55 protein-coding genes (1 of these 55 cut by a window edge) are annotated in these 56,623 nt (G+C 60.7%); 19 read left to right on the top strand and 36 right to left on the bottom strand.

Going from position 1 to position 56,623, the window contains the following annotated elements; all coding sequences use genetic code 11:
• The 3 genes in view from der to ACN0SD_RS03385 are tightly spaced (at most 60 nt apart) and all read right to left on the bottom strand, a layout consistent with a single transcriptional unit that may run on beyond the window.
• Positions 1-82, bottom strand: the beginning of a protein-coding gene (gene der, locus ACN0SD_RS03395; protein ID WP_417806816.1) for a ribosome biogenesis GTPase Der. The gene continues 1,433 nt to the left of window position 1, outside the view; the window shows 82 of its 1,515 coding nt (coding positions 1-82); it begins with the start codon at positions 80-82; its stop codon lies off the left edge, out of view.
• A gap of 49 nt (positions 83-131) precedes the next feature.
• Positions 132-1,454 carry a PQQ-binding-like beta-propeller repeat protein gene (locus ACN0SD_RS03390; RefSeq protein ID WP_417806815.1) on the bottom strand — a complete coding sequence of 441 codons (1,323 nt, stop codon included), beginning with the start codon at positions 1,452-1,454 and terminating at the stop codon, positions 132-134.
• A 60-nt stretch (positions 1,455-1,514) separates the two neighbouring features.
• Positions 1,515-2,192 (bottom strand): hypothetical protein, encoded by a 678-nt coding sequence (locus tag ACN0SD_RS03385; protein ID WP_417806814.1) that lies wholly within the window; start codon positions 2,190-2,192, stop codon positions 1,515-1,517.
• 180 nt (positions 2,193-2,372) lie between these two features.
• On the opposite strand from ACN0SD_RS03385, the gene ACN0SD_RS03380 reads away from it, so the two are divergent.
• Together ACN0SD_RS03380 and ACN0SD_RS03375 are read left to right on the top strand one after the other, a co-directional pair.
• On the top strand, positions 2,373-3,539 hold the full coding sequence (locus ACN0SD_RS03380) for an efflux RND transporter periplasmic adaptor subunit (protein WP_417806813.1): 1,167 nt from the start codon (positions 2,373-2,375) through the stop codon (positions 3,537-3,539).
• On the top strand, positions 3,536-7,093 hold the full coding sequence (locus tag ACN0SD_RS03375) for an efflux RND transporter permease subunit (RefSeq protein ID WP_417806812.1): 3,558 nt from the start codon (positions 3,536-3,538) through the stop codon (positions 7,091-7,093). The genes ACN0SD_RS03380 and ACN0SD_RS03375 overlap by 4 nt, the downstream gene beginning before the upstream one ends.
• A gap of 6 nt (positions 7,094-7,099) precedes the next feature.
• Here the strand turns inward: ACN0SD_RS03375 and ACN0SD_RS03370 are convergent, their stop codons facing one another.
• The gene (locus tag ACN0SD_RS03370; protein WP_417806811.1) at positions 7,100-8,944 is read right to left on the bottom strand and encodes an ABCB family ABC transporter ATP-binding protein/permease; all 1,845 of its coding nucleotides are present in this window, start codon (positions 8,942-8,944) and stop codon (positions 7,100-7,102) included.
• Between the two features lie 132 nt (positions 8,945-9,076).
• Positions 9,077-10,303: a LysM peptidoglycan-binding domain-containing protein gene (locus ACN0SD_RS03365; RefSeq protein ID WP_417806810.1), complete on the bottom strand. Its 1,227-nt coding sequence runs from the start codon at positions 10,301-10,303 to the stop codon at positions 9,077-9,079.
• 112 nt (positions 10,304-10,415) lie between these two features.
• Between ACN0SD_RS03365 and ACN0SD_RS03360 the strand changes: the two genes are divergently transcribed.
• On the top strand, positions 10,416-10,970 hold the full coding sequence (locus ACN0SD_RS03360) for a TIGR00730 family Rossman fold protein (RefSeq protein ID WP_417806809.1): 555 nt from the start codon (positions 10,416-10,418) through the stop codon (positions 10,968-10,970).
• Here the strand turns inward: ACN0SD_RS03360 and rarD are convergent.
• The 16 genes from rarD to ACN0SD_RS03280 all read right to left on the bottom strand — a co-directional run bounded on the left by rarD (position 10,967) and on the right by ACN0SD_RS03280 (position 23,734).
• Positions 10,967-11,887, bottom strand: a complete 921-nt coding sequence (rarD, locus tag ACN0SD_RS03355) for an EamA family transporter RarD (protein WP_417806807.1) — start codon at positions 11,885-11,887, stop codon at positions 10,967-10,969. The genes ACN0SD_RS03360 and rarD overlap by 4 nt on opposite strands.
• 110 nt (positions 11,888-11,997) lie before the next feature.
• Positions 11,998-12,453, bottom strand: coding sequence for a host attachment family protein (locus tag ACN0SD_RS03350; RefSeq protein WP_417806806.1), 456 nt, complete (start codon positions 12,451-12,453; stop codon positions 11,998-12,000).
• A complete protein-coding gene (locus tag ACN0SD_RS03345) occupies positions 12,453-12,680 on the bottom strand; it encodes a hypothetical protein (protein ID WP_417806805.1) in 228 nt (75 codons plus the stop codon). Before ACN0SD_RS03345 ends, ACN0SD_RS03350 begins: the two co-directional genes overlap by 1 nt.
• Positions 12,681-12,828: 148 nt before the next feature.
• Positions 12,829-13,428, bottom strand: a complete 600-nt coding sequence (locus ACN0SD_RS03340) for a superoxide dismutase (protein WP_417806804.1) — start codon at positions 13,426-13,428, stop codon at positions 12,829-12,831.
• Positions 13,429-13,522: 94 nt separating this feature from the next.
• Positions 13,523-14,755 (bottom strand): tryptophan synthase subunit beta, encoded by a 1,233-nt coding sequence (trpB, locus tag ACN0SD_RS03335; protein WP_417806803.1) that lies wholly within the window; start codon positions 14,753-14,755, stop codon positions 13,523-13,525.
• Between the two features lie 231 nt (positions 14,756-14,986).
• Positions 14,987-15,628: a phosphoribosylanthranilate isomerase gene (locus ACN0SD_RS03330; RefSeq protein ID WP_417807184.1), complete on the bottom strand. Its 642-nt coding sequence runs from the start codon at positions 15,626-15,628 to the stop codon at positions 14,987-14,989.
• A gap of 33 nt (positions 15,629-15,661) precedes the next feature.
• Complete coding sequence (locus tag ACN0SD_RS03325; protein WP_417806802.1) at positions 15,662-16,018, bottom strand: lipopolysaccharide assembly protein LapA domain-containing protein; 357 nt, start codon at positions 16,016-16,018, stop codon at positions 15,662-15,664.
• Between the two features lie 6 nt (positions 16,019-16,024).
• A complete protein-coding gene (gene ihfB, locus ACN0SD_RS03320; protein ID WP_276202205.1) occupies positions 16,025-16,327 on the bottom strand; it encodes an integration host factor subunit beta in 303 nt (100 codons plus the stop codon).
• A gap of 277 nt (positions 16,328-16,604) precedes the next feature.
• Positions 16,605-18,284 carry a 30S ribosomal protein S1 gene (gene rpsA / locus ACN0SD_RS03315; protein ID WP_417806801.1) on the bottom strand — a complete coding sequence of 560 codons (1,680 nt, stop codon included), beginning with the start codon at positions 18,282-18,284 and terminating at the stop codon, positions 16,605-16,607.
• Positions 18,285-18,489: 205 nt separating this feature from the next.
• Positions 18,490-18,981, bottom strand: coding sequence for a BLUF domain-containing protein (locus ACN0SD_RS03310; protein WP_417806800.1), 492 nt, complete (start codon positions 18,979-18,981; stop codon positions 18,490-18,492).
• Positions 18,982-19,099: 118 nt separating this feature from the next.
• Entirely contained in the window at positions 19,100-19,651 is a 552-nt protein-coding gene (locus ACN0SD_RS03305) for a glutathione peroxidase (RefSeq protein WP_417806799.1), read from the bottom strand.
• A 97-nt stretch (positions 19,652-19,748) separates the two neighbouring features.
• Positions 19,749-20,333 (bottom strand): hypothetical protein, encoded by a 585-nt coding sequence (locus ACN0SD_RS03300; protein ID WP_417806798.1) that lies wholly within the window; start codon positions 20,331-20,333, stop codon positions 19,749-19,751.
• Between the two features lie 35 nt (positions 20,334-20,368).
• Entirely contained in the window at positions 20,369-20,953 is a 585-nt protein-coding gene (locus tag ACN0SD_RS03295) for a (d)CMP kinase (protein WP_417806797.1), read from the bottom strand.
• A gap of 117 nt (positions 20,954-21,070) precedes the next feature.
• Entirely contained in the window at positions 21,071-22,420 is a 1,350-nt protein-coding gene (gene aroA, locus ACN0SD_RS03290; protein WP_417806796.1) for a 3-phosphoshikimate 1-carboxyvinyltransferase, read from the bottom strand.
• A 58-nt stretch (positions 22,421-22,478) separates the two neighbouring features.
• Positions 22,479-23,255: a tRNA (guanine(46)-N(7))-methyltransferase TrmB gene (trmB, locus tag ACN0SD_RS03285; protein ID WP_417806795.1), complete on the bottom strand. Its 777-nt coding sequence runs from the start codon at positions 23,253-23,255 to the stop codon at positions 22,479-22,481.
• A gap of 32 nt (positions 23,256-23,287) precedes the next feature.
• On the bottom strand, positions 23,288-23,734 hold the full coding sequence (locus ACN0SD_RS03280) for a DMT family transporter (RefSeq protein WP_417806794.1): 447 nt from the start codon (positions 23,732-23,734) through the stop codon (positions 23,288-23,290).
• 389 nt (positions 23,735-24,123) lie between these two features.
• Between ACN0SD_RS03280 and ACN0SD_RS03275 the strand changes: the two genes are divergently transcribed.
• Entirely contained in the window at positions 24,124-24,423 is a 300-nt protein-coding gene (locus tag ACN0SD_RS03275; protein ID WP_417806793.1) for a hypothetical protein, read from the top strand.
• A 58-nt stretch (positions 24,424-24,481) separates the two neighbouring features.
• Here ACN0SD_RS03275 and ACN0SD_RS03270 read toward each other — a convergent pair whose 3' ends face one another.
• Together ACN0SD_RS03270 and ACN0SD_RS03265 are read right to left on the bottom strand one after the other, a co-directional pair.
• Positions 24,482-25,162 (bottom strand): response regulator, encoded by a 681-nt coding sequence (locus ACN0SD_RS03270; protein ID WP_417806792.1) that lies wholly within the window; start codon positions 25,160-25,162, stop codon positions 24,482-24,484.
• A complete protein-coding gene (locus ACN0SD_RS03265) occupies positions 25,159-26,592 on the bottom strand; it encodes an ATP-binding protein (RefSeq protein ID WP_417806791.1) in 1,434 nt (477 codons plus the stop codon). Before ACN0SD_RS03265 ends, ACN0SD_RS03270 begins: the two co-directional genes overlap by 4 nt.
• Before the next feature lie 312 nt (positions 26,593-26,904).
• Here ACN0SD_RS03265 and ACN0SD_RS03260 point away from each other — a divergent pair, with 312 nt between their 5' ends.
• The 5 genes from ACN0SD_RS03260 (at position 26,905) to ACN0SD_RS03240 (ending at position 34,687) form a co-directional block, all read left to right on the top strand.
• Positions 26,905-27,114: a 4Fe-4S dicluster domain-containing protein gene (locus tag ACN0SD_RS03260; RefSeq protein WP_417806790.1), complete on the top strand. Its 210-nt coding sequence runs from the start codon at positions 26,905-26,907 to the stop codon at positions 27,112-27,114.
• A gap of 4 nt (positions 27,115-27,118) precedes the next feature.
• A complete protein-coding gene (locus ACN0SD_RS03255) occupies positions 27,119-27,796 on the top strand; it encodes a ferric reductase-like transmembrane domain-containing protein (RefSeq protein ID WP_417806789.1) in 678 nt (225 codons plus the stop codon).
• Positions 27,793-29,538, top strand: coding sequence for an FAD-binding protein (locus ACN0SD_RS03250; RefSeq protein WP_417806788.1), 1,746 nt, complete (start codon positions 27,793-27,795; stop codon positions 29,536-29,538). The genes ACN0SD_RS03255 and ACN0SD_RS03250 overlap by 4 nt, the downstream gene beginning before the upstream one ends.
• A 16-nt stretch (positions 29,539-29,554) precedes the next feature.
• Complete coding sequence (locus ACN0SD_RS03245) at positions 29,555-30,673, top strand: patatin-like phospholipase family protein (protein ID WP_417806787.1); 1,119 nt, start codon at positions 29,555-29,557, stop codon at positions 30,671-30,673.
• Positions 30,674-31,960: 1,287 nt separating this feature from the next.
• Complete coding sequence (locus ACN0SD_RS03240; RefSeq protein ID WP_417806786.1) at positions 31,961-34,687, top strand: trypsin-like peptidase domain-containing protein; 2,727 nt, start codon at positions 31,961-31,963, stop codon at positions 34,685-34,687.
• 205 nt (positions 34,688-34,892) lie between these two features.
• Here the strand turns inward: ACN0SD_RS03240 and ACN0SD_RS03235 are convergent, their stop codons facing one another.
• Both ACN0SD_RS03235 and ACN0SD_RS03230 read right to left on the bottom strand, forming a co-directional pair.
• Complete coding sequence (locus ACN0SD_RS03235) at positions 34,893-35,378, bottom strand: hypothetical protein (RefSeq protein WP_417806785.1); 486 nt, start codon at positions 35,376-35,378, stop codon at positions 34,893-34,895.
• Between the two features lie 178 nt (positions 35,379-35,556).
• Positions 35,557-36,192, bottom strand: a complete 636-nt coding sequence (locus ACN0SD_RS03230) for a TetR/AcrR family transcriptional regulator (protein ID WP_417806784.1) — start codon at positions 36,190-36,192, stop codon at positions 35,557-35,559.
• Between the two features lie 122 nt (positions 36,193-36,314).
• Between ACN0SD_RS03230 and ACN0SD_RS03225 the strand changes: the two genes are divergently transcribed.
• The 7 genes from ACN0SD_RS03225 to speB are packed head-to-tail and all read left to right on the top strand — an operon-like array spanning position 36,315 to position 42,235.
• A complete protein-coding gene (locus ACN0SD_RS03225; protein ID WP_417806783.1) occupies positions 36,315-37,376 on the top strand; it encodes an ABC transporter substrate-binding protein in 1,062 nt (353 codons plus the stop codon).
• 56 nt (positions 37,377-37,432) lie between these two features.
• Positions 37,433-38,248 carry an ABC transporter permease gene (locus ACN0SD_RS03220; RefSeq protein WP_417806782.1) on the top strand — a complete coding sequence of 272 codons (816 nt, stop codon included), beginning with the start codon at positions 37,433-37,435 and terminating at the stop codon, positions 38,246-38,248.
• A complete protein-coding gene (locus ACN0SD_RS03215) occupies positions 38,248-39,033 on the top strand; it encodes an ABC transporter ATP-binding protein (protein WP_417806781.1) in 786 nt (261 codons plus the stop codon). Before ACN0SD_RS03220 ends, ACN0SD_RS03215 begins: the two co-directional genes overlap by 1 nt.
• Entirely contained in the window at positions 39,033-39,788 is a 756-nt protein-coding gene (locus tag ACN0SD_RS03210; protein WP_417806780.1) for an SDR family NAD(P)-dependent oxidoreductase, read from the top strand. The genes ACN0SD_RS03215 and ACN0SD_RS03210 overlap by 1 nt, the downstream gene beginning before the upstream one ends.
• Positions 39,782-40,489: an SDR family NAD(P)-dependent oxidoreductase gene (locus ACN0SD_RS03205; RefSeq protein WP_417806779.1), complete on the top strand. Its 708-nt coding sequence runs from the start codon at positions 39,782-39,784 to the stop codon at positions 40,487-40,489. The genes ACN0SD_RS03210 and ACN0SD_RS03205 overlap by 7 nt, the downstream gene beginning before the upstream one ends.
• A gap of 11 nt (positions 40,490-40,500) precedes the next feature.
• Positions 40,501-41,271 carry a creatininase gene (locus ACN0SD_RS03200; RefSeq protein WP_417806778.1) on the top strand — a complete coding sequence of 257 codons (771 nt, stop codon included), beginning with the start codon at positions 40,501-40,503 and terminating at the stop codon, positions 41,269-41,271.
• Positions 41,272-41,275: 4 nt separating this feature from the next.
• Positions 41,276-42,235, top strand: a complete 960-nt coding sequence (speB, locus tag ACN0SD_RS03195; RefSeq protein WP_417806777.1) for an agmatinase — start codon at positions 41,276-41,278, stop codon at positions 42,233-42,235.
• Positions 42,236-42,385: 150 nt separating this feature from the next.
• On the opposite strand, the gene ACN0SD_RS03190 is transcribed toward speB, so the two are convergent.
• The 6 genes from ACN0SD_RS03190 to ACN0SD_RS03165 all read right to left on the bottom strand — a co-directional run bounded on the left by ACN0SD_RS03190 (position 42,386) and on the right by ACN0SD_RS03165 (position 48,855).
• Entirely contained in the window at positions 42,386-44,275 is a 1,890-nt protein-coding gene (locus ACN0SD_RS03190; RefSeq protein WP_417806776.1) for a heavy metal translocating P-type ATPase, read from the bottom strand.
• Positions 44,276-44,283: 8 nt separating this feature from the next.
• Complete coding sequence (locus ACN0SD_RS03185) at positions 44,284-45,267, bottom strand: FAD:protein FMN transferase (RefSeq protein WP_417806775.1); 984 nt, start codon at positions 45,265-45,267, stop codon at positions 44,284-44,286.
• Positions 45,248-47,455 (bottom strand): PepSY domain-containing protein, encoded by a 2,208-nt coding sequence (locus ACN0SD_RS03180; protein WP_417806774.1) that lies wholly within the window; start codon positions 47,453-47,455, stop codon positions 45,248-45,250. The genes ACN0SD_RS03185 and ACN0SD_RS03180 overlap by 20 nt, the downstream gene beginning before the upstream one ends.
• Before the next feature lie 15 nt (positions 47,456-47,470).
• Complete coding sequence (locus ACN0SD_RS03175; RefSeq protein WP_417806773.1) at positions 47,471-47,941, bottom strand: DUF2271 domain-containing protein; 471 nt, start codon at positions 47,939-47,941, stop codon at positions 47,471-47,473.
• A gap of 68 nt (positions 47,942-48,009) precedes the next feature.
• On the bottom strand, positions 48,010-48,378 hold the full coding sequence (locus tag ACN0SD_RS03170; protein ID WP_417806772.1) for a hypothetical protein: 369 nt from the start codon (positions 48,376-48,378) through the stop codon (positions 48,010-48,012).
• Between the two features lie 153 nt (positions 48,379-48,531).
• Positions 48,532-48,855 carry a PepSY domain-containing protein gene (locus tag ACN0SD_RS03165; RefSeq protein ID WP_417806771.1) on the bottom strand — a complete coding sequence of 108 codons (324 nt, stop codon included), beginning with the start codon at positions 48,853-48,855 and terminating at the stop codon, positions 48,532-48,534.
• 144 nt (positions 48,856-48,999) lie between these two features.
• Between ACN0SD_RS03165 and ACN0SD_RS03160 the strand changes: the two genes are divergently transcribed.
• The 3 genes from ACN0SD_RS03160 to ACN0SD_RS03150 are packed head-to-tail and all read left to right on the top strand — an operon-like array spanning position 49,000 to position 51,238.
• A complete protein-coding gene (locus ACN0SD_RS03160) occupies positions 49,000-49,659 on the top strand; it encodes a response regulator transcription factor (RefSeq protein ID WP_417806770.1) in 660 nt (219 codons plus the stop codon).
• Entirely contained in the window at positions 49,656-50,996 is a 1,341-nt protein-coding gene (locus tag ACN0SD_RS03155; protein ID WP_417806769.1) for an ATP-binding protein, read from the top strand. Before ACN0SD_RS03160 ends, ACN0SD_RS03155 begins: the two co-directional genes overlap by 4 nt.
• A 44-nt stretch (positions 50,997-51,040) precedes the next feature.
• Complete coding sequence (locus ACN0SD_RS03150; RefSeq protein WP_417806768.1) at positions 51,041-51,238, top strand: hypothetical protein; 198 nt, start codon at positions 51,041-51,043, stop codon at positions 51,236-51,238.
• Between the two features lie 87 nt (positions 51,239-51,325).
• Here ACN0SD_RS03150 and ACN0SD_RS03145 read toward each other — a convergent pair whose 3' ends face one another.
• The 5 genes from ACN0SD_RS03145 to ACN0SD_RS03125 all read right to left on the bottom strand — a co-directional run.
• On the bottom strand, positions 51,326-54,469 hold the full coding sequence (locus tag ACN0SD_RS03145; RefSeq protein ID WP_417806767.1) for an efflux RND transporter permease subunit: 3,144 nt from the start codon (positions 54,467-54,469) through the stop codon (positions 51,326-51,328).
• Positions 54,466-55,824 carry an efflux RND transporter periplasmic adaptor subunit gene (locus tag ACN0SD_RS03140; protein ID WP_417806766.1) on the bottom strand — a complete coding sequence of 453 codons (1,359 nt, stop codon included), beginning with the start codon at positions 55,822-55,824 and terminating at the stop codon, positions 54,466-54,468. The genes ACN0SD_RS03145 and ACN0SD_RS03140 overlap by 4 nt, the downstream gene beginning before the upstream one ends.
• A gap of 46 nt (positions 55,825-55,870) precedes the next feature.
• Positions 55,871-56,005, bottom strand: a complete 135-nt coding sequence (locus ACN0SD_RS03135; protein ID WP_417806765.1) for a hypothetical protein — start codon at positions 56,003-56,005, stop codon at positions 55,871-55,873.
• Between the two features lie 94 nt (positions 56,006-56,099).
• The gene (locus tag ACN0SD_RS03130) at positions 56,100-56,423 is read right to left on the bottom strand and encodes a hypothetical protein (protein WP_417807196.1); all 324 of its coding nucleotides are present in this window, start codon (positions 56,421-56,423) and stop codon (positions 56,100-56,102) included.
• A gap of 100 nt (positions 56,424-56,523) precedes the next feature.
• The coding region (locus tag ACN0SD_RS03125; protein WP_417807183.1) for an IS3 family transposase at positions 56,524-56,623 on the bottom strand (100 nt) is incomplete at its 5' end.

Below are 56,623 nucleotides of genomic sequence, written 5' to 3'. Positions count from 1 at the left end.
CCAAACGCTTGCCCACCAGACGGTTGAACAGGGTCGATTTGCCGACATTCGGGCGGCCGACGATGGCCAGGGTAAAGCTCATGTTGCCCTCCTTGGGCGGATACGAGCGGCCCCCTTACACCCGAATGGCGTCACTTGAAAGCGTGCAGTTTCCCGTCACCGCCCACAACATACAGGGTGCGCCCCGCTACAACCGGGTCAGAGGCCGCGCCACCGGGGATATTTGCCTGACCGATAAGGGTGCCATTGACCGGGCTGAACACCCGCAAGATGCCGTCAGACGAGGCGACGAACAGCTTGCCCCCCGCTAGGACCGGGCCATAGTTGGCGGTGATCGTGCGCTGTTTCTTAGGCTTATCCTTGACGTAATAGGGCAGATCGCGCGCCCAGATCTGCGCGCCCGTCGCCGCATCAAGGCGTACGATCTGACCCGCATCCGAGGTCAGGAAGATCGAACCACCCGCCACTTGCACCGGCGAGTTCGCGCCTTCGGTTGCCGTCCAAAGACGCGCACCCGAATTCACATCAAACGCCGCCAGTTTGCCCGTCGAAGCCCCCGCATAAACGGTATCGCCTACGATAACCGGATCGCCCGTGAGATCCACGATTGAGGCATAAGCCACACCGGGACGCGCGCCCGGCACTTTGGATTGCCACAGCTGCATCCCGCTTTGACGCAACACGCCCGACATAAAGCCCGACGGGAAGGGGAACACGACCATACGACCGTTGACCGCAGGCGAGGACACGCCCGTCATGCCGGAATCCGACGGCGCGCCGGGCACTTGCCAAAGCACTTTGCCATCGCTCGCGCGGATCGCCCAAGCCGAGCTGTCACGCGCCACAACGTAGACCGTGCCGCCCTCGACCGTGGGGGCCCCGCCGATACCGGCATCGAAATACTGGCGCCATTTGATTGCACCGCTGGCGGCGTCAATCGCAACCAGTTCCGAGAAATCGGAGGTGACGTAAACCGTGCCCTTGTCATAGGCCACGCCGCCGCCCGAGGCATCGCCCTCGTGATCGCCGGGCGGTGTAATGTCAGTCTGCCAAACACGCGCGCCGTTGAGCGCGGTTGCACTGACACGGGCTTGGCTATCAAGCGTATAGACACGTCCCCCGCCGACAATCGGATCAGCGGTGATGCGGTAGCGTTTGGCATTGCCTGCCCCGATATCGGCCGACCAGATCGGGGTGGTGCCAGCCCCTATGGCGGCGTTGAACAGCGCATGAGTAGGCGCGCCACCGCGTTGCGGCCATTCGCTATTGGAAACCTGCGCGGGCAACCTGATTGGCTGGGCCTGATCTTGCGGGGTCGGCAAAGGCGGCAACCCCTCGTCGGCGCGCAACGCGTCGCGGGGCGACAGGCGTTCGCCTTGCAAGATGACCTCTTTGGTACAGCCCGCCAATGTCGCGGCCATCCCCAGCACGAAGATAGTCTTGCTCAGATTCACGCCCGTTCCCCCTGCCTTGTATCAGCTCGCTTTTGCAGCAAACCCGTTTTGATCGTCACGTTACTCTTGCGGAGCCGCCTGAGCCGCCCCCGGCACGGGCGGCACTTCGCCACCCAACGCCACAATCAACTCTGTCGCGCGTTGTTGCAAGCCCGGTGTCAGCCCGGCGTCCTCAAGGATTTGTTTGGCCAAGGCGATGGCCCCGTCCTTGTCACCGCTTGCCAGCTTGACCGCAGCCTGTTGTTCAATCGCCAATAGACGATAAGGCGCGCCCGGCGTCGCCAGAAACGCCAGCGTAGCATCACGTTTGGCGGGGTCCATATCCGGCCCCGCCACGATCACCGACTTAAGTTGCGCCAATTGCGTGATCGACACCGGCAAGCCCGGCTCGGCAGCGGCGGCGTCATAGAACGCCAGCGCCTCTTTGGTTTTGCCCGCGCTTACGGCCTGATCGCCTTGCAAAATCTTGAGAACAGCCGCGCGCCCCGCACCGTCTGGGGCAATTGCTGCCAGCGCCGGATCGGTATCCTGACCATTCATCGCCGCCATCACCTGATCGCCAAAACCGCGCGCCTTGGCGTTGGCTTGCTCTTTTTGATAGGCGTTCCACGCGGTGCCGCCCACGATGGCCAAAATAATCAGGCCACCGATCCAACCCCATTTGCGAAATGCCGCAAAAAGTTTGTCTTGGCGGACCGCATCGGTCACTTCGTCGATAAAACTGTCGGTCTCGCTCACGCGTGCCTCTTTTCGCTAGTCTTCCGGCCCCTCTTACACGGCTGCACAAAGCCTGCCAAGGCCCGCTGAGTTCTGCCAGCCAAGGCCTTGAGATCACGCAAACCTCACCTTAAGTTGAACGATACGGTTGACCCTACCCTATCCGCCCAATTCCATACCGCCCGCGTCAGGAGCCATTTCATGCGCCCGATCCCGATCATCAACGCGGTCCTCGTGCTGGGTGTGCTGTATTTACTGGTGTTTGAGCGCGATCGCCTGATGGGCTTTGCGGGCAAATCGGGTTCGCAGCCCACGGCAGAAATTGTCGCGCAAGCCGAGACTCCCGAGGGTGCGGTGCCGGTGCAGGCCGTGGCCTCAAGCGCGCGTGCGCTGGATCAGGGCGTGTTGACGCGAGGTCAGACCGAGGCGGCGCGCCGGGTTGAATTGCGCGCTGAGACCTCGGCACGCGTGATTTCCGAGCCGCTGGCCAAGGGTCACGCCGTCGCGCAGGGCGATGTGCTCTGCGCGCTTGATCCCGGCACCCGCCCCGCCGCGCTGGCCGAGGCGCAGGCCCGGCTGATCGAGGCGCGGCTCAATGCCACAGCTGCACAGAAATTGCAGGCGGGGGGATATCGCTCTGACACGTCAGCGGCCTCAGCGCAATCCGCACTTCAGGCCGCAACCGCAGGCGTCGAGGCGGCGCAAACCGAGTTAACACGCCTTAAAATCATCGCTCCTTTCGCCGGTATTCTTGAGGGCGAAACCGCTGAGCTTGGATCATTTCTCGCCTCGGGTGGGCTGTGTGCAACGGTGATCGCGCTCAACCCGATCAAACTGGTCGGATATGTGCCAGAAACCGAAATCGACCGGGTGAAAATGGGCGCGCAGGTCGGCGGGCGCCTGGCCACGGGGCGCGAGATTTTGGGCCGCGTCACCTATGTCGCGCAAAGCGCCGATCCGACAACGCGCACCTTCACCGTGGAGGCCGAGGTCGCCAATCCCGACGCCACGATCCGCGAGGGCCAGACTGTGGAAATGATCATCGCCGCTGATGGCACCAAGGCGCATTTCCTGCCCGCCTCGGCGATGACGCTTAATGATGACGGGCAATTGGGCGTGCGGATTGCACGCGACGGCGTGGCCCATTTCGCCCCCGTCACCTTCCTGCGCGACACCGCCGACGGTGTCTGGCTGGCAGGCCTGCCCGAGCGAGTCGAAGTGATCGTCGTAGGTCAGGATTACGTCACCGAGGGTTCGCCCGTCATCGTCACGCTGGTCGATCACGCCCCCGGCGATGTGGCGCGCGATACTCCGCGTCCCGGCACGCCCGAACCCAATGCCGCCTCCACCCCGGCCCCCGCACAATGACTGGCATCGTCGATTGGGCCGCCGCCCGCGCGCGCATGGTGATTGCCTTCGTGGTGATCTCGATCGTTGCGGGGCTTGCGGCCTATCTCAGCCTGCCCAAAGAGGGCGAGCCTGACATCGAAATTCCGATGCTGTTTGTGTCGGTCCCCTTCCCCGGCATTTCGGCGGCTGATTCTGAAAAGCTGCTGGTCAAGCCGATGGAGACCGAACTGGCGGGGCTCGACGGGCTCGACAAGCTGACCGGCATTGCGCAGGAAAACTATGCCGGCGTGATGATGGAGTTCGATTTCGGCTGGGACAAGACCAAGATTATCGCCGATGTGCGCGACGCGATGAACACCGCCGAGGGGAAATTCCCCGATGGCTATGAGAAATACTCGATCAACGAGATCAATTTCTCAGAGTTTCCGGTCGTCGTCGTCACACTGTCGGGCAATGCGCCCGAACGCACGCTGCAACGCCTTGCGCGCGATCTGCAAGACGAGGTCGAGGGGCTGGAACCCGTCCTTGAGGCACAGATCGCGGGCAATCGCGACGAGATGCTTGAGGTGGTGATCGACCCGCTGCGGCTGGAGTCCTACAACGTCACCGCGCCTGAATTGATCGCCACCGTTCAATCCAACAACCAGTTGATCGCAGCGGGCGTGGTGGAAACCGAGGGTGGCGCGTTTTCCATCAAGATCCCCGCCACGTTCGAGACCGCGCAAGACGTATATAACCTGCCCGTCAAGAAGAATGGCGAGCGCATGGTGACGCTGGGCGATCTGGCCGATATTCGCCTGACATTCGAGGACCGCACCGGCACCGCGCGCTTTAACGGCCAGCCCACGGTCGCGCTGCAAGTGGTCAAGCGCAAGGGCTACAACATCATCGACACGGTCGATCTGGTGCGCAAAACGGTGGCGGATGCGCAGGCGCGCTGGCCCGAACCGCTGCAACGCGCGGTCGATGTGGGGGTATCCCTCGATCAGTCGAAAACCGTGGGCGCGATGGTCAGCCAGCTTGAGGGGTCAGTTCTGACGGCGATTGCGCTGGTGATGATCGTGGTGCTGGCGACGCTTGGCACGCGCTCGGCGCTGCTGGTGGGCTTTGCGATTCCGACCTCGTTCTTGCTGACCTTCCTGCTGCTCGGCGCGATGGGCGTGCCAATTTCCAATATCGTGATGTTTGGGCTGATTCTGGCGGTGGGGATGCTGGTCGATGGCGCGATCGTCATCGTGGAATATGCCGACAAACGCATTACTGAAGGCTCGGGGCCGATGGCCGCCTATACCGAGGCCGCCAAGCGCATGTTCTGGCCCGTGGTCAGTTCCACCGCCACCACGCTTTGCGCGTTTTTGCCGATGCTGTTCTGGCCCGGCGTGCCCGGTGAATTCATGGGCATGCTGCCGATCACGATCATCTTTGTGCTCTCGGCCTCGCTGGTGGTGGCGCTGGTCTATCTGCCGGTGATGGGGGGCGTCGCGGGGCGTCTGTCGCGCCGCCTTGAGATGGGCGCGGGCGTGATCAATCACTGGCCCTACCCGCTGCGCCTCGCGCTGGCGGTGGTCTCGGTCGCGCTGGTTTTCCTTGGCGCGATGCTGACGTTGAACCCCGATTACCTGTCGGGCGGGCATACGCCCTCGGGGCAATTCGCCGCCTCGCTGCCCGGTGCGGTGCTGTTCGTGCTCGCCGCGATGGCGGCCTCGATCACGCTGACCGCGGCTAAGCCTGTGCGCAAACGCCGCCCCGTTGAGGCTGGCTATCGTCGCCGCCCCTTTGGCCATGTCACCGCCTTTATCGCGGGCAATCCGATCATGCCACTGGTCAGCGTGGCCCTGATCGTGGGCGCGGTGATCTTTACCTTTGGCTATTTCGGCAAGCACAATAACGGCACGCAATTCTTTACCGATTCCGAGGTCGAGCAGGCGATCATCTATGTGCGCGCACGCGGCAACCAGTCGCTCTCGGAAAAGGACGCCCTACTGCGCGAAGCCGAATCCCGCGTGATCGGCACGCCGGGCGTGGGGGCCGTGTTCTCCTTCGCGGGTGTGGGCGGCTTGAACCAGAACACCGGCGGCGCCAGTGCCCCACGCGACACGATCGGGCAGATTCAGGTTGAAATGACCCCGTGGGAGACGCGCAAATCCGACGCCGATCTGAGGGGCGATGTGGTGATGGAAGGGATCATGGCCAAAATCGCCACGATCCCCGGCATCAAGGCCGACTATCTGGCGCAAGATCGCGGGCCAAGCTCGGGCAAGCCGATCCAGTTGCGCCTCAAAGGCGATGATTTCGCAACGCTCGGTCAGGCGGTCGATGCTGTCGAGGCGCATATGGCGCAAATGAAAGGCGTTACCGCCATTGAAGACACCCGCCCCCTGCCCGGAATCGACTGGGAAATCGACGTCGATGTGACCCGCGCGGGCCGTTTCGGGGCCGATGTGGCCACAGTGGGCGGCATGGTGCAACTTGTGACACGCGGCATCCTGCTTGATACGATGCGGGTGCCAAGTTCTGATGAAGAAATCGAGATCCGCGCCCGCCTGCCCGAACAGGACCGCGTGTTGTCAACGCTCGATACGCTCAAGCTGCGCACCTCCGAGGGGCTGGTGCCGCTGGCCAATTTCATCACCCGCACGCCGGTGCCCAAACTCGGCCAGATCGACCGGATCGACCAGACGCGATACTATGACATCAAGGCCGATGTGGCGACCGGGCTGACGAATGACGCAGGCGCTCCGATCACGGGAAACGAGCGCATTGCCGCCCTTGAGGATTGGCTAAGCACGAAGGCCGAGCTGCCCTATGGCGTCAGCTACGAATGGTCGGGCGACATGGTGGAACAGGCCGAAAGCCAGGCCTTTTTGATGCAGGCCTTCGCGGGCGCGCTGGCGCTGATGTTCGTGATCCTGCTGGCGCAATTCAACAGTTTTTACAACGCGGTACTGGTGCTTCTTGCAGTGATCCTGTCCACCGCCGGGGTGCTGATCGGGATGCTGGTGATGGGCCAGCAATTCTCGATCATCATGACCGGCGTAGGGATCGTGGCGCTGGCGGGAATTGTGGTGAATAACAACATCATCCTGATCGACACCTATCAGGAATTCTCGCGCTACATGCCCCAGATAGAGGCGATCATCCGCACTGCCGAGGCCCGCTTGCGCCCCGTCCTACTAACCACGATCACCACGATGGCCGGGCTTGCTCCGATGATGTTCGGACTCTCGCTCGACTTCTTCAATGGCGGCTATTCGATCAACAGCCCCACAGCGATGTGGTGGAAACAGCTTGCCACGGCGGTGGTCTTCGGGCTGGGCACGGCGACGGTGCTGACGCTGGTGCTGACGCCAGCACTGCTGTCGATCCGGGTCTGGATCAACGCGGGCGCCTATCGCGGAACGCGCGCGCTTTCGGCCTTGATGCAAGGCATCGACAGCCGCGCCGCACGTGATTTGGCGCTAGAGCGCGCGATGCGCAAGATGCGTGGACGCGAGCTAATCTGGGACGACGCCCTGCCCCATGAGGGCGGCGCGAAACCCCATCTCCTGCAAGGTCGCGACGCAGCGGAATAAGGCAGGTTACGCCGCCCCTTCCTGCGCCTCTTCTTCCTCGGCCGATTGGCGCGCCCACATCGCCGCATAACGCCCGTGGCGCGCCAGTAGGTCCTCGTGATGTCCGCGCTCGACGATCTCGCCTTTCTCCAGCACCACGATCTCGTCACTATCGGCAATCGTGGACAGCCGGTGCGCGATGGTGATCACCGTCCGCCCCTGCCCCATCGCCTTGAGACTGTCCTGAATGTCGCGCTCGGTCTGGGTATCCAGCGCCGAGGTCGCCTCGTCCAGCAACAGGATCGGCGGATTCTTCAGGATCGTGCGCGCGATGCCCACGCGCTGCTTTTCGCCCCCCGACAGCTTGAGCCCGCGCTCGCCCACCGAGGTGTCATAGCCATCGGGCAGGTCGATGATGAAATCGTGGATCTTGGCGGCTTTCGCAGCGGCGACAATCTCGTCTTGGCTGGCATTGGCGCGCCCATAAGCGATGTTGTAGCGGATCGAGTCGTTAAATAGCACGGTATCTTGGGGCACCACGCCAATCGCATCGTGCAAACTGTCTTGAGTCACATCGCGCAAGTCTTGCCCATCAATTTTGATCGCCCCGCCGGTGACATCATAAAACCGAAACAACAGCCGTCCGATGGTCGATTTTCCAGATCCAGACGGCCCAACCAGCGCCACGGTTTTCCCCGCAGGCACGCTTAGCGAAATCCCCTTCAGGATCGGGCGTGTGGGATCATAGTGGAACTCTACATTCTCCAGCGTAACTGCACCGCCCTGCACATTCAGAACATTCGCGCCCGGTTTATCTTGAATTTCCGAGGGCTGATGTAACAAATCAAACATTTCGCCCATATCGACCAAAGCCTGCCGGATCTCTCGGTAAACCGTGCCCAGAAACCCAAGGGGCATGGTGATCTGGATCATATAGGCCTGCACCATGACAAAATCACCGACCGTCAACGTGCCCGCTTGCACCTCCATCGCGGCCATCACCATCACCGTCACTAGCCCAATTGTGATGATCAGCGATTGCCCAGCATTCAGCGTCGCCAGCGACTGGCCAGTCTTAACCGCCATCTGCTCATAGCCACGCATCGACTCGTCATAGCGCTCGGCCTCGCGGGCTTCGGCCCCGAAATACTTCACCGTCTCAAAGTTCAGCAGACTGTCGATGGCTTTCTGATTGGCATCCGTGTCGGCCTTGTTCATCGCGCGCCGGATCGCAACGCGCCATTCGGTCACTTTGAAGGTAAATTTGACATAGGCGGCCACCGTGAGAACCACGACCGCCGCATAGCGCCAGTCAAACACCACCGCGAAGATGATCGTGACCATCGTGAGTTCCAAGATCAACGGCCCGACCGAAAACAGCATGAAGCGCAAAAGGAACTCGACGCCCTTCACCCCGCGCTCAATTACACGGCTTAAGCCACCGGTCTTGCGGGTGATATGATAGCGCATCGACAGACGGTGAATATGGGTGAATGTCTGCAAGGCCAGATGGCGCAACGCCCGCTGCGCCACACGCACGAAAATCGCATCGCGCAGTTCGCCGAATGCCACGGTCATCAGGCGCGCCACACCGTAAGCCACGGTGATCCCCACCGCGCCCACGCCCAGCGCCCAAGCGGGGCTAACCCCCTCGCCAGACAGCATATTCACCGCCGCGCGATAGATGAAAGGCGTAAAGACCGAGATAAACTTGGCGGCAACGAGCGCCAGCATCGCCAGCACCACCCGACGCTTCACCCAAGGGGCCTCATGCGCCCACAAAAACGGCAACACAGCGCGGATCGTGCGCCAGCCGCGCGACCGTTCGTCGCGCGACATTTTCCCGGTTGTGGTGATCTGAGACGGAGGCATCGCATGCCCTTTCTTTCATCTGGCCGTAAATACTCCGGGGGTCCGGGGGCTGGCCCCCGGCACCGCTCGGCAGGCGCGCACGCTAACGCTGCGCGCCCCGAGGTTCCAGCCCCGATTGTGTCGCAGCCGCCGCTATTGCTGTGACGGAATGGTAAAAACCTGGCCGGGATAAATCAGGTCGGGATTGCGGATCTGATCGCGATTGGCGTCGAACACCCGCACATATAAAACGCCATCGCCATACACCTCGCGCGCAATCGCCCAAAGCGTATTGCCTTGCACGATCTGCACCACGTTGACTGCGTTACCCTCGCCTCTCGCAGCGTCCACCGCATCCGATGTGGCCTGTGAGGATGCGCCCGCAGTGGCCACAACGATCTGGTCGGGCTGCTCAAACGCGGTCTCGGCGCGTGCAATCACCTTTCCCGCAGCACCCGTCGCGTCGATGCGCAGCTTATGCGCACCTGCGCTTAACCCCGGCAAATCCAGCGACCAGCGCCCGTCGCGCCCAGCCTGCGTTTGCGCCACCAATTCGCCGTCGAGATACGCGCCCAGTTTGGTGCCCTCAGGCGCGCCGCGCCCCTCGGCACTCGCGCTGAGCCCCTGCCCGAACGCGACTGTGTCGATCACCAACGTGTCGCTGGCGGGCGCCAAAAGCCGTGCGCCCGTAGCATCGGTCACAATCGGCGCGGGGGTCGCTTGCGCCATTTCGTCAGCCGCTGGCGTCGCACTTGGGTCTGCGCCCTCTTGTGCCGTGGCGATTTCGGTTTGCGCGGGGCGCAACACAAGGCTTTCCGCACTGTCACGCGCCACGCCATCCGCGCTGGTCACACGCAGCGACAGCGCGCGCGCACTCGCACTTGCGGGCAAATCAAACAACGAGGCAAAATTGCCCGCACCATCGGCTGTCTCGCGTGCAACCGTCTGGCCGTCCACCAGAATTTCAACCTTTGCGTCTGGCTCGACGCGGCCTGCCAGTGTAACCGAGCCATCGGGTGCCGCACGCAGCGCATCAAACTGCACGGTTGCGGTCTGGGCGTTTGATGGTGGAGAGGCTGGAGATGACCCCGACGTCTCCGTCTTTGCCAAAGCGGCGGGCGCAGTCTCTGGCGTTCCGGATGCCCCCGCGTCAGGCACGTCAATGCGCGCCATGGCTCCATCTGCGGCCTTAGCTGGGGTCGCCTTCTGCGTCGTCGGCGCAGTGCTATCGCCATCCGCCTCGGGCGCATTATCCGGCCCCAAGACCGCCCAGCCAATCAGCGCCGCCACGACCAGCGCCAAAGCCGCGCCACCGCCCAGTAGCGCACCCGACCGCCCTGCTGCTTTTGCCTTATCGCCTTGCGCGTCACGCTGTGCCATCAAAGTCCCTTTCGCCTCGCGCAGACCTTCTTGCGAGGCCACACCTTGAGTGACCTTAACAACCTCGCTATCAAACCTGCAAGAACAGCCTTTTCAGCACCGGAGCCGCGCCATGAGCATTTCCAGATCTATTTGTGTTTATTGTGGCTCGCGTCCGGGCGTGCGACCAACCTATACCGAGAGCGCGCGCGCCACGGGCGCGATGCTTGCCGCGCGCGGTTGGCAACTGGTTTATGGCGCCGGCGATGTCGGGCTAATGGGCGAGGTTGCGCGCACCGCGCAATCCGCGGGCGGGCGCACATTCGGGGTGATCCCCGAGCACCTGTTCCCGCACGAGGTCGGCAAGCGTGACCTCTCGACCTTCGTGGTCACTGAAACGATGCATGAACGCAAGAAGGTGATGTTCATGAATGCCGATGCGGTTGTGGTTCTGCCCGGCGGCGCGGGCAGTCTGGACGAGCTGTTCGAGGTGCTCACATGGCGCCAGATCGGGCTGCATGAAAAGCCGATTTTCGTGCTCAATATCGAGGGCTACTGGACACCGCTTTTGAACATGATCGCGCATATCATCACTGAGGGCTTTGCCGACGCCTCGCTGCGCGACCTGATCGTGGCGGTGGACAGCGTGGCCGAGCTGGAAACCGCGTTGATCGCGGCCCTCGCCTAGACGGCCTCGGGCGGGGCAGCGGTGACACGACGCGGGCGCAGGCTGGCCGTGGAATACAGCGCCAGCGCGCACCAGATCAGCCCCAGCGCAATTGCGTGCCAAATCGTGACCCGCTCGCCAAAGGCCAGCGTCGCCACACCAAATTGTAGCGTCGGGTTCAGATATTGCACCAGCCCCACGGTCGCCAGCCGCACCCGCTGCGCGGCGTAGGCAAACAGTAACAGCGGCACACCCGTCAGCGGGCCGGAAAACGCCAGCAGCGCAGAGGTTTGCCAGTCTTTGCCAAAAGCACCGGCACCCGGCGCGCTACCCCACCAGCCAAAATAATAGCCAGCCAGCACCGCCAGCGCGATGGGCGACAGCAACAACACCTCGGCGCAAACCGATACCATTGGACCGGCCTTGAGCCCCTTTTTGATCAGCCCGTAAGTGCCGAAAGTGAAGGCGAGGATGAGCGATATCCAAGGCGCAATGCCCAGCCCCAGCGTCAACACCGCCACCGCCGTTCCCGCCAACGCCACCGCCGCCCATTGCAAGCTGCCAAGGCTCTCGCGGTAAACGATCAGCCCCAGCACAACGGCGACCAGCGGGAAGATGTAGTAGCCCAAGCTCGCCTGCACCGCATGACCCGTCTGCACCGACCAGATGAACGTGAACCAATTGGCCGAAATCATGATTGCCGCCAGCGCCACCATCGCAGCGCTGCGCCCCTGACGCGCACGCAAGACCCGCACGACCTCAGATAACCGCCCGCGAAACCCTAGGATCAGCGCGAAAAAGATCAGCGACCAAAGCGTGCGATGGGCGAGCACCTCAATCGGAGGCACCCCATCAAGCATCTTGTAATATAGCCCCGACAACCCCCAGACGATGCAAACTGTCACCATCGCCCAAAACCCTTTGACAGCCTCGCTCATCATGCGTCCCTCGCGTTTGCGCGCAAGCTGACGGATCGCGGCGGGAAAGAAAAGGGGGGCCAAGGGAAAGGGGCCGGGGCGATAGATACGACCGCCCCGACCAGCGCGCCTCAGGCGTCGCTCAACTCATCCATCACGATCTTTTCAATCTCGTCGATGGGGTGATTGGTCAGCGTCTTGTCGATCTCACCTACCAGCACCGCCTCAACCTCTTTGTGCAGACTTTGGCGGATCTCGCCGAGGATGCGCGGCGCGGCGACGATTACCAGCCGCTTGATGCGCCCCTGATGCACCATCTTGAACAGCGTGTCGGCCAGATCATCGGCGAACCGCATTTTGGCGAGATGATGCCAGTCCGTCTCATCCAGCGCAGAGCGCTGCCCCGGCCCGCTATCGGCCATCCGCCCCGGCTTGTCTGTGCCCTGTTCGCTATCGGGCGGATTGTCTTGTTCGTCGATCCGACGCACCACCAAGTTGGGGTCCTGCGCATCCATCATGTTTTCCAGAAACAGCGCCTTCTCGCCATCCGCGATCACCACCCAGGTTTTTTTGGTCAGTTTGATCATCACATCTTCTCCTTGCTACTGCTGTCGCGGTGATCGCCCCCCAAGGGGCGCGTCTTGCCCGCCGAAGTCTCATCCAGCTTCTTCTTCTCGTCGCGCGTGCCGATCTTGTGTTGCAGATTGCCCCCGGCGCTGCCCTGCCCTGCGGGTGTGTCGATATCCGCCGGGCGCAGGCACAGTATCTCTTCGGTCTCCCGCTGGATATCTTTGGAGCCTGTGCGCTGTGCCATCTCTTCCTCCGGTCTTTTGTGAGTGTCTGGGAAAGAAACACCCGGCAAGGCGGGCTGGTTCCTGCGAAGTCTACTGCGCAAGCAATGAGCAGGCAAAGAAAAAGGGCGCCCCAGCAGGGACGCCCTTGGAAACGAACTGGCTGCGCAATCAGAGACGCGAGGCCACGTTTTCCCAGTTCACCAGCTTGTCGAGGAAGTTCGACAAGTACGCCGGGCGTTTGTTGCGGAAGTCGATGTAGTAGGAGTGCTCCCACACATCGCAGCCCAGCAGCGCGGTCTGACCAAAGCACAGCGGGTTTACGCCGTTCTCGGTTTTGGTGACCTTAAGCCCGCCATCGGCCTCTTTCACCAGCCAAGCCCAGCCCGAGCCGAACTGACCTGCACCGGCGGCTGCAAATGCCTCTTTGAATTTGTCGACCGAGCCGAACGTGTCGACCAGTGCTTTTTCCAGCTCGCCCGGCATCTTGTCGCCGCCCGGCCCCATCATCTCCCAAAACTGGGTGTGGTTCCAATGCTGCGAGGCGTTGTTGAAGATGCCATTTTGCGCAACGGCACCGGCCTGATAGGTGCCCTTGACGACCTCTTCCACAGACTTGCCTTCCCATTCGGTGCCGGCAACGGCCTTGTTGCCGTTATCGACATAGGCCTTGTGGTGCAGATCGTGGTGATATTCGAGCGTCTCTTTCGACATGCCAAGCCCCGCCAGCGCGTCATGGGCATAGGGAAGATCGGGAAGTTCAAAAGCCATTTTATCCTCACTCGGTTCGAAGGTTCGTGGGTTCAACTCTAAAGAAGCGCTCATAGGTCCAAGGTCAAGGCCGATATCGCGGATTACGGGGCGCTTAAACGTCCATGTCAAAGCCCAGATGCTTGGCGACAGCGAAAATATCCTTGTCGCCGCGCCCGCACATATTCATCACGATGATATGCTCGGCAGGCAGTTTCGGAGCAATTTTCATCACATGGGCAAGCGCGTGACTCGGCTCAAGGGCGGGGATGATCCCCTCAAGACGACACGAGAACTGGAATGCCTCCAGCGCCTCTTTGTCAGTGATGTTGACATATTGCGCGCGGCCCGTGTCATGCAACCAAGCGTGTTCCGGCCCGATGCCGGGGTAATCCAGCCCCGCCGAGATAGAATGACCCTCAAGGATCTGGCCATCCGCATCTTGCAGCAGATAGGTGCGATTGCCATGCAGCACGCCGGGGCGTCCGCCGGTAAGGCTGGCGCAATGCTCCATCTTCTCATCCACGCCGTGACCCCCGGCCTCGACGCCGATGATATTAACCGACGGGTCATCAAGGAACGGGTGAAACAGCCCCATCGCATTCGAGCCCCCGCCGATCGCCGCAATCAGCGTATCAGGCAGACGGCCCTCGCCCTCTTGCTCTTCAAGCTGCCAGCGCACTTCCTTGCCGATGATCGACTGGAAATCACGCACCATCGCGGGATAGGGATGCGGACCTGCAACGGTGCCGATGCAGTAAAACGTGTCGCGCACATTGGTCACCCAATCGCGCAACGCATCGTTCATCGCGTCTTTCAGCGTGCCACGGCCCGATTTGACCGGCACCACCTCGGCGCCCAGCAGACGCATGCGGAACACGTTGGGGGCCTGACGCTCGACATCGGTTGCGCCCATATAGACCACGCATTTCAAACCGAATTTCGCGCAAACCGTCGCGGTGGCAACGCCATGCTGGCCCGCGCCAGTCTCAGCGATAATCCGGGTTTTTCCCATGCGGCGCGCCAACAGGATCTGGCCCAACACGTTGTTGATCTTATGCGCGCCGGTATGGTTCAGCTCGTCGCGTTTAAGATAAATCTTGGCGCCGCCCAGTTCCTCGGTCAGACGGGGCGCGAAATACAGCGGGCTGGGGCGACCCACATAATGCTTCCACAGATCGTCCATCTCGGCCCAGAAAGACGCATCGGTCTTAGCATGCTCATACTGCGCCTCAAGCGAGAGGATCAGCGGCATCAAGGTCTCAGACACAAAGCGCCCGCCGAAAATGCCAAAGCGCCCGTTATCGTCAGGCACATTCATGAAAGAGTTGATCAGATCGTCGGCCATGGCTTACCTCGCGCGATTGTCTTGTCTGGGATGTAGCGACAAAGCGCGTCAAGATAAAGCGCCCGGCGCGGCAATTCTGACGTCATAGCCCAAGATCTTAGCGGGCGAGGGGCGCTGCCCCCTCTGGCTGCGCCATTCACCCCCGGGATATTTTGATCAAGAGGAAGCACGCTGATCTTCCTCTTGATGCAAATATCCTCGGGGGTCTGGGGGCAGACAGCCCCCAGCGCCTCAAACGCGCGCAGCGTTCAGAAAGGCGCGGATCAGGTCCGCATCCTTGACCCCCGGCGCGCTTTCAACGCCCGAGGATACATCAACCTGACGCGCGCCTGTCAGACGGATCGCCTCAGCTACATTCTCAGGCGTCAACCCTCCGGCCAGCATCCACGGCTTGGTCCATTGGCGATCCGCGATCAGGCGCCAGTCAAACGCCAAGCCATTGCCACCGGGCAGCGCCGCCCCTTTCGGGGCTTTGGCATCGAGCAAAATCTGATCGGCCACGGCCTCATAACCGGCAATCTTGGGCAGATCGCCTGCCTCGGCCACGCCGACAGCTTTCATCACCGGCAAGCCATACCGCGCACGGATTTCAGCGACGCGCGCCGGGCTTTCGCTGCCATGAAGTTGCAACATATCAAGGGGCACGGCGGCGCAGATCGCGTCCAACTCGGCGTCTGTGGCGTTGACCACAAGGGCGACCTTGGCCACGCCGGGGGCGACCTCAATCGCCAAGTCGCGCGCTTGTTGGATGTCGAGATGGCGCGGCGATTTCGGGAAAAACACAAAGCCCAGATAGCGCGCGCCAGCCGCTACGGCCGCGCTGACATCCACTGCCGTGCGCAAACCGCAGATTTTCACGCGCACCGCGCCGATGGCGCCGCGATCAATGGCAACTGTGGTCATGGCTTAGCGTGCAGGCGTTTCGAGCAGCGCCAGAACGTCGTCTTTGGGGCCGTCCTTTTCGTGGCGCAGCGATTTGACTTCGGCCTCAAGCTTGTTGGCCTTGCGCGTGGCGCGACTGGCGGTGCGGCGCAGGCGCGCCTCACGGATCCACTCCCAGACGAAACCGATGAGCAGACCCAAAATCACCCCCGCGAAAATCACGAGGAACTGCGGCAGTTGCACGCTCCAACTATAGCCAAGGAATGACCCCGCTTCAGCGGGCAGCATCCGCAAGGTGACAATGTCACGATTGGCGAGCGCCAGAGCGATCAAGACAATGGCCAAAAGGCCCAGAAACAGCAGCCGAAGCGCACGCATCATCGTGAATTAGTCCTCTTGTCCGTTCAACCGGTCGCGCAGCAGCTTGCCGGTCTTAAAGAAGGGAACGTGTTTCTCGTCCACCTCGACCGCCTCGCCGGTACGCGGGTTGCGCCCGACGCGGGCGTCGCGCTGTTTGACCGAGAACGCGCCAAAGCCGCGCAACTCGACCCGATCACCAGCCGCCAGCGCCTCGGTGATCTCGTCGAAAATCGTATTCACGATCTTCTCGACATCCCGCTGGAAGAGATGCGGGTTATCCTCAGAAATCTTCGCGATCAACTCAGATCGGATCATCGTCATTCCCCCCACGGGTTGCGCCGGGTTAACCCCCCGGATCGTCAAAGCTATTTGGATCACTATAGGATCAAAGTGAAGCGCGCGGAACACCAAAGGCTTGAGATTTCGGTGCGTTTAATGGCTGTTACGCGCCTCAGAAGCGGATTTTCGCTTTTGCAAATGCAGAAAACACCGCCTCGGTCGCGACAAATCACGCACGCAGAACGCGAATTCCGAATCGCTTGGAACGCAAAAGGCCCCGCCAAACCGGCGGGGCCAATACGTGACAGGACGGACCTGTCAGATCGTTTTACTGGTCGCCTTTCAGAGCGGCGCCGAGGATATCGCCCAGCGATGCACCCGAGTCCGACGAGCCGTATTGTTCCACGGCGTCTTTCTCTTCTGCGATCTCGCGCGCTTTGATCGACACGCCCAGCTTGCGGGTTTTGGAATCCACAGCCGTGACGCGCACGTCGACCTTGTCGCCCACGCCGAAACGCTCGGGGCGCTGATCGGCACGGTCACGGGCCAGATCGGAGCGGCGGATAAACGACTTCATGCCGTTATACTCCACTTCGATCCCGCCATCTTCGATCGCGGTGACCGCAACGGTGATGATCGTGCCACGCTTAACGCCGTCAACGGCATCAGAGAACGTGTCGGCATCCAAGGCTTTGACCGAGAGCGAAATACGCTCTTTGTCGGTGTCCACTTCGGTGACAGCAGCCTTGACCATGTCGCCTTTGCGATAGGACTGGATTGCCTCTTCGCCGCGCTGATCCCAGCTGAGGTCGGACAGGTGAACCATACCGTCGATGTCGTTGTCGAGGCCAACGAACAGACCGAATTCGGTGATGTTCTTGACTTCGCCTTCGATGACGGTGCCGACCGGGTGGGTTTCGGCAAAGACTTCCCACGGGTTGCGCATGGTCTGCTTGAGACCAAGGCTGACGCGGCGCTTGGCGGTGTCGATTTCCAGCACCATGACCTCAACCTCTTGCGAGGTCGAAACGATCTTGCCGGGATGGACGTTTTTCTTCGTCCACGACATTTCCGAAACGTGTACCAGACCTTCGACGCCCGGTTCCAGCTCAACAAATGCACCGTAATCGGTGATGTTGGTCACGCGGCCGGTGTGCACCGACTCAAGCGGGAACTTGGACTCAACAGCATCCCACGGATCGGACTGGAGCTGTTTCATGCCCAGGCTGATACGATGGGTTTCTTTGTTGATCTTGACGACCTGAACCTTGACGGTTTCGCCGATCGCAAGGATCTCGGAGGGGTGGTTCACACGGCGCCAAGCCATGTCGGTGACGTGCAGCAAGCCGTCCACACCGCCGAGATCGACGAATGCGCCGTATTCGGTGATGTTCTTGACGACGCCTTCGACTTCCTGACCCTCGGTGAGGTTCGCGATGACCTCGGCGCGCTGTTCGGCGCGGCTTTCTTCAAGGATAGCACGGCGCGACACAACGATGTTGCCACGGCGACGGTCCATTTTCAGGATTTGGAAGGGCTGCTTGAGACCCATCAGCGGGCCTGCATCGCGCACGGGGCGCACATCGACTTGCGAGCCAGGCAGGAACGCAACAGCGCCGCCCAGATCGACGGTGAAGCCGCCTTTGACGCGACCAAAGATAGCGCCCTCGACGCGGTCTTCTTTCGCATAGGCTTCTTCAAGACGATCCCAAGCTTCTTCGCGGCGAGCTTTCTCGCGCGAAATAACAGCCTCGCCACGCACGTTTTCAACGCGGTCAAGGAACACCTCGACTTCGTCGCCAACTTCGATTTTGGGCGCTTCGCCGGGATCGGCGAATTCTTTGAGGTCAACGCGGCCTTCCATTTTGTAGCCGACGTCGATGATGGCTTGACCGGCCTCGATGGCGATCACTTTGCCTTTGACGACCGATCCCTCTTGGGGGGTGTCGATCTCGAGGCTCTCGTTCAAGAGGGCTTCGAATTCTTCCATGGTTGCTTTAGCGCACATGCGGTTCTAGTTTCCTTTTCATAGTCGGTTTTACAGGCCATGCGGTTGGCTCCGCCGGTCTTTCATTGAATATGCCGATCGGGGCCATGGCGATGCCAGACCCTTTCAGACCGCGCCGATATAGGTGGGATTCGCCCCTACGGCAAGCATTCTTTGGCGCGTGCGGCCCCGAAACACACGGCACACGCGCCACGAAGCCGCGTGATTACGCGTCCGATATCCGTTCAAGATAGGCCCGTTCGCTTTCTTGCGGGGCGCGCGCTATCGGCTGGATAGAGCCAAATCGCATCGCTGACTCTGCCGCGCGCACCAAAGCATCCCAAACCTTAACCGCGCGTTCCGGGGACAGTGCAGGGCGCGAGCCGTCAAGCTCGGGCATCAGATCCAGCTCGGTATCGATGAAATGATCGTAGCCCATTGACCAGTTCTTAAACGGCGAGGTGGCCGGTGCGAACGCCCTCAGCAACAACTCTACGTCCTGATGACGCGGGTCTATAATCAGCTTTTGATAAAGCGCGTCCACTTCGGCCATCGGACCATGCAGAGCCTGAAAAAACTGATCCCCCGTGCGCCACAGATAGCCAGTGATCCCTCGCGCGGCATTATTGACCACAGCCGTTTTCAGGATCTCGCGGTCGCTGTCATCGAAATCCGCGAAAGTCGGGATAGAACGGTACAGAAGATAAATGTATTCCATAACAGTGGTCTCACAAACGCATAACTTAGGGTAGCATTACATAGGCAACGCGGCGGTGCTACAATTTAAAACATGGGCGCGCCAGGTATTTTGGGCCGCTTTGCATGGTAGCAAACGCTCACATATTTCGCGACAGGGAGGCCTCGATCAGGTCAATCATTTTGCCCGATAATGGCGCGTCCGCTGCGCGAAAGGTGTCGATCACCTCGCCATCGCGCCCTAAAAGCACCTTGTTAAAATTCCATGTCGGCTCAAATCCTCGCTCGGCGCGCAACCACGCATAAAACGGATGCGCCTGCGCGCCTTTGACCTTAGTGATCTGCGCCATCGGCAGCTCGGCCCCAAATGTCATTGCGCAGTATTTCTTGGCCTCTTCGCCCGTCGCGAGTTCCTGCTTGAAATCGTTGGAGGGCACGGTCAGCACAACCAGCCCCTTGTCGCCATATTGATCGGCCAAAGTCTGCAATTCGGTGAACTGCCCGGCAAAGCCGCATTTCGAGGCGGTATTGACCACCAACACCACCTTGCCTTTGTAATCGGCGAGCTTCATCTGCCCGCCCTCGACCAGATCAAACTGCACATTGGGCGGCATCGCGGGGCTGGCAATGGCAAGACCCAGTGTCAGTGACAGAGAAAAGGCCGTAAGGGCGACGGCGAGACGGGCAGTCATCGGTAAAATACCCTTGCAAAAACAGACGCCGTGAGAACGCGCGCATACGCAATTTGGTTCACTGTTTTGTGAGAATATATCCAAAATACGCCGTTTGCTAATCACAAATACGGCTGACTTCGCGGTAACGGGGCACCGGGAGATCTGGAATTTCCATAGGATCGCGCGGGCTTACACCCGGCATCGGCGCATCAGGTGTCACGCTAACGCTTTCGGGATCAAGCAGAAGGCGCTGGCAAATTCCGAGACTTGTTTGCGCAATCGCGCCCAGATTGCGCAAATCAACCAGATGCCCGCCCTTGCGCGCGTAACCGGTGACGCCAAAATCTAGCGGCGGCTCAAGTGCGAAACGCTGCGTCTGCGCCCCGAACAGCCCCCCGCGCCCCTGCCAATCCGCCTCCTGTCCGCTTGCGATCTGCAACTCAAAGCGACCCGGTGGCACCAGCAGGCGAAAGAAAGCCCCACCCTGCGCATAGGCTCCGATCACATCGCGCCCGGTCGCCACATCACGCAACACAAGATAATAATCGCGCCCCTCTGCGGTCTTCACCTGCAAAGGGAGCGTGCGCGGCAGCGCTGTGTCAGACCACAGCAAGCCCTGCGGACGCGCCAAACCCTCCGCACGGGCCTGCGCCAAGGCGGGCCCGGCAAGCAACAGGCAAAGACAAATTAAACGTATCATATCCCTGATATGGGCATGCAATTCGCAAATGCCAATCAGCCTAGGCGCGCTTCAATCAAATCACAGGCGGCCGCTACCGCTGCCTCAACACTCATATCCGTGGTATCCAGCACCAGCGCATCATCAGCCGGGCGTAGCGGCGCATCGGCGCGCCCCATGTCGCGCGCATCGCGCTCGCGCACGTCGGCCAGCACCTCGCGCTCATCGCCGCCCAGTTCCTGCCAACGTCGATGCGCGCGCACCTCAGGGCTAGCGGTTACGAACAGCTTCACCTCGGCATCCGGGCAGATCACGGTGCCAATATCGCGCCCGTCCAGCACTGCCCCGCCCTCGCGGCGGGCAAACTCGCGCTGGAACTGCACCAAAGCCGCGCGCACCTCCGGGATCGCTGCCACCTTTGAGGCCGCCTGCCCCGCCGCCCCCGTGCGCAGATCATCGCGCGCCAGATCCGCCGGGCAAAGCGCGCGCGCCGCTTCCACCGGATCGCCGCCCTTCACCCCGACTGCTCGATACAGCGCGCCCGTATCCAAATGGGCAAAGCCGAACCGCGCGGCCACGGCGCGGCTGATCGTGCCTTTACCAGCCGCCGCAGGCCCATCAATGGCAACGGTAAAACGCATGATCGAACCTTTCTTATCTGTGCATCTGTGGGAGCCTCCGGCGGGAGTATTTTTAGCTAGATGAAAGCAGATTCCCTTTTCATCTAGCCCTAAATACTCCCCGCGGAGCGTCCTGTCCTAATGATTGTCGCGCGTGATGCTTGCCCCGAGACGCGCCATCAGTTCTTCGAAAATCGGGAAAGAGGTGGCGATGGGGGTACCGTCATCCACCGAGACAGGCTTTTGCGCCGCCATCCCCAGCACGAGGAAACTCATGGCGATGCGGTGATCGAGATGGCTGGCGCAAGTCGCCCCGCCCGGCACGCCGCCCGCTCCTAAGCCGTGCACGATTAGCGTGTCCTCATCTTCATCGATGCGCACTCCGCATGCCTCAAGCCCGCGCGCCATCGCGTCGATCCGGTCGCTCTCCTTGACGCGCAGCTCATGCACGCCGGGCATCCGCGTGACGCCCGTGGCGCAGGCCGCGACAACCGAGAGCACGGGATATTCGTCGATCTGGGCGCTGGCGCGTGCGGCGGGCACGTCGATGCCGTGCAGCTCGCTATAGCGCACGCGCAGATCGGCCACCGGCTCGCCGCCCTCTTCGCGCGGATTGAGGAATTCGATATCCGCGCCCATCTCTTTAAGTGTGATGAACAGCCCGTTGCGCGTTGGGTTCTGGCTGACACCGGGCACCAAGATATCCGAGCCCGGCACTATCAACGCCGCGCAAACCGGAAACGCCGCCGAGGACGGGTCGCGCGGCACGGCGACCTCTTGGGCCACCAGTTCGGGCTGGCCTTGCAGGGTGATCATATGGCCTTCGTCGGTCTGTTCAACCGTAACGTCAGCGCCAAAGCCGCGCAGCATGCGTTCGGTGTGATCGCGCGTCGGGATTTTCTCGATCACGACCGTCTGGCCCGGCGCGTTCAGCCCCGCCAGCAGCACCGCCGATTTCACCTGCGCCGAGGCCATCGGCGGCGTGTAGCGCACCGGCACCGGATCGCGCGCGCCCACAACCGTCATCGGCAAGCGCCCGCCCTCACGGCCATAAGACTGCGCGCCAAACAGTGCGATCGGGTCGGTGATGCGCCCCATCGGACGTTTGCGCAGGCTGGCATCGCCCGTAAACGTCGCGGTGATGGGTGAAGTTGCCATGCAGCCCATGATCAGGCGCACGCCGGTGCCGGAATTGCCGCAATCAATCACCTGCTCGGGCTCGGCAAAACCACCTACGCCCACGCCATGCACCGACCATGCACCGGGGCCATGCTGCGTCACCTCAGCCCCGAAGGACTTCATCGCGCGGGCAGTATCAAGAACATCCTCGCCCTCAAGCAGACCTGTGATCTTGGTTTCGCCCACGCTGAGCGCGCCGAAAATCAGCGCGCGGTGGCTAATCGATTTGTCGCCCGGCACCTGCGCTGTGCCATGCAAGGGCGCGGATTTGTGCGCGGTCATCTTGATCGGATCGCCGTGGCCGGACATCGCTTTCTCCCACAATATGCGCATCTTGTTAGCGCGAAGGCGCGCCGCTCGAAAGCCCTCAAACCCGCCGGTAAGTCAGGTAATGCGGCTTGCGCCCTTCGCGCAGGGCTTTTTGTTCATAGCGCGTCGAGAGCCAGTCACCCCAAGGCACGTCCCAGTCGCCCGAAACGGGTTGGGGATCGTCGTGATCAAACGCGGCAGGCACAGAAAATTGCGGCTCAAATCCGGCTTGCGGGATTTCCGCAATCGCCTGACGGACATAGTCGGGAATATCCGTGGCCACGCGGAACTCGGCGCCGGGCTTGAGCGCGCGATACAGTGGTTCAAGATGCTCCTGCGTCACAAAGCGACGGCGGTGATGTTTCGATTTCGGCCAAGGGTCGGGATAAAGCAGAAACGCCTTGTCGATACTGCCTTCGGGCAGCACATCCATCAGATCGCGCGCATCGCCGGGATGCACCGCGATATTGGAAATCTTGGCGCGGCGCAGCTTGCCCAGCAGCATCGCGACGCCATTAATGAACGGCTCGCAGCCGATGATTTCAACGCCTGGATAGGTCTGCGCCATATGCGCGATATGCTCGCCCCCGCCAAAGCCGACCTCTAGCCAGACCGGCTTGCCGTAAAACCGCGCGACCATATCGAGTGGTTTGCGATCTGGGTTTTCCGCCCAGCCCACCGCGCCGGGGGTCAGAGCGGCCAGATCCTCGCGCAGATAGTCTTTTTGCGCCTTGTTCAGCGTCTTGCCATTGCGGCGACCATAAAAGTTGCGCCACGGGGCCGCGTTGGGATCAAGGTGAGCGCTATCGCCAGAGGTGTCATCATGCTGTGTCATGGCCGCGCCTCTAGCGGGAGGGGGCGCAAAACTCAAGCCTTCTGAATCAGCCAAAGCCCGAAACACATCGCGCCAATCCCCATGCCGCGCGTCAATGTGAACGGGCGCACCAGCGCGCCAAACAGCCCGAACTGGTCGATCAGCGCCGCTGAGATCATCTGCCCGAGCAGCACGAAAAACACCGCATTTCCCACGCCAAAGTGTGGCGCGATAAAGGTGATCGAAAGCACATAAAACGCCACCAACAGCCCGGCGAGAAACAGATACCACGGCTGGCTTGACAGGCGCGCGATCGGGGATGGTCCCGTTGTGATTAGCATGACCGTAACCGCCCCGCCAAGTGCGACGCAAAACAGCACCACCGCCGCCACCGCCGGAGAGCCGATACGCGCGCCAAGTTGGGCGTTCAGCGCCGCGAGAACTGGAATACCGACCCCGGCAGTCAGCATGATGCTTGCATAGCGTAGATAATCGGGCATGGGGGCTTTCCAGACAGGGTTTCGCCGCCAACTTGGCGCGGGGCGCGCAATTGGGCAAGGACTTTGGTGTTGCGGGATTGTCTTGCGCATAATGGCGCGGCGCGCGGCCGACAAACAGCACCTGCGCAAACGTCGTTTCAATACTGTGGAAAGAGCGCCTCTCTGACGTGATCGCGCGGATTGGGAACGCGATATCTTATATCTTTGCGGCAATCATGGCCTGACGGGGCACAATCGTGGAGGAATTATGGTGATATTGATGAAGCGCGCTATAAGAAATTTCATAATATCAATCTATTGCGACCTATTTTTCTAACTTCCCACGCTCCATTCCATTTGCGCAATTTCACCGAATGCTGACGTCAACCAAAGGAAAATTGGAGACTCACATGATACTCGTACCATCGAAACTGGCTTCTGGGGCGCGCGTTTTGCTGTTGCGGTCGGGCATAGGCATCGGCCTTGCAGCGGCGGCGACCTCGCTGGTTCTGGCGCAGGATGCACCGCCCAAGGGCGGGCGCGGCGGCCCGCCGAAAGAGGCGTTTATGGCCTGCGAAAACCTGGCTGCAAAGGCGTCCTGCGACATCGCCACGCCTGAGGGCAAGGCGATCAAAGGGATCTGTATGGCAACGCCGGACAAAAAGCTGGCTTGCATGCCCAAGGACGCACCGCCCCCACCGAAGAACTGAGATTTGAGCAACTGAGTTTGCCCGGCCCGCCAGTCCCGCAAGGCTGGTGGGCCAAATTTTACGCCCCGTATGCGTAGCCGACGCCATAGACCGAGCGGATCAGTTCGGCCCCCGGCTCAAGCGCTTTCACCTTCACCCGGATATTTTTGATATGGCTGTCGATGGTGCGATCAAAGACATCGGCATCGTCGGGAAAGGCCATCTCCAGAAGCTGCGCACGCGAGAACACCCGCCCAGGACGTTTGTGCAACGTGTGCAGGATCTGAAACTCGCGTTTCGTCAGATCGAGCGGTTTGCCCGATAGAGTTGCGCGCCAGCTTTCGGGATCCATCACAAGGCCGTCTTCGGGCCAATCCGAGTCTGGCGCAGGCGCGGCGCGGCGCAAGATCGCCTTGATCCGGGCCACCAACTCGCGCGGGCTGAACGGCTTGCAGAGATAGTCGTCCGCGCCAAGTTCCAGCCCGAGAAGACGGTCGATTTCCTCGACCCGCGCGGTCTCCATGATGATCGGCACATCGCTTTTGGCACGCAGCTCGCGGCAAATCGTCAGGCCGTCTTTGCCCGGCAGCATGATGTCGAGCACCACAAGATCGGGCTGCGCCGACAGCACGCGTTCTACCGCATGGGTGCCATCCCACAAGATATCGACCGCCATGCCCGCCTGCGCCAGATAATCGCGCAGCACCTCGGCCAGATCGGGTTCGTCCTCGATGATCATGATACGTTTTTGCGCGCTCATGCTGTCTCTCCATTTGGCAGCGTCATGCGGATATGCAGCCCGCCCATGCGCGAGGGGGCGGCAGTGATCTGCCCGCCATGCGCCTCGACGATGGCCTTGCAAATCGCCAACCCTAGCCCCGAGCCGCCCTTGGCGCGCGAGCGCGACGCCTCGCCGCGATGGAACCGGTCAAACAGGCGTGTCATCGACGCGTCAGAGGGCGCGGGCGCGGTATCGTCCAACGTCAGATAGGCTGCGCTGTCGCCCGCCCAAACCCGCATCTTCACGCTGCCCGGCGGATCGGTATAGCGCAGCGCATTGGACAGCAGATTGTCAATCACCTGCCCGATTCGCCCGGCATCGCAGGACAGCTGGACCGGCTTGGCGATCTCGGTGATCAGCTCAAGCCCAGCGGCGGCAAACCCCTCACTAGCACTATTGGCGGCGGCTTGCGCGATCCGCGCAAGATCGGCGGGGCCACGATCGGGAATTAGACTGTCTTCACGCCATGCGCTCAGCAGGCGCAGATCGGACACCAGCCGCGTCAGACGCGCCACCGCATCTTCCATCGCCCCAAGCGTCTGCGGATCGGCGCGCCGCACGCCATCCTGCAATGCCTCGATATGGGCGCGCAGCACGGCCAAAGGCGTTTGCAGCTCGTGGCTGGTATCAGAGACCCATTGGCGTTGCGCGCGCTCGGCGGCCTCAAGGCTTTCGGCAAGCGCGTTGTAGTGGTCAATCAACTGGCCTAGCTCGTCATTGCCCCGGCGCGGGATGCGCGAGCTATATTCGCCCCCCGCCAGCCGCTTGGCCCCGCGTTCAAGCGCACGGATCGGCACGAGGAACCCCCGCGACAACAGCGCCGCCCCGATCCCCGACAGCAACAGCGCCAGAGCCGCCGCATAAAGCAGCGAGCGAAATTGCGAGCGCAGGAAAAACGTATCGGTGCTGTTCTGGATCGCACCCGGCGCGACGATGCCCAGCCATCCCAGAGGCGCGGCACCCTGCGCAGCATCCGCTGCGATGATCGCGAGTTTCTCGACCTCCTGCCCACCGATCTGATTGTCGCCGACGACGACTTTCCCACCCGCATCCAGCAAGACGAGCCGTCGGTCGATTGGCAGAGGCGGCACTAGGCCTCCCGGCGGTGCCGGGGGTGCAGTCTGTCCAGAAAGCGAGGGCGAATTGGGGTTGTTGTCCGTAACGAAGCGGCGCCACGCGTCGGGATCGTCGCGAAACTGCGGCCAGCCCTGCGCCTGCGTGTCATAGCTTTGCGCCAAGGCCTTGGCGAGCGGCGCGTGCAGGTCAAGCTCCTCGCGCAGCAAATAGCGCGAAAACCCGTCGCGCATGCTGACCCCCACCAGCGTCGCCATGATCACCACGACCAGCAGCGCAGTCAGCGCGATAGCCCCGAACAGGCGATAGGCGAGGGGAAGATGCAGTGCTTTCATGGCGCGAATTGGCCCGGCGAATGTGAAGGAAGGATGGAGGAACGCTCTGACCCGGTCAATGCAGCGCAAATTTCGCGCGGTCAACCGGCGCGGCGCGACTGACGTAATCCCCAGCACACAAGGCTTTGTCGCGCGAACGCCGGAAATTTTCGCAACAGGTGTCGTTTTTTTCGCACCGCTACCCAATCGCTCCACATTCGGGCGTCAGATTAACCCCAAGGGCGGCCCTGGGCAGGTGTTCCCCTACACTAACCCTTCCCTATTGCCCGGGGCCGCCCGAACGCTACTCAAACCGATAAGGCGGATGAACCCATGACGATCAAAAGCATCAATGGCTGCATTGGCTGCGAAGAATGCGTGAAGTCCTGCCCTTGCGACGTGCTGCGCATGGAAAAGGGCAAGGCAGTGATCGCCTACCCCGCCGATTGCCAAATCTGTCACCTATGCCGGATGTATTGCCCCGTCGACGCCATCGAGATGGCACCGGACAAATCCATTCCCGTCATCGTGCCTTGGGGGTAATGCCATGAAACTTGACGCGCGCTTCTTTGCGATCCTCACTGGTCTGGCCGTGTTTGTCGGACTGCCAATGCTGTTTTACGCAATGGGTGACGCGCCGCGCCGCTCGCTGCTCAAAGAGGTCATATCGGTCGCGACGTTCCTGTCTTTCGGCTTCATGATCGGGCAGTTCTTTCTGGCGCGCTCGAACACGGCTTTGGCGGGTCTGTTCAAGCCGCTCACCGTGCAGAAAGTGCATAAATATATCGCTTATAGTGCCGTCGCGGTGATCGCGCTGCATCCCTTCATGATCGTCTTCCCGCGCTATTTCGAAGGCGGGGTAAAACCGCTCGACGCGTTCTGGACGATGATCACCAGTTTCGACAATCTCGGGATCGTGCTGGGCCTGATCGCTTGGGGGCTGATGCTGGTGCTTGGCGTGACCGCCTTCTTGCGCATGCGGTTGCTCAAGCGATTTGCCACCCGTTATCGCGGCTGGCGCTATTTTCACGGCAGTCTGGCTGTCGTCTTCACCGTGCTCGCCGCGTGGCATGCGATTGATCTGGGCCGACATATCCACACGGCGATGACCGCCTATTTCATCGCCCTGATCTTCATCGGGTTTGGCCTGCTTGCCCGGCTTTACTGGTCGGCGGTTCCAAGAGCACCCGCTGCGCAACCCCTCTCAGAAGGAGTGCAATCATGACCGACACACCCACCCGTCGCCAGTTTCTTGCCCTCACAGGGGCGGGCATCGCAGCGCTTGGCGCAGGTGCTGCTTGGGCGCAAAACAAGGTCGAGTTCGATCCCGACACGATCACCAATACCGATTACGCCACCGATGTTCTGGTGATCGGGGGCGGCATGGCGGGGCTGTTCGCGGCCGTGAAGGCGCATGACGCAGGCGCGCGCACGATGATCGTGTCCAAGGGGCGGCTTGGCTCGTCGGGGCTGACGCCTTTTGCCAAGGGGTTCTTCACCTTCGATCCCACGGTCGAGACGATCTCGATTGACGAGTTTGTCGCCAAGGTGCAGCGCTCGGCCCTTGGCACGGCGAACACGGTTTTCACTAAGCAACTGGCGGTGAATTCTGCCATGCGCGCAATCGAGCTGAAAAACTGGGGGTTCTTCGATCAGACGCTGGCCAACCGCCCCTTTATGAAACCGATTGAAGAACGCGATATTCCCTTGATGGAACGCGTGATGATCACCCATCTCATCAAAGAGAACGGGCGCGTCGTGGGGGCCGCGGGCTTCCGTCTGGATCGCGAAGAAACGGTGACGATTCAGGCCAAAACGGTTGTGCTGTGCACCGGAGCGGGCGGGTTCAAGCCCAGCGGCTTTCCGGTCTGCGACCTTACCCATGACGGCACGATCATGGGCTATGAAATCGGCGCGAAGGTCACGGGTAAGGAATGGAATGACGGTCACGGCACGCGCTCTGTGAACCCGGCGGCGTGTTATGACAACTGGGGCGACATGTTCGAACAGGTGCCGGGAACCAATGGCGTCGAGGTGCATCACGATCTGGGCGTCGACATCAATTATCAGGCCTATATGGGCGGCAATCCGGTCAGCGGCGGGCCCGGTTCTCCGCCCAGCGACGCGTCAGAAGAGATCGCCGGTGGCCCCTATGTGCCCGCCGAATTCCAACGAACCGCAGGCGGCCCGCCGCCGGGTGCCGAAGGCGATGGCCCCTCGGGTGGGCCTCCGGGCGGTGGTCCCGGTGGTCCGGGTGGCCCGCCTCCGGGATTCCACGCAGGCTCGACGATGGGCGGTGCCTCGGCGGGGATGGCGATTCACAAATCCGAAGGGTTGGTGCCGGTCAACGAGACGGGCCAAAGCACCGTGCCGGGGCTTTACGCGGCGGGCGACGCGCTTGGCAGCCATATGGCAGGCGGGATCTACACCCAGATCGGCTCATCGCTGGCAGGCTCGGCGGTGCAAGGCGCGATTGCGGGGGCGACTGCAGCGACCGAGGCGGCAAAGTTGGCCGATCCCGTGATTTCAGATGCGCGGCTGGAGGCGATCAAGACTGAAATGCTGGCCCCGCTCAAACGCGAGGCGGGTTATGGCCCGGCTTGGGTCACGCAGACCTTGCAGGGCATTATGATCCCGAACTTCGTGCTTTATATCAAGAAGGCCACGATGATGCAGGCAGCGCTGGCCTATATCGAAGAGCTGCGCGATCACCACGCCCCGATGCTGCGCGCGGCCAATATGCACGAGCTGCGTCTGGCGCACGAGACCCGCAACATGATCCTGAGCGCCGAGATGAAGCTGCGTGCCTCAATGATGCGCACCGAAAGCCGGTGCAGCCATTTTCGGCTCGATTACCCGGAGGTGGACGACGAAAATTGGCGCGCATGGATTAATATCTATCGCGGCGCGGATGGCGCGATGCAGCTTGAAAAACAGCCGTTTGAAACCTGGGCAACGCAGGGCTGACGCGCAGATGCAACGCATGGTCCCTGTCAAAGGCACCCCGATGAGTCGCCGCGCGGTGCTGACGGGTCTGGCGGCGTCGCTGTCCGCCTGCGCCACCGCCGCGCCAACCGAGCAATTCCTCGCGCAACCCAGCGCGCCGGATTCGCTTTCGCGGTATCGTTTGCCTTCAACGGCAAGTGCTGCGCAATGGGGGCGCCATCTCGATCTGGCGGTTCTGCACGACGATCCGCAGCTTCTGGCACTGTCCGGAGGCGCCGAGGACGGTGCTTTCGGCGCAGGCGCGCTATGTGGCTGGTCACAGCACGGCACCCGCCCCCAGTTCGATATCGTGACGGGCGTGTCGACCGGTGCGCTGATCGCGCCCTTCGCCTTTCTGGGGGCAGAATATGACGACATCCTGTCGCGCATGTTCAACATGCTCAATGCCAGCGATATTATGCGCTTAAACGTGGCAACGCTGTTCAACGATGGGGCGCTTTATGACACGACGCCACTTGCCGACATGATCGCGGCCTACACGCCCCCTGCCCTGATTAAACAGGTCGCAGCCCGCCACGCGAATGGGGCGCGGCTGTTTGTAGTGACCTCGAACCTTGAGACCTCTCAGGCGATCATCTGGAACATGGGGGAAATCGCGCAGGCCCGATGGGACGACCTGTTTCGCGCGGTCATTCGTGCCTCCAGCGCCTTGCCGGGAATGTTTCCAGCCGTCACCTTGAAGGTCGGGCGCGGCAGCACGGCCCATGAGGAAACCCATGTCGATGGCGGTGTGCAGATGCAGTTCCTTGCCGCCCCTGATGCCGCTTTTGACGTGCCACGGCGCAAACACGCGGGCGGTCATGCCTATTTGCTGATCAACAACACGCTGCAGCCCGCGCCCCAAACCGTGTCGCATTCCGCGCTTGGCATCACTCAGCAGGCGCTGACGGCGATGGTGCGCGCCAATGCAGCTAGCTCGGTCAATGCCGCGCGGCTGCTGGCAAAGCGTCAACGGCTAGGCTTTTCGCTCGCCAGCGTCGCGCCCGACCCGGATGCCGTCTACGACCCCGATAATCGCTTTTCGACACGCTATATGCAGGCGCTATTCAAGCAGGGCCGCAAACGCGCCCTCGAAGATCGGCTTTGGGAGAGTTGAGCGGGCACTTTTGTCCCGCTCCTGCCTGCATGGTCCGACCGATGCGCGGACCCCTTCGGAGCAAGACAGGTGCCAAGATTTGCAAGCATCAAACACGATCAGATGACCCCGAGCAGTTTCTACTAAGACGATAAATCAGGATCAGAAACAGAAGCGTTATGACTGCTCTGGATAGCGTCCCACGGAATGGTGTAACTTTGTTCTTCGGCCTTGGCTTGGTCGCAGTTACTGGGCGGCGATTGTCGCCAGGTCCATGAGAGTGGTGTCGCAAACAGCGGCGAGCGTTCTCCGCTTGTCCCAGCAGGCCACGACTTGGTCTACGCGAGCGCGCTGAAGACCGAGTCTGGACGGACACGCCCGAAAGCCGAACACATTTGTATCGCCGCCGATGGTGAAAATGAGGCGATCCGCCCCGGCCTCCAGACTGGTTGCGGTCAAGCCTTTTCGGTTTCCGCAATAGCTGCTTCCCGTCGGCGAAAATGCGAGCTTCCGCCTAGGCCATCGAACAATCACCTAGTCGATGAAGATTGCTTACAAGAGGCCAATCGCGATGAGCGTAGGAACGAACGCGGTGATCCAGTAGCGAACGATAAGGGCGGTCGGCATAAAACGGGTTCTGGTGAGTTCTGACAGAGGGAGCAGACCCACCCGTCTGTTTCCTGACCCAACCCAGCTTCCGGCCGGAAAGAGTCCGTTCTGAAGGATGGAGCATCTGCAGCATTTCGCGATTCAATCGGCGTGGCCTTGGCGAGGTTTGCTAAAACCGGATATTACGTATTGCCATCGCGAACGACCGCTTTGGAGGACAATCACACGCGCGAGCCTCGATACGGCGGTGAGGACCGCGCAGTTGCACGTCTGTTATGAACGTTTGGACAAGGCCGCTCGCGCGGTCGTAGCGCGTCATGCGGTTGTCGTATGGGCCCATCCAGCAAGCGCGGGGTGTTTGCGACTTACTTGACCTGTCTGAAGAATAGGGCATTCGCGAACGTCAGGCAGGAGGAATTCAAAACAGCGAAGAGAACGCCGTCACTGCGCGAGCGACTTCATTCAAGGCGCGTGAGTCGCGATGCGCGATGCGGTCGACAAAATCGAACTGGCTCAACGTTTTGGCAAAAAATGGCCGATCGCCTGATGGTTGTTTCGTCGCCACTTAGATCAATCAACTTCCGTGCTATGCTGCTACACGCAGGGCCTAAAACGTTTATCCTGGAGTGCTCGATCTGAGTGCTATTCAACGGATTTTACTTGGGTTTCAGGGCCCGCCCATTGACACGAAGGTGCCTTATGACGACGCAAATCACATTGACCGAACTCAAGGCCAAAATACGCGATATCGACACCCCGGATGAGGAAATTGCCGCCTATTTATTGGCCGCACCCGAAGCCTCGGATGCGTTTGCGCCTCAAGTGCGGATCAACCCTGACTTGGTGGATGATGAAGGCACCGAAGCCGATATCGCAATGCGGTTCTTTAACGCGATGTCCAAGCGGCGGCGGCAAAAGAAATATCTGAGAAAAATCGAAAACGGCTGGGCCGGGCTACGCGTCGTGTCCGAGGGCGATAGCTGGTTTCAATATCCGTTCCTGCTGCGCGATGTGATTGATCAACTGTTTGACGACTACGCAATCTACAGCCTTGGGGCGGCCGGTGATCTCGTTCAGGATATGCTGGATCAAGACGAAATCCTGCAAGCCGTGCGCCAGCATAGCCCGCATCTGTTCCTCATCAGCGGTGGCGGCAATGATCTGCTGGGCGACGGTATGCTGCAAACCGCATTGCACCCGTTCAAGGCTGGCAGGCTGGCCAAGGACTATCCCAATGCCACCTTTGGCAAACGGCTCAAGGATATCATCGGCGTCTATCGCTCGATCTTTACGACGTTACTGGCCGAATTTCCCAATCTGAAAATCCTGTGTCACGGCTATGACTATGCTCAACCCGCGAACGCGCGCTGGCTGGGCAAGCCGATGGAGGCGCTGGGGATCAAGGACAAGACGCTTCAGGCGCAAATCGTGGCAGAACTGATTGAGCGCTTCAACACCGCTCTGGTCGATCTGGCCGCTGAATTTCCCGGATCGGTCGTGCGCGTCAGCTGCCTGAATTGTGTGGGCACCAACTGGCACGACGAATTGCATCCCAATAACACCGGCTATGCCGCAGCCGCCGGAAAATTCCGCGCTATTATTGACTCGATGTTCGGGGCGAACGCGCCGCTTGAGGTTACAGCCCAGCTGTCACCGGGCAAAGAGGCGATGCTCGACGCACAGGATCTGGAGCCCGAGGCATTTCGCGAGTTGGTCGATCATCGGGGGCGCGAATTGCTCGACACGCCCCTGCCCCCGACCGAAGACGAAAGCCGCCGCAAGGAAATCGAGCAGGATATTTCGCAGCATTTCGAGAAGATATCGGGCGGGGCCGACTTCTTGCCTGCCAGCTTTCTGTATCGCGGCGCGGACGCGGCGGCCTCGGTCTGTCGCATCAATCTGCCCGGAGGCTCGGGCACCGGGTTCATGATTGCTACCGCCAACTTCATCATGACCAACAACCACGTCATCGGCGACGAAGACGAAGCCCGAGAGGCCGTCGCAGAGTTTAATTTTGAAGAGGGTGGCGCCAGCCTGATGGTCAACCTTGATCCGGATCGGTTTTTCGTCACCTCCAAGGAGTTGGATTTCACCATCGTTGGCTGTGACGACCCTGCGTTAGAGGTCTTTGACCCGATCCCGCTGCTGCGCAACCCATCCACCGTGACGCGGGGTGAAAAGGTCAACATCGTGCAGCACCCGCGCGGGCGCCCCAAGGAAGTCGCCTTGCATAACAACGACGTGCTGCGCGTCAAAGATAAGGTGATCTGGTATGAAACCGACACCGAACCGGGATCCTCGGGCAGCCCGGTGTTCAACAACACTTGGGATTTGGTCGCATTGCATCACGCGGGTTGGGTCGAAGGGGGCGTGACCACCAATGAAGGCGTGCGCATCGCGGCAATCGTGTCCCATCTCGTGGCCCGCCAGCACAGCGAAGACACCGCCTCATCAAAGCTGATGGAGCTGCTTTCAACGATCCCTGACAGTTCTCCGCATCTTGGGTTCTTTGACATTGCGGGCATCACCGGCTCGAGCGTTCAGGAAGTCGAAGTCCCCGAATATAAGGGTTCGCTTGAATTCGCCGATATCGGTTTCTGGAATATCGAGCATTTCAACGACACCATTTCGGATGCGCGCGTTGACAAGGTTGCGTGCGTGCTGGGCCATCTGTCGCTTGACGCGATGGGCTTGGTCGAAGTGCAAAAAGACGCGATGGAGCGCCTGATTGCGTCGCTTCAGGCCCTTGGGCATAGCTACGACTACAAATATCTTGACGTCAAAGGTCGGCAGGACCTAGCCGTTCTATATGACAGCAAGACCACGGAAGTGAACATTTCCGCCAAGATCCTGAACCGCCACAAAACGGCTTGGGCGGCGACAACTGAGTCAGGGCGCACGGCCTTTCCCCGCCGTCCACTGATCGCCACGATCAAAATCGCCCCCAATACTGAAGGGGGCGATCCGGTGGAATTCGTCATGATCCTGCTGCATCTCAAAGCGTTTGGCGATCCGCAAAGCAAGGCCCGTCGTCGCCTTGCCGCCGAGATCCTGACCGAGGTGATCGCCGACATCCGCAAAACCGAAAAGCTACCTGTGGTGCTGGGCGGTGACCTTAACGAAACACTGAACACCGATGTGCTTGGCCCTCTGACTGATGCACCCGATCTGTTCACCCTCACCACCGATGATGCCGCCGACAATGCGCTATCCTATGTCGGTGCCAGATATCGCTCGTTGATTGATCACATCGTGGTCAGCAACGATGTCCACATGGCCCCGATCAGCGGCGACGACGCAGCCATCGTGCGGCTCGACAAATCGGTGGCGGATTTTACCCGCGATGTGTCCGACCACGTGCCACTCGTGATCCGCATGGTCAGCCGCGAAGCGCCAATACAGATCGAGAGTGCGGGGAAGAAATGACATTCCAGGCTCATGGCTGGGCGGGATGCGGTCGCACAAGCCAGCAATGCTGGTGCGGGTGGCACTCGCGAACAATGGCTCGCGGGTCAGCAGGTGTTTCAGCCAGCCACTGCACGGAGCGTCAAACCGCTCGATGGCCTGAAGAACGGCCATTGCGCCGCAAACCAAGAGCGTGCGGATGTCGCGCTGGCCCATCGTCGAGGTCTCACCAAGCCGGGCCCTGCTGCCCGTCGAATGCCACTTTGGCACGAGCCGATCCAAGCGGCAAAGTCACGCCCGCGCCGGAAGTTTGCCGGAAGTTTGCCAGATCGGGCGCGAATGTCTCAGTTGCAAGCCCAGTGACAGGGCCCACACTCGGCATGGTTTGGGAGCGGCGTTCGATGTCGATTTCTTTCGCCGCGCGCCCCATCTTTCCGTCACGCTCTGCGAGCCGCGCGTTCAGGTCGCCAATCTGTTCCAGATACATCTGGCCGCGTTTCCAAACTTTGTTGGGCAGCGCTGTGTCACTCTCCTCGATCGCATCTGCCAGGCGCTTGAGATAGCCAGCCCCTCTGGCTGTGACCAGTCCATGCTCTGCAAGATGCCCGCGCACCTGGACAGAATTATTGATAGCTCTCTCGTCATTCGAGCGCCCTCTGTAGGCCAAAATAACCCAAAGTCGCAGCCAAGCATTATTAGCGCCCACCTTCATTCGAATGTCAGCGGAGCGATCCAAAGGACAACCGGAACCTCCATAGCGGCTTTGCGATCGGTTCAGCGTGTCAACATTGAGATCTTAGCCGTCCCCGGATTCCCCATGGCATCATCGCGGAGCGTCAACGAAAAATCTAAACCCCGCAAACGCGGGGGCGCGCATTAGGAGGTGACGCTTAGCCTTCGGTGATGACGAGGGTCAACAACGCCAGCAAATCATTGCGCAGATCGTGCAAAGCTTGATCCCGGGTTTTGCTGTCGGTGGCGATAAATTCGACAAAACGGGCGTTCTGCAAGTTGAACAGCGCCCAACCGAGATGCGTAGAATTCACGCTGTCAGCGAGTTTTCCCACCGCTCGCAACTGTTCGATCTCCCGGATCAGAACCGAGGCCAATCTGAAATCGAGCTCGCGATAGAGCTTGTTGAAGCGCGGTTCGCGACCATCGACCGACGCCGAAATGATCTGGCGCCACACCGATTTATCAAGATGGGTCAGCGTGTGGTCGCAGATGATCGTGAAGAAACGCAGCACAAGATCAACCAGATCGGGCGGTTGGTCCGCCAGATTTCGATCAAGCGTTTCAAGCAACTCACGATCGCTTTCGGCCACCAACGCCAGCAGCACGCCTGATTTGGTGCCATAGTAATTATGCACCGTAACGCTTGAAACACCGGCAATCTCGGCAATCGCTTCGATGGTGATATTGTCGAGGCCAGCCTCGACGAAAAGGCTTTTGGCCGCGGCGATGATACGCGCGCGCCTGCCCTCTTTTTGCCGCTCTCGCAGGCTCAATGTTTGTGATCGTTCCATAGCCGTATTTTCGGGATGTGCGCCGCGAAATGCAACCTAAATTTTAGTGATGTAAAATTTTTAGTAGACTAAAAAATTTTGTTCCGTATATTTTTTTGAGTAACCGCATCTGGGAGCTGATCATGCGTAAACTCACCTTCGCCCTGTCGATCGCCAGCGCCATGTTGGGCAGCGCTGCTGCTGCGCAGGCAAACGAAACAGTCAATGTCGGAATCTGCGTCTCTTGGCCGGGCTATGCCATGATGGACGTGGCCAAGCAGAAAAACCTGATCCCCGGCTATGATCTGAACATCGTGAACTTCGAGGATCCGCTGGGTGGGCACGCGGCGCTCGCGGCGGGGCAGATCGACGTCTATGGCTGCACGGCCGATTACATTCCCGTTGCCGTCGATGCAGGGCTTAACGAAGTCAACGTCGCATATCTCAACCCGTCTTACGGTGTTGATCACGTGGTTCTTGCTGCTGGGATGACACCCGAAACACTTAAGGGAAAGAAGGTTGCCGCGCCACAGGCCTATATAGGTCAATTGCTGATGGGGCTATGGTTGGACCGCGCGGGCATAGCGCCGGGCGATGTCGATTGGGTAAACCTGAACGCCGATGAAGCGGTGGGGCCGATGCTGTCGGGCGATCTGGCAGCGGCCTATATGTATGAGCCGTGGATCTCGAAGGTGATTGAGGCCGCACCTGGCACCAAGTCAATCGTCGACACCACGGATCCGGAAATGCTCAAGACCGGCATTTTCATGGACTCGCTTTTCATGAACAAAGACTTCATCGCCAAGAACCGCCCTGCGGCATTGGCCGTGCTTAAAGCCGAATGGGATGCCCGCGCTTACTGGCATGCGAATGTCGAAGAAACCAATCAGATGATCGCCGAATATCTGAAATGGCCGGCAGCAGATGTGGCCTCGGTTATTGGCACCGATGGCAAAAGCCTTGCGGGCGGCATCTATATGTTTGATTTCGATGAATCAGCGCGCACTTGTGGCGTCCTTGACGGGGCACCGCCCTTTGGGTTGCCCAATGGCTCGATGGCCGGATCGGTGGCATTGACCAACGAATGGTGGATCAAGCTGGGCCTGATGAAGAACACAATCGACCCGGCTGCCGGTATTGATTGTTCCTTGATGGGCGACTTGGTCAAATCCGGCTATCGCCAGTCCTTCCAAGCGACTGAATAAACCTGTGTCAGTTACCCCCCTCGGCTTTGGTCGAGGGGCCCTTGCGGGAGCCCTTCATGCGGCAAAAGTTTCCAACCGGGCGTAAGCCCAAATTCTTACAAGTGCGCGTGCCGGTGTCGTCGCGTCAAATGCTGATCTCGGCGATCGGGATTTGGGTCGTGTTTTTCGGCATCTGGATCCTCGCCACCAGTTTGCATTGGGTGAACCCGCTTCTGGTTCCGGCGCCCGGTGATGTCCTGAGTGCGACTGTTCGTCTGTTCGCAAACGGGTTTGGTAGCGATGTGCTGATCTCGATGATGCGCGTGCTTGTCTCGTTTACGCTGGCCTGCCTCGTGGCCATCCCGCTTGGGGTGGCGATGGGGGCCTTTCCGGCAGTGGATGCGATCTTTGCTCCGTTCGTCTCGGCATGGCGCTATCTGCCCGCACCCTCGTTCATCCCGATCCTGCTAATGTGGTTTGGCACGGGCGAGGCCCCAAAACTGGCGTTGCTGTTTCTAGGGGTGATCTTCTTTCTCATCACCTTGATCGCAGATCACACGAAAGAAATCCGTAAAGAGCTGATTGAAACGGCTCTCACGCTGGGCGCAGGGCGGTGGGCCACCGTCTTTGGCGTGATGCTGCCCGCCGTTGCCCCCAATATCCTGACAGCGATGCGCCAGATGTTGGCAGTGGTCTGGACCTATCTGGTGATTGCGGAAATCGTCGCGTCGACCACGGGTATCGGCGCGATGATGATGCGCGCACGTCGCTTTCTGCATACCGACGAGATCTTGTCTGGCATCATCGTCATCGGCGTTTTGGGGCTTATTTTCGACAAGGTCTTCGCGATCCTGCACCGCCGCCTCTTTCCCTATCTGAAAGAGGTGCGCTGATGTCTCAACCTTTGCTTCAAATTAACAACGTCTCGAAAACCTTCTCCTTGTCCAAGGGTCAGTCGCTAACAGCGGTCGATGATGTCTCGTTTGCGGTTGAGAAAGGCTCAATCTGTGTCCTTCTGGGCCCGTCAGGCAGCGGCAAATCAACGATTTTGCGGATGATCGCGGGGCTTGAGACGCAAAGCAGCGGGACGATTACGCTGAAGGAGGCACCGATTGACGGACCGGCGCGCGAGCGCGGGATGGTTTTTCAGGCCTACACCTCGTTTGACTGGATGTCGGTTGGCAAAAATGTCGAGTTCGGGATGAAAATCAACGGTGTCCCGGCCAAGGAACGGCGAGAGCGTGCAGCCCATTTCATCGGTCTCGTCGGGCTCTCAAAGTTCATCGACACCTATCCGTCCCAACTTTCGGGAGGGATGCGTCAGCGCGTGGCGATTGCGCGGACCTTGGCGAATGCGCCCGAGGTGTTGCTGATGGACGAGCCGTTCGGCGCGCTTGATGCTGAAACGCGCTGGCAGATGCAGGAATTGATGATCGAGGTGGCCGAAGTCTCGGGAACGACAATGATCATCGTGACCCATGACATCGAAGAGGCGATTTTTCTGGCCGATAAGATCGTCTTCCTCTCCAGCCATCCGGGGCGGATCAAAGAAGAGATCATTCCCGATTTCAAACCGGTGAAACGACTGCGCAGCAAGGAAGAGCTGCTGGAATGTCCGGGCTATATCGACATTGAACGCAAGATCATGCGGATGATGCGTGAAGAGGGCCAGCACTGATGACACTCTCATTCTCTGGCCGCAGCGTCGTCATCACCGGCTCAAGCCGCGGGATCGGGTTTGGCATCGCACAGGGCTTTGCGCAGGCGGGCGCGTGGTTGCACCTAATTGCCGATGATCCCGCCGTCCATGAGCGCGCTGCAGAACTGGGCGCGACATCGGTGCAAGCAGATATCTCTGACAAGGAACAGGTTGCCGAAGCGCTGGCTCCGCTTGGTCGGATCGACGTGCTGATCAACAATGCGGGATTGGAACTGATGACGCCCATCAGCGACGGTTCTGATGCGGTCACCGATGCGTTTCGCCGAGTGATCGACATCAACGTCACGGGAACGGCCATGGTGACCGCCGCAGCCTTGCCACGCATGGGCGCAGGGGGGGCAATCGTGAACACGGCTTCAATCTGGGGCCGGGTCGCTGAGCCGGGTTTCGGCGCCTATGTCGCCTCGAAACACGCGATCATCGGTCTAACCAAGACCTGGGCGCGCGAATTGGGCCCGCGTGGCATCCGCGTCAACGCGGTCTGCCCCGGTTGGGTGCGCACCGAGGCCTCGATGCGTTCACTGGGCCGGATCGCGGCGGAGTCAGGTGAGGACGAGGCCGCGCTGTTGGACAGCATCGTTGCCGGGCAGGCCCTGCCGGGGCTGATGGAGCCACCTGACATGGCCCAGACCTATCTGTTTCTGGCCTCGGATATGGCCAGCAATATCACTGGCCAGTCGCTGGGCGTGGATCGAGGAGAAGTGCCGTGGTGAAACCGTTGCAAGGTAAACACGCGTTGGTTACGGGGGCCGCCAGCGGGATCGGGCGGGCTATCGCCTTGGCGCTCCACGATGCCGGTGCCCGCGTGATCGGGCTTGATCTAGCTGCGTTCGAGGGCGACATCGCGATCCTACCCTGTGATCTTGCCGACGAAGCGCAGATCAAAACCGCGGTGGATGAGGCCGCGCAGCGCTTGGGCGGCATCGACATTCTGATCAATAACGCGGGCATTTTCGAAGAGCGGTCCTTGGCCGATCTTAGTGCCGATCACATCGACCGGATGACCGCCATCAATCTGCGCGCGCCAATGCTGGTCGCGCGCGAGGTGTTGGCGCATCTGCCCGAGGGTGGGCGGATCATCAATATCGTTTCGGAACTGGCCTATCTGGGGCGCGCGGGTGGCTCGGTTTATGCCGGCACCAAGGCGGCGATGCTGGGCGTCACCCGCTCGTGGGCGCGCGAATTGGCACCGCGCATTCTGGTAAATGCGGTCGCGCCGGGTCCGACCGATACACCGCTGCTGGATTTCGAAAACCTCAGCCCCGAGGGCAAGGCCTTGGAAACCAACAACCCCCTTGGCCGCATTGGCCGCCCCGAAGAAGTCGCCGCGGCGGTGGTCTTTCTGGCGGGACCGGGAGCCACCCTATTCACCGGGCAATGCCTTGGCGCCAATGGCGGCGCGGCGATGACATAATGGATCAAAACATGACAGATAGTGTATTTTACGCAGAGCTTCCTTGGCCCGATGTCGAGGCGCGCATCACCGCCGGCGCACCCGTTTTTCTGCCTCTCGGCGCAACCGAGCAGCATGGCCGTCACATGGCGCTGAATGTCGACGTGGTGATCCCCACCGCAATTGCGGCGCGCGCGGCGGCTGAACTGGGCGGGCTGGTCTTGCCCACCGTTGCTTATGGCAATCGCTCGCAACCCAAGACGGGCGGGGGGCCGGGCTTCCCCGGCACGCTCAATCTGAGCGCGCATACGTTCTCGCTGATCGTGCGCGATGTGATCTGCGAGCTGTTTCGCCAGAATGTGCGCAAGATTATCACAGTGAATGGGCATTACGAAAACATCGGCCCAGCGATTGAGGGGATCGAACTGGCGCTGGATGCAATCGGTCGGGACCGCGCCGCAGACCTTGTTATCTTGCGCGTCGATCATTGGGAAATGGTGCGCCCCGAAACGCTGGACCGCATCTTCCCCAATGGCTATCCGGGGATTGAGCTGGAACATGCTTCGGTTCTGGAAACGTCGATGATGATGGCGCTGCGTCCCGAATTGGTGGACCTGTCCAAGGCGCGCCATGACGGCCCCGCCGCCTTTTTGCCCTATGACCGCTTCCCCAAGCCTTGCGCCGAGGTCCCGCCCTCTGGCGTGTTGTCGCTGACCGAAGGGTCATCGGCCGAGAATGGCGAACTGTTGCTCGCCGATTGCGTGGCGGGCATCACAGCCGCTGCTGCGCGAGAATTCAACTGAGGATATGCCCATGACGACGTTTCACCAGCCCATTGACGCCGCAAAAGTTCCACGTTTCGCGGGTCATTCGACCTTCATGCGTCTGCCCACCGTGCCGACGGCCGAGGGGCTTGATATCGCGCTAATCGGTATTCCGTGGGATGGTGGCACCACCAATCGCGCGGGCGCGCGTCACGGCCCGCGCGAGGTTCGCAATCAATCAAGCCTAATGCGCGCGGCCCATCATGCGTCCGGGATAGCGCCGTTCAGCATTGCCAATGTTGCCGATGTCGGGGATCTGTCGGTGAACCCGATTAACCTGCTTGACGGGTTGAAACTAATCGAGACGGGGATGGCGCAGATCGTGGCCAGCGGAGCGCTGCCGCTCTCTTGTGGTGGCGACCATTTGACGACCCTTCCCGTGTTGCGCGCACTGGCCAAATCGGGACCTGTCGGGCTGATCCATTTCGACGCGCATTCTGACACAAACGATAGCTATTTCGGCGACAACCCCTTTACCCACGGCACGCCCTTCCGGCGCGCCATTGAGGAAGGGTTGCTAGACCCGCACCGCATTGTGCAGATCGGCATCCGGGGATCGGTTTATGATCCGGGCGAGCATGATTGGGCCAAAGCCCAAGGTATCCGTATCATTTATATGGAAGAGTTCGTGCGTCGCGGTGTTGGCGAGGTGATGGCTGAGGCGCGCAACATTGTAGGTGACGCCCCGACCTATGTCACCTTCGATGTGGATTCGATTGATCCCTCAATGGCACCGGGCACCGGCACCCCAGAAATCGGTGGGTTCACCACGCGCGAGGCGCAAGAGATGGTTCGCCTTTTGGCCGGGGTGAACATTATCGGCGCGGATGTGGTCGAGGTCGCGCCGCCGTTTGATCTGGCGGGCATGACGGCGCTGGTCGGCGCGACCATGATGTTTGAATTGCTGTGCGTGATGGCGGAAATGGTGGATCGTCGCCGCTAATTGAGGCCATTGGCTAGGTACAGTGATTGAATTTTGCTCTCGCTCGTGCTGTTCAGTTGATGGAGTAGATAATCCAAATCTATCGCCATCAACTGAGCCTGCGCAGCTTGTCCTAGCGTCCCTGAGGCTGAGCATCAACGACGCAGACCGCTACAAATTGGGTCTTAACGAGTTTGCATCCGCTGCAGAGCTGGCAGCACTAGAAACCTGCGGCGCAATCCGCAAAGCCCGCAAGGCGTTTAAGATCACGGCGACGTCGATCACTTCCTGCAATAGTGCGCCCTGAACGGGCGTTAGATACCCGAATGCCGCAGCGATCATCCCCAACACCGACAAGCCGATTCCGACTACGACGCTTTGCACGGCGATCTGGCGCGCGGCGCGCGCGATCTCGATCCCCGGGCCAAGCCGATCTATGCGATCCACGAGCAACACAACATCCGCTGCTTCGGCAGAGGCGGCCGCCCCGCGCGCACCCATAGCCACCCCGACATCCGCGGCGGCAAGGGCGGGCGCATCATTCACGCCATCGCCAACCATCATCACCGGACCATTCTTGCGCTCTGTCAGCACCAAGAGAACCTTTTGATCGGGCGTCAGCCCGGCCCTCGTCGCATCAAGGCCAAGCCCCTGCGTCACCTGTTCAGCCACTTCGGCCCGATCTCCGGTAGCCAGTACAATGCGTTCGACCCCTTGTCGGCGCAGTCCGACAAACATTTCGCGCGTTCCATCGCGCAAAGCATCAGCCATCACAATGTGCCCGGCCAGCTGGCCATCCACCGCCACCGCAACCAATAATGCCCCCGCCGTAAGATCGGGATGATCACGCGAAGCGGTGACGTGTTGGGCGACAAAGTCATTTCCGCCCACGACCACCTTGCGTCCCGCGACGGTTCCGATCACGCCCTCACCGGGTATTTCGGACACCTCTGAAGGCAAGGGCAACAGCACGCCCTTTTGTTTCGCCGCCAAGACAATGGCCTGTGCGACAGGGTGTTTTGAAGCTTGATCCAGTGCAGCAGCGAGGCGCAAAACTTCATCTTCGCTACTGCTATTGTAACTATTGATGGTAACAATCGTTGGACGTCCGTCAGTCAGAGTTCCGGTCTTGTCGAGGATCAGCGTTCGGATGCGCGCCATGGCCTCAAGCGGGCCTGCACCCTTGATCAAAACCCCGAAATGCGCAGCCCGCGACAGGCCAGCGGTTAGCGCGACGGGCACCGCAAGGATCAACGGACAAGGCGTCGCCACAACCAGCACAGCAACCGCGCGGATTGGGTCTTGCGTGAACCACCACGCGGCAAGGGCAATCACCACCGTCACGACCAAGAAACCCAGCGACCAGCGATCTGCCAATCGCGCCATCGGCGCCTTGGAACGTTGCGCTTCTTCGACCAGCCGGACGATCCCGGCATAGGTGCTGTCCTTGGCCGGGCGCTTTGCCATCAGATCGAACGGCGCGCCCGCGTTGGTCGATCCACTCAGAGCCTCGCTATCATGCGACAGGCGCGCAGGAAGCGATTCACCGGTCAGTGCGGACGTATCGACAAAGGCTACATCAGAGGCGACCGTGCCATCGACGGGCACCACATCACCTTGCCGGATCAAAAGCAGATCCCCCGGAGCAATGTCATCAAGCGACGCGTCTTCAAGACCGCCATTGCTGTAGCGTGTGGCCGTGCGCGGAACGCGTGACAGCAGGTCAAGCATTTCACGCCGGGCGCGGCCATCGGCCATGCTTTCGAGAAAAGTTCCGCCGGAATACATCACGGCCACGACCGCCGCCGCCATCGTTTCGCCGAATACGAGTGCCGCGGTCATCGACAGGGCGGCAACGATGTCGAGCCCGACATCGCCCTTTCTCAGGCTGCGCAAGATCTCAACCAGAAGAGCCGCGAGAACAGGGATAACACCGGCAAACCAAACGATACTGGCAATGCGGGCTTGTCCGGCAACATAAAACGCGAGTCCCGTCAAAAGGCTGAACAACGCCACCAACAAAAGACCCGTCTCCAGCCGGTTAGCGCGCGCAAACACCATGAAGTCTATTACCTTCCCAATGGGAGATTCGGTTTCGGCGTGTCGGAAAACAAGCGTCCAACTTCCACGCTACGAATACTATCCCCATCATCGCGCAACAGAAAGAGGGCGTCGAGTCCGCGCTCTCGTGCGAGCCTCGCGCCATGGTCTGCGCCAAGCACCATAAGCGCACTCGCCCAAGCATCGGCCTGCGCACATGTCGGCGCAACTATGGTGACAGAGGCGGGCGGTGCCACAAGCGGGGCACCCCGACGCGGGTCCATCGTGTGGGACAAACGGCGACCTTGCACCTCGACCCAGTGGCGGTAGTCGCCCGATGTGGCAACGGCGGCATTTTCAAGGGCCAGAATGGAATGGGGGGTGCGGCGCGTCGGGTCTGGGGCCTCGACGGCGATGGTCCAGGGAGAGTCATCTGGCCTTAAACCAAGCGCGCGCATTTCGCCGTCGATGCCGACAAGTCCTGAGGTGATACCAAAATCGCGCAGCGTCTCGGCCAGCCGATCAACGCCGTAGCCCTTCGCGATCCCGTTCAGGTCCAATGCGATGGGCGCGGTTTTTCGAACACGGCTCCCTTCGACGTCAAACTCGAGCCTCGTTTCGACGCCATCGCGCGCCGCTGTCATCGCGCTTTGAATGCGCTCGGGTGACGCCGCCTCAGGCCCAAAGCCCCACGCCGTCACCGCATCCCCCATGCCAATATCAAAGGCCCCGTTCGAGGTTTGCCCAATCTCAAGCCCAAGACGCAGCACCTTGAACAAATGCGCGGGAACCACCTGCCAGTGCGCAACCGGCGCGACGTTCAGGCGCATCAGATCGCTCTCCGGGTTCCAAGTCGACATTTGCGCGTCGACCTCGGCCACGGCAGCCTGAAGGGCGGCGCGAATAGGGGCTGGGTCAACGTCTGGGGCAGTGTAAAACTGCGCCGACCAGCGCGTGCCCATGGTGGGGCCGTTTAGCGCATGGCGGGTTAGATCAGTAGACATCTTCGACATAGCGCCCCTCTGCCTTCAAGGCGATCGGGGTCAGGCCAGTGGGTGCCAAAATGTCAGCCAGCGCATCAGCGACGCCATTGGCCATATCGCGCCCACCGCAGACCATAACACGCGCGCCATCGCGGATCAGTCGGGCGACCTCGGCCCGCTCTGCGCGCAAGGCATCCTGAACGTAGCGCGGACGCTCGCTGCGCGAAACCGCTTTAACAAGCTGTGAAAGGCGGCCTACGCTCTGCCAATCGCGCATTTCTGCACCGTAGAGAAAATCACTCTCGGGATCGCGCATTCCGAAAAACAGATGGATCGGACGCTGTCGTGTGTTGTTGCGAATGAACCCCGCAAGCGGGCCGACCCCGGTGCCTGCGCCGATCAGGATCAACGGTGCATTGCTTTTATCGGGGTGAAATACGCTATTGCGGCGGATAAACCCTGTTACTGTGTCGCCCGGCGCAAGCTCCATCAACTGAGCGGAACAAAGCCCGCCTAGCTGTTTCCTGACCACAATCTCGAGGAAGCCGTCGCGCGTGCCAGAGGCCAGCGAATAGAGCCGCGGGATGGCCGAACCATCGGGCACAATGCCAACAAGATCGCCCGCTTGAAAGCGGCCAAATCCGCGCGCTGTCAAGCGATGCCAGAACGAGGTTTTGGGCAAGGCAAAACGCAGAATTGCTGTCGGGGCCTGCACTTCGGCACCGTAATCGCGACGTGATATCAACGTCAAACTATGTGATGTGGGCAGCACCGGATGATGGATTAGATCAAGATCAAGCCCCATCGCTGTGCCAAGCGCGCGCCCCCAGCGTGCAAAGTCTTGCGGTGATTGGCGGTCCAAGGCGTGAAATGGCAGAAGCTCTTGCCATCCTTTTGATGCAGCGGTGCTCGCCACAGCTTTTGCGTAGCCGCAATAATTGGAAAAGCTGCGATCGCCAAACCCCAGAACCGCAAGCGGGACATCGGGCAGAGCCTCAAGCGTCTCGAGCCGACCCAGAAACCCCTTGGCAGAGCTGGGCGCATCGCCATCGCCATAGGTCGCGGCGAGGATGATGATGCGTTTGGCACCGCCATAGCGGGTCGGATCAAAGGCAGACATCGCCGTCGTATGAACGTTTTGCCCCGCTTGCGTCAGTGCCTTGTGCAGGGTAGCGGCAAAGCCCCAAGTGCTGCCGCCTTCGCTCCCGACGAGAAGGATCGTCTCCGCCCGACTGGCAGGGGCATTGGCGCGGATGCGCGGTCTGCCACGACGTCCTGCAAGCCACACGATAACACCCGTCACCCCCAAGGCCGGCACGCCCAAGGCCATCAGGCCAAGCACCAACCCCAGAACGGCAGCACCCTGCCCCGTGTGCAGCATGTAGATGGTTTCGGACAGGCGCGCCCACCCCGTCTGATCTGCCCAGCTTAGCAACTCGCCCGTGCCTTGGTCGATATAGCCGGTGCCTTGATCCGTCGTCAGAGTGAAAACATCGGTCGCGTCCCTGGGGTCGGGAAAGCTCAATTTGCGCAGATCAGCGACCGGAGTCTGAGCAAGTGTATCACTTTGTGCGAACGCCACTCCGGTCTGGCCACTTGTCGAGGCCGGGAAAGCCGCACTCGCCTCGCCATCGGGCAAAAGATCAAAGGTGGAGGCTGTCATCCACAACGCCGTAACGGATGAAAGCGCAAGACCCAGCACCGCGACGCGCGCGATTTCAACGTGAATGCGCCCTGCGAGAGGGCCGCGCAACGGTGCAAACCAGCGCCGCCACCCGCCCGTGCGCCGCACCACCAGAAACGCGCCCGAGATCACAAGCATAAGCATCGCCGCCGCTGCGACAGCCATCACAATCCGCCCACCATCGCCCAAGAAGAGCGAGCGGTGCAGATTGGTCAGCCAGCGCAGCAGTTGATTGGGATCCGCCGAGGCAGCACTTTGGCCGGTCGCGGGATCAATGATTGCCGCACCCGGCGTGCCATTTTCGAACCAGTAGGCCGTGATCTGACCCGATGGAGCGCGTTTGATCTGCTCGACACCGGGGAAAACATCTTGGATGCGCGTGGCGAGTTGCGCCACGTTTTGCCCGGTATCGGCCTGAGGTGCTGCGACGTGTTCGATGGCCGGAAAAACCGACAGTGCCGCCCCGCTGAGCGCCAAAAGGGTGAGGAGAGCCAGAGCCAACAGGCCCGGCCAACGATGAAGCTTACGGATCACGGCTTTGCCTCCGTCTTACATGTCGTAGGTGAAATCCGCGATATACCGCCGCCCTTTGACGGGGGTTCCTGCGCCCTGCGTCGTCAGGGGCACGGCGATCTCGTTCGGGCTTTCGCGCATGTCTTCGACGGCGGCATCGATATGAAGCGTATAACCCGCATCAAACAGCGCATCCGCAAGATCCAGAGAAATCTCAAGCGAGCGACCCGCGCCCACGCTTGCACCGGTGATCCCGTTGACCTGCGCCGTATCGCCATTTGTGAAACGATACCAGTCGGTCAGGTGCTTGTAATATTTCGACTTGCCGCCCGCCATCCAGAGACTGCCAGCATAAGCCCCCTGCGCATCGGTCACATACAGCGCGAGATAGGCTCCATCGCCGCCGTAATTGTTAAGGTTTGCGGTGAGCGTGACCGGGCGCGCCATCGCAAGACCGGGAAGTGTCAGCGCCGTGGTAAGCGCCAAAGTTGTGAGAACGGATTTCATCCTGCTATCCTCTTGTTATCAAGTTCCAAACGGTTGGCGCGCACGTTTCTGTCGCCATGCCGCCATGTTCATTTCACCTGAACTTGTGGCGGCGCGCCGGTGCCAAAAAGCCCGTTTTTCGGCGGAGCAACGCTGCCCGCAGGGGCCGGATTGCGCGCGCCACCTTTGTAATCGTCATCATCGTCTTCGTCGTCGTCATCTTCGTCATCGTCGTCGTCATCTTCGTCATCGTCCCGACCAAAAAGACGCGACCAGCCGCGTTCATCATCATCGCTGACGAATACGAGCGGCAGTTCATTCCGGTCCGCGTTGGTCGTGCGAGAAAATACCGCTGACGTGACGTTGCCAACCGGGGTCGGCGTGGCGCTCCACGCGGGCACCACAAAGGGCGCGCTGAACGCAGTTGAAGCGGCAAGAAGAGCGAGGGTCTTTTTCATATCGAGATCTCCGTTGTTGCGATCCGGTCTATGTGGGGGGCGTAGCTGAGCACATCCTGACGGCTTGGAATTTTCTGCTTCAGCTTGGTGTCAGCATTGCCAAACCTTACCGAAACATGCTGCGCTAAGGGCATACCGCATGGCTACTTCCACTCAATTGTCGTGTTGCTTGTCTTGGCCTTCACGCGCTCGATGATCGCCAGAATCTTTGTCTTTGTATTCGATTTCGATCACTTGAAGCGTCTCGGGATGAACCGTCGCTTCAATGCTGCGACCTTCCGCATCGGTGCCGTCAATCTCGTAACACCCGTCGTCAATCTTGATGCGCCGCACGGTCCAGTTGTTTTCCTGCGCCAGCCGAGCCACGGCTTCGCGCGGCTGCCAATTGGCCATAGGCACAAAACAATCGTCCTCGGCTATCGCCATCCCTGCCGGCAGAACCGCGAGAAAGCTAAGAATTGTCAATGTCTTCTTCATGGGCCAAACTCCGTATTGAGGCCGTCTTTCGCAAACATTGCACAGCCAACCTGACGGGAGCCTGAAGCACGCGATGTCTTCATGTCAGTTTCGCGTCAGTGTGCTCGGTCACACAGGCTTATTCTTAGACGAACGGGACCAAGTATGCGTATTTTGCTGATCGAGGATGACACGGTTTTGGGAGCCGCCGTCCGGGACCAGATCGCGGCAGATGGCCACTCTGTGGATTGGGCAACCCGACTTGATGTCGCCCAAGATGCCCTACACGGTGCGGCATTTGATCTGATCTTGCTGGATCTTATGCTGCCCGACGGAAGAGGGATCGAATTCCTGAAGGGCTTGCGCGCGCGGGGTGACGTGACACCGGCGATTATCTTGACGGCACTGGATCAAGTCTCGGATCGGATCGACGGGCTCAACGCTGGGGCTGATGATTATCTTGTCAAACCGTTCGATCTTGCGGAACTTTCGGCGCGGATCGGATCCGTGGCGCGCCGCTACACGGGCAATCCCAACCCCATCATCAGCCATGGCGCGCTTGATATTGATCTCGCTGCGCACAGCGTGCGTCGGGATGGGAAAACCGTTGCGCTGACGGCGCGCGAATGGGCGCTTTTTGAGGCATTCCTCGCGCGCCCCGGACAGCTTTTATCCAAGCCCCAACTCGAAGAAAAACTCTACGCCTTTGATACGGAAGTCGAGAGCAACACCATCGAGGTTCATGTCAGCCGCCTGCGCAAGAAACTTGGCGCTCATGTCATCGAGACAGAACGCGGCATGGGCTACCGATTGGGCGCACCATGAAACAGCCGCGCAGCTTGCAGGCCCGGCTTGCCCTCTCGCTGGGTGTGCTGTTGACACTATTGTGGATTGCGGCAGCGTCTGTGACAGCCGTGATTTTGCGGCGTGAAATGGACGTCGTGTTCGACAGCGCTCTTCAGGAAACCGCGCAGCGCATTTTACCGCTTGCCGCAGCTGATATCATTGATCGTGACACGAACGGAGCGACCCAGCGGATCGGGGACGTCCATACCCATAACGAGTATTTCACCTATGTTGTCCGCGACGCAAATGGGCGCATTCTCATGCAATCTCACTCTGCGAACCCAGCGGATTTCCCGCCCTATGACGGGCCGGGCTTCCGCCAAACCGCGACCCACAGACTTTACAACGACGATGTCATGCAAGGCAGCATTCGCATCACCATTGCCGAGGCATTGAAACACCGGGCCACCGTGGCGCGTGAAATCCAGATGGGACTTGGATTGCCGCTTCTCATCGTGATCCCGCTTGCGTTGTTGATTATCGTTTTGGCCGTGCGTGCGGGGCTTGGGTCTTTACACCGGTTTCAAGAAAAACTTGGGATGCGCAGCGCGCGTGATCTGTCTCCTGTTCCGACAGAGGGCATACCCCCTGAACTTGCGCCGATTGCGGCCACATTAAACGACCTGTTAGTGCGCCTGAAAAGCGCGTTTGATGCGGAACGTAGCTTTGCCGCCAATGCAGCGCATGAGTTGCGCACCCCGCTGGCAGGGGCGATTGCCCAAGCGCAACGGCTGCAATCAGAGACCGATAACCCCGCCTCAAATGCGCGCGCAGCCGAGATAGAAGCCACCCTAAAGCGGCTCACCCGGCTGTCTGAACGTCTGATGCAACTTGCGCGCGCCGAAGGGGGGCGCCTGCGCAAAGATCAACCGTCAGATTTGCGGGCTGTCGCGCGCCTCATCATCGACGATATCGCCAGAACGACATCGCCAGAACGCATCATTCTGACGCTGCCAGATGTGGCGGTGATGTCAGACCTCGACCCCGACGCATTTGGAATCCTGTGCCGGAATCTGGTTGAAAATGCACTGCGACATGGCTCTAAAACCGATCCGGTAGAGGTGACCTTGACGCAAAGTGGCGTCTTCAGCGTCTCGAATGAAAGCCCCGTTCTGTCCCCCCAGACTTTGGCGCGCCTGACGGGTCGCTTTGAACGCGCTGGCACGCGCACGGATGGCAGTGGGCTTGGCCTTGCCATTGTCGCCGCCATCGCCGAGCGGATCGGCAGCCAACTGGTTTTGACCTCGCCCCGCTCGGGATCGGCAACTGGCTTCGAAGCATGCGTTGGGCTTATTTCAAAGGGTATGATTTCTTAGACCGCCTGCTAGGCGCGGTTTTTCACGCGACATCTGATTTGGACATGGTCGCTTGGCGCGGATTTCCCTCAGGACGCCCTGCCGCTCGCCAACGCGGTCGACGCAATGACAGCCCCGCCATCAAGGAGGGCAGCTTCGACCGTCTGCGCCAGCGTGGGATGCGTACCGATGAAAGCGGGTATGGGGTGTTGGAGATCAGTGCCGCGATTGCGCAGGTGGTCGGTGGCGTGTTGAAGATCTAAAACATACCCCGAGGTCGGCGCGTGATCCTTCGACTTCCCGCCGCGCGACCCTGATCGGTGTGCGCGCAGCGGAAAAGGGCGTGTCGATCAGGCTCGGGGCAATGAGGCTGACTCAGAGGCGTCCGAAACCCGAGCCTCGACGTTTTTATCCGCGATCTTCACTCCGAAATCCTCGAAAATGGCGAGGATCGCGGGCGTCACGAAGAGCGAGAGCAGCGTGGCAGAAGTCAAACCGAAGGCGAGGCTGGCGACGATCGGGCGCAGGAATTGCGCCTGTGTCGAAGCCTCAAATAGCAAGGGGGCAAGCCCCACCACCGTCGTCAACGAGGTCAGGAAGATCGCGCGGAACCGATCACGCACCGCCTCGCGCCCGGCCTCGAGCATCGACGCACCCGCCGCGCGGCGCTCACCGATGAAAGCATCGAGCAGGATCGAGTTGTTGACGACCACGCCCGCCAGCGTCGCCAGCCCCACCAGACTGGGCAGCGATATCTGTAGATCCAGCGCCATATGCCCCCACATCACGCCGATAAGACCAAGCGGCACGGCGGCGATTACCGCAAGCGGGCGGATGAAGCTCGACATATAAAAGGCCAGAAGCAGGTAAACGCCAATCGCCCCCGCAATTATGTAGCGCAAAAGCGAGGCACCGGTGGTCGCGCTGTCTTCCTCTTCGCCCAGTACGTTCACATGCACGCCGGGGCGTTTTTGCGCCAGCTCGGGCAGATAATCGGCCCGCATCGCCGCCATCAACTCGCGCGAATTGGCGATCGCGGGATTGGTCGCGCCCTGCACCGAGACCGCGCGCTGCCCGTCAACATGGGTGATCGTGTTAAACCCGCGCGTCTGGGTCACACTGGCCACCGCAGACAGCGGCACCAGCGCGCCGTTCTTGCCCGGCACCCGCAGCGCCAACACATCGCCGATAGTCTGGCGCTCGGACGGGGCAAGGCGGGCGACCACATCGACCTGCCCATACGCATCGGCAAAGCTGACCGCACTGTCGCCCCGGAACGCTGCGCGCAATTCTGTGGCAAGCGCCTGCGGCGTCACGCCCAGCAGGTTCGCGGCCACCGGTTTCATCCGCACCACCAGTTCGGGCTTGCCCGGTTGCAGATCGAAGGTCACGTCGCGCACCCCGTCAAAGCCGAGAAAGAACCGGCGTAGCTCACGCGCGGTGAGGGCGAGCTGTTCGAGATCGACGCCCGTCACCAGCAGGTCGATCGGTTTGCCGCCCGCGCCGCGCTCTTTGTCGGTAATCCGGAACGCCGCCATATCGGGCATCTTGCCAATCAACTGTTTCCACCGGTCAAGCACTGCGCCTACCTTGCTCGTACGGGTACCTGCGGGTAGAAGCGCTGCGCTGACGGTGGCCATGTTCGCCCCCGTCGTGGGGCTGTCGGCATTGACGCCATAAGTGACGGTGTAGCTTTGAACCAGCGGCTGGGCGTCAGGCTGATCGGGGCTGAGCTCGGCGTCGAGGGACTTCAGCGCCTTGACCACCTTGGCAACCCGCGCCTCGGTCAGCGACAGTGGCGATCCGGCAGGCAACAGAAGCCGCGCTTCTATCGTGTCGCTTTCAAGCGTGGGAAAGCTTTGATACTTGATGAAACCGCCAGTGAAGGGCGCGATCGAAAGCGCTACGAAGAAGATTGCGATCCCCAGCGTCAGGTAGCGCCAGCGCAAGGCCAACCCTGCCAGCGGCACGATCACGCCATCGCGCAACCGGTCGAACGCCCCGTTCACCGCGCGGCTTACGCGCCCGGGGCGCATCTCGTGGTGTAGCGCATGGCGCATATGGGCGGGCAAGATCAGGAAGGCCTCGATCAGGCTGACCGTCAGCGTGATCAGCAGCACGATCGGGATGTATTTCAACAGCGCCCCGATATTGCCGCTTAGAAAGCTCAGCGGCCCGATCACCATCGCGGTGGTCAGGAACGAGGCGAATACGCCGGGAAAAACCTGTTGGGTGCCCTTGACCGCCGCGACATGGGCGGGCTCTCCCGACTGCCTGCGCCGCGCGATATTTTCCGAGATCACGATGGCATCGTCCATTAGCAAGCCAGTCGCGACCAACAGCGCCACCATCGTCATCATGTTGATCGTGTAACCCAGAAGCTGCATCGCGAAGATCGCCCCGAGAAAGCTGATCGGCAGGCCCATCGCGACCCAAAAGGACATGCGCAGCCCGAAGAACAGCCACATCGCGACCAGCACGAGGATCAGCCCCTGCAACCCGTTGATACCAATGATGCGCAGCCGCTCGACGATATTTTGCGTCGAGTCGGAAGAGATCGCGAGCTTGATATTTCCCGGTGCCTCGGCTTGGGCCTCGGCTAAGTCGCGGTCCAACGCCGCGCGCACCCGCAAGGCATCCTGCGAGGCGGTCTTTTGCACCGCGACGATGGCTGCGCGCTGGCCGTCGAAATAGGTCGCCTGCGAGGGATCATCAAAGCCTGCGCGGATCGTCGCAACATCGCCCAGCACCACTTCCCCGCCCGTGGCACTCCCCGAAATCGGGATCTGCGCCAGTTCGGCGGGTGTGCGTTTCTCGCCCAGAAAACGGATTGCGGTCTCGCCTGCGCGCCCCTCAAGCGATCCCGCCGGCATATCGAGGCTGTAGCGTGCCAGTGCCGCGCCGATCGTAGTCATGTCCAGACCGTAGCGTTCCAGCGCCGCGCGGTCGAATTCAACCGCGATCTCGCGGTCGGAAAACCCGTTCACCTCTACCAACGAAATCTGCGGATCGGCACGCAAACGATCTGCAAGCTGCTGGGCATACGCATACAGCACCATCGGATCAGAGGGCCCCGTCACGGCGACGGAGGAAACCGAGGCGGTGCGCTCGACGATCTGCGTCACCGGCGCGTCCGCCTTGTCGGGAAGTGCGGTGACGCCGTCCACCGTATCCTTGATGTCGTTGTAAAACCGCGTCATGTCCGCACCCTCGATCATCTCGGCGGTGATCTGGGCGGCGTTCTCGCGTGCAAGGCAGGTCAGCTTGGACAGGTTCTCGACCCGCGTCAGAAGGGGATCGAGAACGGTACATATCCCGGTCTCGACTTCGGCGGGCGCGGCCCCCGGATAGGTGATGCGCACCGAGACATCCGAAGGGGGCGTGACGGGAAACGTATCACGTTGCAGGCTGGGCAGGGCCATCAGCCCAAGCCCGGCAATCGCGACCATCAGGATATTAGCAGCCGTGCGGTGCCCCGCAAATAGCGCGATCATTGCGCGCTCTCCTGCGGGTTGTTTGCACCATTGCCGCCATTGCCAGCACCGTCGGGCTTGACGGCTTGCACCGGCTGACCCAGCGCCTCGGCCGCGATCTCTGCGCGGCGCGCGTCATCCTCGACCGCCTTCACCGCCATGCCGGGAACAGCGATCGAGGGATCAGTGATCACCAACTGATCCCCCGGCGCAAGCCCCTTTGAAATCACGGCCAGATCGCCCGAGACAAAGCGCGTCTGCACCGCACGTTTCTCAAGTGTGCCCGCGTCTGAGACCACCAGCGCCGTGCCGCCCGCCACCGCGTCGGCGGGAACGACGAGGGCTTGCTGCTTGGGCGCCGAAAGCTCGACAGCAACGACCATGTTACGCCGCAGCGGCGGACGCTCGCCTGCGCTGGCCTGTCCCTGCGGGTCATCGACACGCACCACGACGGGGGCGCTTTGCGTGGTCTCGTCGATCGCATCGCCCATCCGCACGACCTCGGCAGTCCACACAACGGGATGCTCGGGCGCGGGCAGCGTGACGCGCGCCTTTAGATCGGTGACCTTGATGCCATCGCCCACGAGCCGCAGCATCGGACCGATCCGTCCGATCGGAAATTGCGCCGCGATATCGACTGCGTCGGTGCCTTCGCCACTCAGCAGAACCTGCCCGCGATTGACATATTGCCCGACATCCGCGTCAAGCGTGTTCACCCGCAGATCAAAAGGCGCGGTGATCTGCGCAAAGCCCAACGCGCGATTGCTGATAGCGCGCTGGGTCATCAGAACCTCGCGCTCGGCCACGTTAAGCTTGAGCGCGCTTTGCAGATCGGTGACCTTGGTGCGCGCGGTCAGCTCTTGGCGGCGCGCGGCGTCAAGCTGGCTCTGTGTCACGCGCCCCTGTTTATTGAGCTGCTCCTGCCGGGCCAGATCGGCCTGCGCGAGTGCGAGATCAGATTGCGCCAACGCGAGGCTGGCCTGAACCGTCTCGTCCTTCACTTTCGAGGCCGAAAGCTGGGCATCAATATTGGCCAGTTGCAGCTTCAGATCACTGTCGTCGATGCGAAACAGCTCGACTCCTTTCGCGACGATATCGCCAGGGGCGAGCGGACTTGCGATATGGGTGATCTCGCCCTCAACGCGCGCCACTGCACGCCATTCGCGCACCGGTGCCACCGTGCCATAGCCCGTCACCCGCGGCACCAGATCAAGCGGCGCAAGTGTGATCACCCGCACCAGCGCCGCCGGTCGGTTCGTCGCGCTCTGCTCGGGCAAGGTGCGCAGATCGCCCGCAAAGACCACAGCCGCCAGCCCGAGCGCCGCTGGCACTCCGACCATCGCAAGCCGCCCAATCACGGTGCCGAAAATCGCCATCTTGTCCCCCTTAGATGTGGCTTTGGCGTGACTATGCGCGATCATATCATCCCAATCCAGCCCGTTTTCGGGGCCGGACCGGATCTGTCGAGCGCAGCAGCAATGCGCGCAAAAAGCCGTTTCCCAAATAGCCAGTGATCTGCCACTGAACTTTCATCCAGCCGCTGGCATTGTCGATCAAACTTTGGCTCTCCCTGCGTTCGCCTTTGACATGATCTTCACCACCGCGGCTGCGCCGTCCTCGCAAATGCGGCAGCGCTGTAGGAAAGCCCACCTCAACGCGCATCGCGTTCCTCTTGGACGGCCTGCATTCGGTCGTGCCAAGTCGAGCGGATGAAGGCGAGAATGTCGACGTTCTCGCCTTCATCGAGGGTTTTGGCGAAACCGGGCATGCCGCTGGCGATAGCCGCGACCCCAAGGTCGGCAAGCGCCGCCTCGTCGGCCTCGACCGCGCAGCCGCCAAGGCTACTTTCAACGACTTTTTGACAATGCGGCGCTTGAACGGCGAGTAGACAGAATTCATTGACATGATTATCAACCACCTCACCGACAGGGGTATTGTTGAACCCTCGGCATTCTATGACAGCCCATTCTGCCAAAGCTGATTGATCTCTGTTGTTTTAACTTTGAACTCGCTGGTAGCCTTGATCACGATGAAGGCAGGACGGGTGGGGGTGCGGACAAAAACTTGGACTGTTTTCACGGCATAAGGCCGAGGCTTTTACGGTATTCGATTGGGCTTCTGCCACCAAGGGACATCTTGATGCGTGTTTCGTTATACCAGCGGATGTAGGCGTCA

This window comes from Thioclava sp., from assembly GCF_048263065.1.
Taxonomy (GTDB): Bacteria; Pseudomonadota; Alphaproteobacteria; order Rhodobacterales; family Rhodobacteraceae; genus Thioclava.
The sequence above is the reverse complement of the archived record's forward strand: the minus strand, read 5'-3'. Positions and strand labels throughout refer to the sequence as shown.

What these genes read in the sequence shown, in the direction of transcription:
- ACN0SD_RS03345 (WP_417806805.1), bottom strand. Translation starts at nt 12,680, where the DNA reads ATGGCACAGCGCACAGGCTCCAAAGATATCCAGCGGGAGACCGAAGAG.
- ACN0SD_RS03300 (WP_417806798.1), bottom strand. Translation starts at nt 20,333, where the DNA reads ATGATACGTTTAATTTGTCTTTGCCTGTTGCTTGCCGGGCCCGCCTTG.
- ACN0SD_RS03365 (WP_417806810.1), bottom strand. Translation starts at nt 10,303, where the DNA reads ATGGCACAGCGTGACGCGCAAGGCGATAAGGCAAAAGCAGCAGGGCGG.
- ACN0SD_RS03230 (WP_417806784.1), bottom strand. Translation starts at nt 36,192, where the DNA reads ATGGAACGATCACAAACATTGAGCCTGCGAGAGCGGCAAAAAGAGGGC.
- ACN0SD_RS03275 (WP_417806793.1), top strand. Translation starts at nt 24,124, where the DNA reads ATGATACTCGTACCATCGAAACTGGCTTCTGGGGCGCGCGTTTTGCTG.
- ACN0SD_RS03145 (WP_417806767.1), bottom strand. Translation starts at nt 54,469, where the DNA reads ATGATCGCGCTATTTGCGGGGCACCGCACGGCTGCTAATATCCTGATG.
- ACN0SD_RS03360 (WP_417806809.1), top strand. Translation starts at nt 10,416, where the DNA reads ATGAGCATTTCCAGATCTATTTGTGTTTATTGTGGCTCGCGTCCGGGC.
- ACN0SD_RS03190 (WP_417806776.1), bottom strand. Translation starts at nt 44,275, where the DNA reads ATGGTGTTTGCGCGCGCTAACCGGCTGGAGACGGGTCTTTTGTTGGTG.
- ACN0SD_RS03310 (WP_417806800.1), bottom strand. Translation starts at nt 18,981, where the DNA reads ATGGAATACATTTATCTTCTGTACCGTTCTATCCCGACTTTCGCGGAT.
- ACN0SD_RS03260 (WP_417806790.1), top strand. Translation starts at nt 26,905, where the DNA reads ATGACGATCAAAAGCATCAATGGCTGCATTGGCTGCGAAGAATGCGTG.
- ACN0SD_RS03215 (WP_417806781.1), top strand. Translation starts at nt 38,248, where the DNA reads ATGTCTCAACCTTTGCTTCAAATTAACAACGTCTCGAAAACCTTCTCC.
- ACN0SD_RS03240 (WP_417806786.1), top strand. Translation starts at nt 31,961, where the DNA reads ATGACGACGCAAATCACATTGACCGAACTCAAGGCCAAAATACGCGAT.
- ACN0SD_RS03165 (WP_417806771.1), bottom strand. Translation starts at nt 48,855, where the DNA reads ATGAAGAAGACATTGACAATTCTTAGCTTTCTCGCGGTTCTGCCGGCA.
- ACN0SD_RS03140 (WP_417806766.1), bottom strand. Translation starts at nt 55,824, where the DNA reads ATGGCGATTTTCGGCACCGTGATTGGGCGGCTTGCGATGGTCGGAGTG.
- aroA (WP_417806796.1), bottom strand. Translation starts at nt 22,420, where the DNA reads ATGTCCGGCCACGGCGATCCGATCAAGATGACCGCGCACAAATCCGCG.
- ACN0SD_RS03150 (WP_417806768.1), top strand. Translation starts at nt 51,041, where the DNA reads ATGGTCGCTTGGCGCGGATTTCCCTCAGGACGCCCTGCCGCTCGCCAA.
- trmB (WP_417806795.1), bottom strand. Translation starts at nt 23,255, where the DNA reads ATGACACAGCATGATGACACCTCTGGCGATAGCGCTCACCTTGATCCC.
- ACN0SD_RS03245 (WP_417806787.1), top strand. Translation starts at nt 29,555, where the DNA reads ATGGTCCCTGTCAAAGGCACCCCGATGAGTCGCCGCGCGGTGCTGACG.
- ACN0SD_RS03280 (WP_417806794.1), bottom strand. Translation starts at nt 23,734, where the DNA reads ATGCCCGATTATCTACGCTATGCAAGCATCATGCTGACTGCCGGGGTC.
- trpB (WP_417806803.1), bottom strand. Translation starts at nt 14,755, where the DNA reads ATGGCCGACGATCTGATCAACTCTTTCATGAATGTGCCTGACGATAAC.
- ACN0SD_RS03185 (WP_417806775.1), bottom strand. Translation starts at nt 45,267, where the DNA reads ATGTCGAAGATGTCTACTGATCTAACCCGCCATGCGCTAAACGGCCCC.
- ACN0SD_RS03235 (WP_417806785.1), bottom strand. Translation starts at nt 35,378, where the DNA reads ATGAAGGTGGGCGCTAATAATGCTTGGCTGCGACTTTGGGTTATTTTG.
- ACN0SD_RS03250 (WP_417806788.1), top strand. Translation starts at nt 27,793, where the DNA reads ATGACCGACACACCCACCCGTCGCCAGTTTCTTGCCCTCACAGGGGCG.
- ACN0SD_RS03350 (WP_417806806.1), bottom strand. Translation starts at nt 12,453, where the DNA reads ATGATCAAACTGACCAAAAAAACCTGGGTGGTGATCGCGGATGGCGAG.
- ACN0SD_RS03160 (WP_417806770.1), top strand. Translation starts at nt 49,000, where the DNA reads ATGCGTATTTTGCTGATCGAGGATGACACGGTTTTGGGAGCCGCCGTC.
- ACN0SD_RS03225 (WP_417806783.1), top strand. Translation starts at nt 36,315, where the DNA reads ATGCGTAAACTCACCTTCGCCCTGTCGATCGCCAGCGCCATGTTGGGC.
- rarD (WP_417806807.1), bottom strand. Translation starts at nt 11,887, where the DNA reads ATGAGCGAGGCTGTCAAAGGGTTTTGGGCGATGGTGACAGTTTGCATC.
- ACN0SD_RS03325 (WP_417806802.1), bottom strand. Translation starts at nt 16,018, where the DNA reads ATGATGCGTGCGCTTCGGCTGCTGTTTCTGGGCCTTTTGGCCATTGTC.
- ACN0SD_RS03295 (WP_417806797.1), bottom strand. Translation starts at nt 20,953, where the DNA reads ATGCGTTTTACCGTTGCCATTGATGGGCCTGCGGCGGCTGGTAAAGGC.
- ACN0SD_RS03175 (WP_417806773.1), bottom strand. Translation starts at nt 47,941, where the DNA reads ATGAAATCCGTTCTCACAACTTTGGCGCTTACCACGGCGCTGACACTT.
- ACN0SD_RS03340 (WP_417806804.1), bottom strand. Translation starts at nt 13,428, where the DNA reads ATGGCTTTTGAACTTCCCGATCTTCCCTATGCCCATGACGCGCTGGCG.
- ACN0SD_RS03375 (WP_417806812.1), top strand. Translation starts at nt 3,536, where the DNA reads ATGACTGGCATCGTCGATTGGGCCGCCGCCCGCGCGCGCATGGTGATT.
- ACN0SD_RS03265 (WP_417806791.1), bottom strand. Translation starts at nt 26,592, where the DNA reads ATGAAAGCACTGCATCTTCCCCTCGCCTATCGCCTGTTCGGGGCTATC.
- ACN0SD_RS03255 (WP_417806789.1), top strand. Translation starts at nt 27,119, where the DNA reads ATGAAACTTGACGCGCGCTTCTTTGCGATCCTCACTGGTCTGGCCGTG.
- speB (WP_417806777.1), top strand. Translation starts at nt 41,276, where the DNA reads ATGCCCATGACGACGTTTCACCAGCCCATTGACGCCGCAAAAGTTCCA.
- ACN0SD_RS03210 (WP_417806780.1), top strand. Translation starts at nt 39,033, where the DNA reads ATGACACTCTCATTCTCTGGCCGCAGCGTCGTCATCACCGGCTCAAGC.
- ACN0SD_RS03220 (WP_417806782.1), top strand. Translation starts at nt 37,433, where the DNA reads ATGCGGCAAAAGTTTCCAACCGGGCGTAAGCCCAAATTCTTACAAGTG.
- ACN0SD_RS03270 (WP_417806792.1), bottom strand. Translation starts at nt 25,162, where the DNA reads ATGAGCGCGCAAAAACGTATCATGATCATCGAGGACGAACCCGATCTG.
- ACN0SD_RS03200 (WP_417806778.1), top strand. Translation starts at nt 40,501, where the DNA reads ATGACAGATAGTGTATTTTACGCAGAGCTTCCTTGGCCCGATGTCGAG.
- ACN0SD_RS03155 (WP_417806769.1), top strand. Translation starts at nt 49,656, where the DNA reads ATGAAACAGCCGCGCAGCTTGCAGGCCCGGCTTGCCCTCTCGCTGGGT.
- ACN0SD_RS03170 (WP_417806772.1), bottom strand. Translation starts at nt 48,378, where the DNA reads ATGAAAAAGACCCTCGCTCTTCTTGCCGCTTCAACTGCGTTCAGCGCG.
- ACN0SD_RS03370 (WP_417806811.1), bottom strand. Translation starts at nt 8,944, where the DNA reads ATGCCTCCGTCTCAGATCACCACAACCGGGAAAATGTCGCGCGACGAA.
- ACN0SD_RS03380 (WP_417806813.1), top strand. Translation starts at nt 2,373, where the DNA reads ATGCGCCCGATCCCGATCATCAACGCGGTCCTCGTGCTGGGTGTGCTG.
- ACN0SD_RS03305 (WP_417806799.1), bottom strand. Translation starts at nt 19,651, where the DNA reads ATGACTGCCCGTCTCGCCGTCGCCCTTACGGCCTTTTCTCTGTCACTG.
- rpsA (WP_417806801.1), bottom strand. Translation starts at nt 18,284, where the DNA reads ATGTGCGCTAAAGCAACCATGGAAGAATTCGAAGCCCTCTTGAACGAG.